Annotated in this window: 34 protein-coding genes; 22 read left to right on the top strand and 12 right to left on the bottom strand. The window is 45.7% G+C overall.

The window, feature by feature from the left end; genetic code table 11:
• The first annotated feature begins 300 nt into the window (after nt 1-300).
• Together plsY and RH949_RS27320 are read left to right on the top strand one after the other, a co-directional pair.
• On the top strand, nt 301-960 hold the full coding sequence (gene plsY, locus RH949_RS27325; protein WP_446357584.1) for a glycerol-3-phosphate 1-O-acyltransferase PlsY: 660 nt from the start codon (nt 301-303) through the stop codon (nt 958-960).
• A gap of 87 nt (nt 961-1,047) precedes the next feature.
• Nucleotides 1,048-1,428: a hypothetical protein gene (locus RH949_RS27320; RefSeq protein WP_044205897.1), complete on the top strand. Its 381-nt coding sequence runs from the start codon at nt 1,048-1,050 to the stop codon at nt 1,426-1,428.
• A 203-nt stretch (nt 1,429-1,631) separates the two neighbouring features.
• On the opposite strand, the gene RH949_RS27315 is transcribed toward RH949_RS27320, so the two are convergent.
• Nucleotides 1,632-2,057 carry a hypothetical protein gene (locus tag RH949_RS27315; RefSeq protein ID WP_446357582.1) on the bottom strand — a complete coding sequence of 142 codons (426 nt, stop codon included), beginning with the start codon at nt 2,055-2,057 and terminating at the stop codon, nt 1,632-1,634.
• A gap of 360 nt (nt 2,058-2,417) precedes the next feature.
• On the opposite strand from RH949_RS27315, the gene RH949_RS27310 reads away from it, so the two are divergent.
• Entirely contained in the window at nt 2,418-2,705 is a 288-nt protein-coding gene (locus RH949_RS27310) for a hypothetical protein (RefSeq protein WP_006099721.1), read from the top strand.
• A gap of 37 nt (nt 2,706-2,742) precedes the next feature.
• Complete coding sequence (locus RH949_RS27305; RefSeq protein WP_446357579.1) at nt 2,743-4,959, top strand: pentapeptide repeat-containing protein; 2,217 nt, start codon at nt 2,743-2,745, stop codon at nt 4,957-4,959.
• A gap of 471 nt (nt 4,960-5,430) precedes the next feature.
• Here the strand turns inward: RH949_RS27305 and RH949_RS27300 are convergent, their stop codons facing one another.
• A complete protein-coding gene (locus tag RH949_RS27300; protein ID WP_446357577.1) occupies nt 5,431-6,534 on the bottom strand; it encodes a CobW family GTP-binding protein in 1,104 nt (367 codons plus the stop codon).
• Nucleotides 6,535-6,685: 151 nt separating this feature from the next.
• Here RH949_RS27300 and cysS point away from each other — a divergent pair, with 151 nt between their 5' ends.
• The 3 genes from cysS (at nt 6,686) to RH949_RS27285 (ending at nt 11,056) form a co-directional block, all read left to right on the top strand.
• On the top strand, nt 6,686-8,134 hold the full coding sequence (gene cysS, locus RH949_RS27295; protein WP_446357575.1) for a cysteine--tRNA ligase: 1,449 nt from the start codon (nt 6,686-6,688) through the stop codon (nt 8,132-8,134).
• A 750-nt stretch (nt 8,135-8,884) separates the two neighbouring features.
• Complete coding sequence (locus RH949_RS27290; protein WP_446357573.1) at nt 8,885-10,273, top strand: mechanosensitive ion channel family protein; 1,389 nt, start codon at nt 8,885-8,887, stop codon at nt 10,271-10,273.
• Between the two features lie 411 nt (nt 10,274-10,684).
• Complete coding sequence (locus RH949_RS27285) at nt 10,685-11,056, top strand: group I truncated hemoglobin (protein WP_006099886.1); 372 nt, start codon at nt 10,685-10,687, stop codon at nt 11,054-11,056.
• 193 nt (nt 11,057-11,249) lie between these two features.
• Here the strand turns inward: RH949_RS27285 and RH949_RS27280 are convergent, their stop codons facing one another.
• Nucleotides 11,250-11,435, bottom strand: a complete 186-nt coding sequence (locus RH949_RS27280) for an Eco29kI family restriction endonuclease (RefSeq protein WP_006099796.1) — start codon at nt 11,433-11,435, stop codon at nt 11,250-11,252.
• A gap of 1,191 nt (nt 11,436-12,626) precedes the next feature.
• Between RH949_RS27280 and RH949_RS27275 the strand changes: the two genes are divergently transcribed.
• The 5 genes from RH949_RS27275 (at nt 12,627) to trmB (ending at nt 21,160) form a co-directional block, all read left to right on the top strand.
• On the top strand, nt 12,627-12,899 hold the full coding sequence (locus RH949_RS27275) for a hypothetical protein (RefSeq protein WP_446357570.1): 273 nt from the start codon (nt 12,627-12,629) through the stop codon (nt 12,897-12,899).
• Nucleotides 12,900-12,913: 14 nt separating this feature from the next.
• On the top strand, nt 12,914-15,892 hold the full coding sequence (gene pruA / locus RH949_RS27270; RefSeq protein WP_446357568.1) for an L-glutamate gamma-semialdehyde dehydrogenase: 2,979 nt from the start codon (nt 12,914-12,916) through the stop codon (nt 15,890-15,892).
• A 175-nt stretch (nt 15,893-16,067) separates the two neighbouring features.
• Nucleotides 16,068-18,911 carry an ATP-binding protein gene (locus RH949_RS27265; RefSeq protein ID WP_006099946.1) on the top strand — a complete coding sequence of 948 codons (2,844 nt, stop codon included), beginning with the start codon at nt 16,068-16,070 and terminating at the stop codon, nt 18,909-18,911.
• A gap of 39 nt (nt 18,912-18,950) precedes the next feature.
• Nucleotides 18,951-20,402, top strand: coding sequence for a hybrid sensor histidine kinase/response regulator (locus RH949_RS27260; protein WP_446357565.1), 1,452 nt, complete (start codon nt 18,951-18,953; stop codon nt 20,400-20,402).
• 122 nt (nt 20,403-20,524) lie between these two features.
• Nucleotides 20,525-21,160 carry a tRNA (guanosine(46)-N7)-methyltransferase TrmB gene (gene trmB, locus RH949_RS27255; RefSeq protein ID WP_446357563.1) on the top strand — a complete coding sequence of 212 codons (636 nt, stop codon included), beginning with the start codon at nt 20,525-20,527 and terminating at the stop codon, nt 21,158-21,160.
• Between the two features lie 360 nt (nt 21,161-21,520).
• On the opposite strand, the gene RH949_RS27250 is transcribed toward trmB, so the two are convergent.
• Nucleotides 21,521-23,440, bottom strand: a complete 1,920-nt coding sequence (locus tag RH949_RS27250; RefSeq protein ID WP_446357561.1) for an AAA-like domain-containing protein — start codon at nt 23,438-23,440, stop codon at nt 21,521-21,523.
• A 274-nt stretch (nt 23,441-23,714) separates the two neighbouring features.
• On the opposite strand from RH949_RS27250, the gene RH949_RS27245 reads away from it, so the two are divergent.
• Both RH949_RS27245 and RH949_RS27240 read left to right on the top strand, forming a co-directional pair.
• Entirely contained in the window at nt 23,715-23,987 is a 273-nt protein-coding gene (locus tag RH949_RS27245) for an ATP-binding protein (protein ID WP_446357586.1), read from the top strand.
• A 7-nt stretch (nt 23,988-23,994) separates the two neighbouring features.
• Nucleotides 23,995-24,735, top strand: coding sequence for a DUF4388 domain-containing protein (locus RH949_RS27240; protein WP_446357559.1), 741 nt, complete (start codon nt 23,995-23,997; stop codon nt 24,733-24,735).
• Between the two features lie 242 nt (nt 24,736-24,977).
• Here the strand turns inward: RH949_RS27240 and RH949_RS27235 are convergent, their stop codons facing one another.
• The 4 genes from RH949_RS27235 to RH949_RS27220 form a co-directional block, all read right to left on the bottom strand.
• On the bottom strand, nt 24,978-25,394 hold the full coding sequence (locus RH949_RS27235) for a hypothetical protein (protein ID WP_446357557.1): 417 nt from the start codon (nt 25,392-25,394) through the stop codon (nt 24,978-24,980).
• A 21-nt stretch (nt 25,395-25,415) separates the two neighbouring features.
• Nucleotides 25,416-26,384, bottom strand: coding sequence for a protein translocase subunit SecF (gene secF, locus RH949_RS27230; protein ID WP_446357555.1), 969 nt, complete (start codon nt 26,382-26,384; stop codon nt 25,416-25,418).
• Nucleotides 26,385-26,682: 298 nt separating this feature from the next.
• Nucleotides 26,683-28,095, bottom strand: a complete 1,413-nt coding sequence (secD, locus tag RH949_RS27225) for a protein translocase subunit SecD (protein ID WP_446357553.1) — start codon at nt 28,093-28,095, stop codon at nt 26,683-26,685.
• A 224-nt stretch (nt 28,096-28,319) separates the two neighbouring features.
• Nucleotides 28,320-29,303, bottom strand: coding sequence for an alpha-ketoacid dehydrogenase subunit beta (locus RH949_RS27220; protein ID WP_044206052.1), 984 nt, complete (start codon nt 29,301-29,303; stop codon nt 28,320-28,322).
• 412 nt (nt 29,304-29,715) lie between these two features.
• On the opposite strand from RH949_RS27220, the gene RH949_RS27215 reads away from it, so the two are divergent.
• Nucleotides 29,716-31,053 (top strand): septal ring lytic transglycosylase RlpA family protein, encoded by a 1,338-nt coding sequence (locus RH949_RS27215; protein WP_446357551.1) that lies wholly within the window; start codon nt 29,716-29,718, stop codon nt 31,051-31,053.
• A gap of 66 nt (nt 31,054-31,119) precedes the next feature.
• Here RH949_RS27215 and RH949_RS27210 read toward each other — a convergent pair whose 3' ends face one another.
• Both RH949_RS27210 and RH949_RS27205 read right to left on the bottom strand, forming a co-directional pair.
• Nucleotides 31,120-32,988 (bottom strand): PAS domain-containing sensor histidine kinase, encoded by a 1,869-nt coding sequence (locus RH949_RS27210; protein WP_446357549.1) that lies wholly within the window; start codon nt 32,986-32,988, stop codon nt 31,120-31,122.
• Nucleotides 32,989-33,272: 284 nt separating this feature from the next.
• On the bottom strand, nt 33,273-34,574 hold the full coding sequence (locus RH949_RS27205) for an ArsB/NhaD family transporter (protein WP_446357547.1): 1,302 nt from the start codon (nt 34,572-34,574) through the stop codon (nt 33,273-33,275).
• A 48-nt stretch (nt 34,575-34,622) separates the two neighbouring features.
• On the opposite strand from RH949_RS27205, the gene RH949_RS27200 reads away from it, so the two are divergent.
• Nucleotides 34,623-35,159 (top strand): GNAT family N-acetyltransferase, encoded by a 537-nt coding sequence (locus RH949_RS27200; protein WP_006099898.1) that lies wholly within the window; start codon nt 34,623-34,625, stop codon nt 35,157-35,159.
• Between the two features lie 136 nt (nt 35,160-35,295).
• On the opposite strand, the gene RH949_RS27195 is transcribed toward RH949_RS27200, so the two are convergent.
• Complete coding sequence (locus RH949_RS27195; protein ID WP_446357544.1) at nt 35,296-36,438, bottom strand: LuxR C-terminal-related transcriptional regulator; 1,143 nt, start codon at nt 36,436-36,438, stop codon at nt 35,296-35,298.
• A gap of 323 nt (nt 36,439-36,761) precedes the next feature.
• Here RH949_RS27195 and RH949_RS27190 point away from each other — a divergent pair, with 323 nt between their 5' ends.
• The 3 genes from RH949_RS27190 (at nt 36,762) to RH949_RS27180 (ending at nt 40,436) form a co-directional block, all read left to right on the top strand.
• Nucleotides 36,762-37,076 (top strand): hypothetical protein, encoded by a 315-nt coding sequence (locus RH949_RS27190; RefSeq protein ID WP_446357542.1) that lies wholly within the window; start codon nt 36,762-36,764, stop codon nt 37,074-37,076.
• Nucleotides 37,077-37,333: 257 nt separating this feature from the next.
• A complete protein-coding gene (locus tag RH949_RS27185; RefSeq protein WP_446357540.1) occupies nt 37,334-37,765 on the top strand; it encodes an HHL1-like protein in 432 nt (143 codons plus the stop codon).
• A gap of 565 nt (nt 37,766-38,330) precedes the next feature.
• Nucleotides 38,331-40,436, top strand: a complete 2,106-nt coding sequence (locus RH949_RS27180; RefSeq protein ID WP_446357538.1) for a M3 family metallopeptidase — start codon at nt 38,331-38,333, stop codon at nt 40,434-40,436.
• A gap of 145 nt (nt 40,437-40,581) precedes the next feature.
• On the opposite strand, the gene RH949_RS27175 is transcribed toward RH949_RS27180, so the two are convergent.
• A complete protein-coding gene (locus RH949_RS27175; protein ID WP_446357536.1) occupies nt 40,582-41,367 on the bottom strand; it encodes an endonuclease/exonuclease/phosphatase family protein in 786 nt (261 codons plus the stop codon).
• Between the two features lie 260 nt (nt 41,368-41,627).
• On the opposite strand from RH949_RS27175, the gene RH949_RS27170 reads away from it, so the two are divergent.
• From RH949_RS27170 to RH949_RS27160, 3 genes are all read left to right on the top strand, one after another.
• Nucleotides 41,628-41,903 carry a DUF7219 family protein gene (locus RH949_RS27170; protein ID WP_006099757.1) on the top strand — a complete coding sequence of 92 codons (276 nt, stop codon included), beginning with the start codon at nt 41,628-41,630 and terminating at the stop codon, nt 41,901-41,903.
• A gap of 35 nt (nt 41,904-41,938) precedes the next feature.
• Nucleotides 41,939-42,319 carry a response regulator gene (locus tag RH949_RS27165; protein ID WP_006099758.1) on the top strand — a complete coding sequence of 127 codons (381 nt, stop codon included), beginning with the start codon at nt 41,939-41,941 and terminating at the stop codon, nt 42,317-42,319.
• 244 nt (nt 42,320-42,563) lie between these two features.
• Nucleotides 42,564-44,405 (top strand): ABC transporter ATP-binding protein, encoded by a 1,842-nt coding sequence (locus RH949_RS27160; RefSeq protein WP_446357533.1) that lies wholly within the window; start codon nt 42,564-42,566, stop codon nt 44,403-44,405.
• Nucleotides 44,406-44,889 lie beyond the last annotated feature (484 nt).

Genomic DNA, 44,889 nt, shown 5'->3' with positions numbered 1-44,889 from the left:
TCTATAAACCAGCCTGGAGGCACGGGGTTATCGTGCAAGCTAAGCCGAACTATTAAGTATGTTCAGCTTAGCTTGTTTGATGACTGAGCGGGCTACTAAAAACCCAGACCTCAGCTCTTAGCAGGTCTGGGTAGTTTATCCTTCGGTCATAAGAGGGAGATATAGGTAACGAATGTTACGATTTTCCTGCCATACCCTTACCCGTGTCACACGCTCCCATATAAAATCGGCTAGGGGAGATGTTCCAATAAATAAAGTAACTATCTCCCCTAGCTTTTTAATTGTGGAGGGTTTAAAACAATGATGCGTGAGTTGAGTTGGATTGGGCTACTGCTGATCAGTGCTTACTTACTTGGCTCAATTCCAACTGGATATTTGGCAGGACGTCTGGTTAAAGGAATTGATATTCGGGAAATCGGTTCGGGATCAACGGGGGCGACCAATGTTTTGAGAAACCTGGGAAAAGGTCCAGCTTTAGTCGTTTTACTGGTTGATGCGGCGAAAGGAGTGGGTGCTGTTGCGTTGGTACATGGCTTCTTTGCCCTAACGGGAACATCGGTGATACCAGATACCTGGAAACCTTGGTTGGTGGCTGTTGTCGCTTTGGCGGCTATGTTGGGTCACAGTAAATCCATTTGGATTAACTTTACGGGAGGAAAATCAGCCGCTACAGGGTTAGGCGTCTTATTCGCTATGTCTTGGTTCGTCGCGCTGAGTGTATTGATAATCTTTATTGGGGTCGTCAGTATCTCGCGGATTGTTTCTCTGGGTTCGATTGCGGCGGCGATCGCGGTGGCTGTTTTGATGATAGTCTTAGCTCAACCATTGCCCTATCAGCTATTTGGGATTGTGGCGGGACTATACGTTATATTACGCCATCGAGCCAATATTCAGCGCCTACTTGTCGGTACTGAACCCCGTTTAGGACAATCTGCATCAGCGGAAATGATCAGCAGTTAAACCGTTGTTGGTAGGGTGTAGCTTTTCCCCTCTCAGGTTAGAGCGGATGTGAACTAGGATGGAGATAGTCAGTTTCCAACAAGTACCGTGAACCAGTACGATCCTAAACTTGCTCAGTTTAACCTATCAGGCGTGGGCTGTTGGCTCACCCTATTAGCCACCTTTCTCTTACTGGGAACAGTTGGCTTGGGCTGGCTGGTCAACGGATTCTTAATTCTGATTGGGTTAGTCATCCTCGCACCAGTCATTGGCTGGATTGGCTTTCGCTGGTGGTTACAGCGCAACCTGGTTGAGGATAAATGTCCCGTCTGTGCCTACGAGTTTACTGGGTTTAATCGTACCGAATGTCGCTGTCCCAACTGTGGCGAATTGTTGAAAGTCGAACAGGGTCAGTTTAACCGCTTGACGCCGCCGGGTACGATTGATGTAGACGCCGTAGAGGTTTCAGTAAAGCAGCTTGAGGATTAAGTCCATTGTCAGATATAAGGCTTAGCGGGTTCAAGCCATGGCGACTCAGTAGGTTAGTGGAAATACACTCAACAATATTAGTTTCTGTAAAGTCCCTCAAACCCTGACATAAGACGTAGCTTGCTTCTTTTCGGGAAGCGAGTATTTTACGAAAAGCATTCCCAAATTGACGCTCAGTAGCCGTTAACTTTCATTTGTCCCACCTACTGACTAATGGAGAGGGTATAACTTTGCCCTCCAGTGCTATCGACAATATAGATCTTGTAAGTGCCTTCTTCCCAATATCCCGGTGCTTCAACGGTTTGCCCTGGCGCAGTGGCTAACACACATTGTCTACCACTTGCCACGGGTTCACCTGTTGAATTCAATGGTTCAATGATCAAAGCCGCTTGACCAGCGCTTTGGAGGCTGAAGTTCAACGAACCGAAGTCTTGTTCCAAGGTGATCGTATACTGCGGTTGGATATTACCCACTTGGCAATTGTTCCCTTGAGCGGAAGTGCCTTGGAGTTCTAGGGCATTAAATCCTGGCGCTAACCTTTGCACAGTCTGACTATGGAGCAAACCTGCGTTCGCTAGCAGCATCGCTAAGGTGGTTGGCACAATCATCCACTTTTTCAGTCGTTTCATTCTCTGAGGCTCCACTATTGTTTGAGTCTTTCTGAAACTTATCGTCGTACATTAATAGACCCGCCGAAACTGACTCTGTTCCTGTTTGTTATTTGTCACTCGTCATTCGTCATTTGTCAGGGAATAGGGAATAGGGAACACCTCGACTTCGCTCGGTGTGTCACAGGGAACAGGGAACACCTCGAGTTTTGAGTGAACTCCCTCATCTCCCCTAGCTTCCCCAGCTTCCCCAGCTCCCCCAGCTCCCCCAGCTCCCCTAGCCGCGTAGCGCTATAACCCCTAAGAATTGCCCGAAACCTTGCTCAAACCGATAAAATCAAAACATATAACCTGATTTCTACAACTTAATTCTCTTGGCAGATGGAACCGAATCGAGACGACGACCAATTCACGCCCGTGGGCAATCCCTTTCAACCGCCCTTCTATAACACCTATCCGATGAAGAAACGGTTCAATCAAATCAGTGCTTGGTTTAACAGCCTGCCTACCGTTGGTAAAGTTATTGTGGTGATTGTCGGCGGCAGCTTGAGTTTATCCCTCTTGAAGACTGTTTTCCAACTGATTACCTCGTTAATTAGCCTTGCCCTATTGGGAATAATCCTCTATGTAGTGTATAAATTTTTCATTACCCCTAAGTCTCCCCAATAGTTGCCCACCCTTTATCCGCGTCGCGTGAGAATTGAACATGACTAGCCCTACCATAAAACAAGTCCATAATCAAGCGGTTAGTCGATCATTTTCACTGCGACTTAATCGGGCATTGCCGATGATGACCCGGCGGTTGGCAGCCGTGGTTCTGGAAGTGTCGTTAGTGACGGCAAGTGCGGTCATTCCGTACAGTATCGGCGAGTATGCCAAAGACCATTCCCCGGCTGAACCCGTTCCTATCAACCCTGTCGTCGCAGCAACGGAAGAGGCGATCGCGAAAACCCTGGCATATCCACGAGCGCGATTAAATCGCCAGGTTGCACCCCTGACGAATTTGTTCTGGTGTGGGGCAATTGTTATGCCTATCACCATAGTTAGTTGGCAACTTTATCAATTGGGGAAAACAGGGCAAACCACCCCCAAACAGTGGTTAAAGCTGCGAGTGGTGACACCAATGGGAACACCACCGGGATTAATCCGGGCAGTTTGGCGTGAGGCAGTTGGGCGCTGGGGACTTCCTCTAGGTACAGCCTATTTGCTGTGGCGGTATACGGGCGCCTTTCCCGACTTTGGCATCTTATTAGGATTGGCGGGAGTCATGCTACTCATCGAACATGGCAGTGGCTGGATTCACTCACGACGCCGCGCCTTTCACGATCGCATGGCAGGTACTTATGTGGTGAATGCGTCTCAGGGATTGGCATCCGGCTCATTCAACGGCTGGCAGACAGGTCGAGATCACTCCGTTACCCTAGAATTTGACAACGGCTGGCATCAACGTAGCGAAACATCAATCCATGATCAGCCGAATCATCCCTCCGTAACCACCATCGTCCTCACCTCCCAATCCTCATCTCGACAAGCCCCCCATCTATGGGGGTGGATGCGCCGTCATCCTGGCGCAACCTTGCTAATTCTCTCGTTTACAGGAATGGCATCGGTTTTGGGGACTTTTGTCGGGACTCAGGTGTATATTCAACGTCAGGCAAATTGGCGAGAAGTTAATCAACAGAATAACGAAGTCTTTCTAGCGCTGGTTAAGCAGTTGAGTTCTACCTCCGCCACCGCCTTAGAAGAACGACAAGGTGCAATTCTGGCGCTAGCAAGGCTGGATGATCCCCGTGCTGTGCCGTTTCTGGTGGATTTATTGGGACAGGAAAACACACCAAGTCTGATTGATACCCTGCAGCAAGCGTTGGTGAGTAAAGGTGGTGAAGCCCTACCTCCCCTGCAACGGTTGAATCAGGCGCTACAAAATGACCGAGACACATTAGCCCGTCGGGGAACGCCAGGAGAGCAGCAGTTAGTCGCCTTGCGACAACGGGCAACCAATCGCGCGATCGCGAAAATTCTCACCATCTACAGTAGTGAACTGCACGACGCAGATTTGAGTCGCACTGACTTGAGTCAAATGGACACCCGTTCAGTTCAATTTACCTTAGTTTTGGATAACCTCGACCTAGCCGGACTTAATTTCCGTTCCGCCATCTTAACTGGGGGCAGTTTCCAAAACAGCCGTTTTTATGGGGCGGGTGCGGATCAACGCTGGGGTACATTTGATGATTGGATTGCCGATTTAAGTGGGGCTGAACTTAAGGAAGCTGATTTAACGGGGGCAAATTTAAACAATGTTTTGATGGCTCGCACAAATTTGATCCGGGCAATTCTGAATCGGGCAAATTTAGCTGATAGCTATCTCATTGGCGCGAACTTCAGCAGCGCTCAACTGATTGGTGCTGATTTAACGCGAGCCGTATTAGAAAATGCTAGCTTGACCGGGGCGAATTTAGGCGAGGTAAAGGCGTCTCTAGTGAATTTACATGGGGGAAGTCTCGGTCAAGTAAGTGCCGTTGGCGGAGATTTTAGCTTTGCGGATTTGACCCAATCCAATTGGCAAGGGGCGGATTTATCGGGAGCCAATTTCAGTCATGCGAAGTTACAGGATGCGGATTTGAGTTCGACGAAATTGGTTAAAGCAAATTTGAGTCAGGCTCAATTGCAAAATGCCAAGCTACAGAATACAAATTTGAGTGAGGTAGATTTACGCGGGGCGAATTTGACAGGAACGGATTTCCTAGGCGCTATGTTTGCCACAGCCGTGCCTGTTAAATCAGATCAGTTTATCACCCAACCTCCATCCGCCGCGTCGGGGGCGCGAGTACAGGGAGTGAATTTTGCCCGGGCGAAAAATTTAGATACCAATCAGTTGCAATATATCTGTAATCATGGGGGACGGCATCCGGAATGTCCTTAAATCAAGTGTTGTGGTGAGGGGGAGCAGAGGGAGCTGGGGTTGTAGAGACGTTCCGGTGGAACGTCTGGGAGCTGGGGGAGCAATGGTACATTTTCCCTGATAGTGGTGCAAGGATATGAAAGGGTTTGACCTTTTTTCCTTGAACAATAGCAATGATCAATGCCACTCAAAGCCTTGATAGCTAATGGTTTCGGCTTTATGCAGCAAACCCTAATTAACAGGGGCTTATGTTAATGGTATAAGCTGTCATGCATTTAAATTTGGTATTAGCAGCGAGCAAGATGCAAAGCCTGCGGCATGGCTTCGCTTAACGCACTACAGGGATTTTGCCATTCTTGACATTAAGGTTTAAATGCCGAACAGCTTAAGAGGATGAGCTATCTTCCTTATTTCCCCTACAAAATCGGTTTCAAGACTTCCCATGAAAAGTCAAAATACTCTTCCCCCCAGTTCCCCTTAACTGAGCAGTAGTCAAGCCCCAAATCCCTTACCTCGATTTACCGAGGGTAAACAGAGACAATTTTCAAGTTGTTTGTACAACTTATCATGGTCTAAATCCTGACCAATCAGCACCAATTGATTTTTCTTTTCCCCTTTCCACTGATCATCTTCAATATTAAACCGCTTACCACTGAGGTGGAAAATGTGGCGGTTTGGACTTTCATCAAACCAGAGAATTCCCTTAGCTCGGAAAATATTCGTTGTCAGTTGATTGTCCAGGAAATATTGAAACTTCCGGATGTTGAAGGGTTTATCACTCTGGAAGGAAATCGAGGTAAACCCATCATTTTCTAAGTGATGGGAGTGATCATGATCATGGTGATGGTGATGCTCGTGATGTTCGTGATCGCAATCATGGTCATGGTGATGCTCATGATCGTGATGTTCATGGTCATGATCCGATGACTCATCAAAATACTGATCTGACTCAAACAATCCTACACTTAAAATCAGCGGTAATGGCACTTGGGATTGAGTGGTGCGAATAATCCTCGCCCCGTCTTTAATTTCGCGAATTCTTACCTCTAAGGCGTCTACATCACCTTCATCAACTAAATCGATTTTATTCAGCAGAATAATATCACCGTAAGCAATTTGGCTATATGCCGCTTCGCTATTGAATAGATCCAAACTGAAATTCTCACAGTCTACCACGGTAACGATGGAATCGAGGCGCGTCATGTCTCGCAGTTCGGTTCCTAGAAACGTGAGGGCGACGGGTAGGGGATCGGCTAATCCAGTGGTTTCCACCACCAGATAATCCACCTTGTCATCCCGTTCGAGTACCTTGTAGACGGCATTGACTAAATCTTCATTAATGGTGCAGCAAATACAACCATTACTCAGTTCCACCATGTCATCCCCGGTGGTAACAATGAGTTCATTATCAATGCCGATTTCGCCAAACTCATTGACTAAAACGGCAGTCTTGACACCTTCTTGGTTGCTCAAGATATGATTAAGCAGCGTCGTTTTGCCACTGCCGAGAAATCCGGTAATAATCGTGACAGGTAAGCCATGTTTCGGAGCGTCCAGGGTTGGGTCGGATACAGACTGAGTTGTGACTGATTGCATAAGGCGCTATGTTGAACTGTCTTTAAACGTCAGAATATAGGAAGATAACGTACAGGTGTGATTCAATAAGACATCAAGCTGTACGCTGGATATGCCAATCCTTTCCCATTATTGCGTATCTGTTCCCAACTGAGTTTACTGTTCTTTTGCCATGACCCTAACCCTGTACAATACACTGACTCGTCGCAAAGAACCGTTTTCCCCGATAGAGGCGGGTAAGGTGCGGATGTATTGCTGCGGCATCACCGCTTATGACTATTGCCATTTGGGTCATGCTAGAACCTGCATTATCTGGGATACTGCCCGTCGTTATCTACAATGGCGCGGCTATGATGTGAACTACGTACAGAATTTTACCGATATCGACGATAAAATCCTGAATCGGGCGCGACAAGAGGGAACCTCGATGGAGGCTGTCTCGGAACGCTTCATTCAGGCGTATTTTGAGGATATGGCGCGGCTGAATGTGGATGAGGCGGATGCCTATCCCCGGGCGACGCATTGCCTGGATGGGATTAAGCGGCTAATTTATGACCTAGAACAAAAAAATTACGCCTACCCCGCCGCTGGAGATGTTTACTATGCTGTGCGTCGTTTTGGTGAGTATGGCAAGTTGTCGGGACGAAAGTTAGAGGATTTACAAGCGGGGGCGAGTGGGCGAGTTGAGGTAGCGGATGCTGAGGCAGGCAAGAAAAAAGACGCTTTTGATTTTGCCCTGTGGAAGGGTTCTAAGCCGGGAGAACCCGCCTGGGAATCGCCTTGGGGGGCGGGACGCCCTGGATGGCATATTGAGTGTTCTGCGATGATTCGGGACAATTTGGGGGACACGGTGGATATTCATGCGGGTGGATCAGATTTGGTGTTTCCCCACCACGAGAATGAAATTGCCCAATCAGAAGCGGTGACGGGTCAACCCTTGGCGCGTTACTGGTTACATACGGGTATGGTGATTGTGAATGGGGAGAAGATGTCGAAATCCCTGGGGAATTTTATCACGATTCGGGATTTACTCGATCGCGCGACTGATCCGATGGCAGTACGGTTGTTTGTCCTCCAGGCACAGTATCGCAAACCCTTAGATTTTACCGATGAGGCGTTGGCGGCAGCGACGAATGGGTGGCATACGTTGAAGGAGGGATTGCTGTTTGGGGATCAGTATGGTGAACAACTAGGGTGGCAAGACTCAGATAAACGGCAAACTGCTGTTTTAGAACGCTTTCAAGCTGCTGTTGATGATGATTTCAATTTTGCTGAAGGGTTAGCTGTATTATTTGAACTGGCAAAAGACTTGGGACGTGAGGGGAATATTTTGGTACATGAAGGGAAAACCCGGACATCGCCCCAGGAATTAGAAGCACAATGGCATACCTTAGTAGAATTGGCGCAGGTGTTTGGACTTGAGGCGCAAGGGGAGGAAATTAGTCAGGAATCGACAAGTGGGTTAAGTGATGCAGAAATTGAAGCGCTGATTCAGCAACGTAGTTCGGCGCGGAAACGGAAGGATTTTGAAATGAGCGATCGCATTCGGGATGAACTCAAAGCCCAAGGGATTACGCTGATTGATCAATCGGGTGGTGTGACTCGTTGGCATCGCAATTGAATGTTCACGAGGCGATTGAAATCGCTGCTACACAAACTTTCGTCCGCCTGCGCGGACTGGGTTATATAGCAGTAGACACATCGATTAGGACTTTCGGCACCATTGTAGAGACGCGCCATGGCGCGTCTCTACATAAATGATGTGTCCTAACCGCTATGGCGGTTGCTATAATACCGAATCCGTCATACATAACCCTTTTATGTCCAGATTGTAGAGACGTTGCATGCAACGTCTCTACAGGGTTTTTGCGATTTAATCTAAAAGGGGTAGTTAACCCGGATTTGGTATAACGGGGATAATGTTTGGTATCACCTGTCCGTAGCTAGAATTGACACTCACCGTCCTAAAGGAGCGGTGATTCTTGGGCTGATCTTGCCTCCGGTTTTTCGTCTCACGAATGAGATAATCTGCCATTGGTCTTACAGAGCATAACTTGAGCCTTTCAGCTCACTCCTCAAGCTTGAATTCCCGTGTGTCCCACGGTATTATGTATCGAGATTTATCGAATTCTCGCTCTAACGTCTCTCACTTTACAAGATTTAGGATTTGGAGCTACCAGGGTTCCGGATACAAGAGATAATCCGCGCTTACCAACTCCGCTTTTTATGTGTGTTTATACTGTTAGTATACATTTTGTTGGTCGTTCCGTCAAAACATTTTTAAATGTCCCCCTAAAAGGGGATGCTTTAGACCCAAATTTCCGGTAATCTGTTTTGGCTAAATCTGTTCAAAACGCTGAAAACTGACCTGATGAAAATCCTACCTAACGGTTCACGTCGATTAAGCCTTGTCGTATTTGCTACTGGATTTCTTTTCCTAGCTAGTCCTCACCGGAGTGTCGCCCAAGACGAGATGGTTCCTATTCCCGCTGATGCGAATTCCTCCCTGAGAAGTAATCCCGATAGTGAAGTCTATTTTGCCGATATTTTAGTTAGAGGTAGACCTGTATTCCAAATGGGTAGCTTGGCGGATTTGGGCGCAAGAGAACGGGCAAAAATTATTAATCGGCGGGTTAACAGTCTTTTGGCACAATCAGAAACTTTAGGACAGGTAACTGTTAAACCGGATGACCCTCGTCAAGTGGCAACGTTGCGATTGAATAACCGAGTATTAATGACGGTTACTCAGCAAGATGCCCAAGATTTTGGTTTGTCTGTGGAAGCTTTAGCCGAGAGATGGGCAGAACAATTGAATCTGGCAATAAAAAAACCGCCCTTAGCGATTGATGTGGGACAGCGTCTCTATGGAACAGTGCGGCAACTTTTACGGGATATTATAACAAATCTCCCTTCTTTATTAGGGGCGATGGTTATGGTTGGGATTACCTGGGGAGTGGCGAAAGGAGTGCGATTTATTGGCTTTAGTTGGGCGCAACGGACAGAAGGCGATCGCAGTACGGAAATTCTGATTGGACGCTTGGGTTATGGTGGCGTCTGGGTACTGGGTTCAATCATTACTCTAGGTGTTTTGGGTTTAAATTTTGGGGCGTTATTAGGGGCATTAGGACTCACCAGTGTGGCGATTGGTTTCAGTCTTAAAGATGTCTTGAGTAATTATATCTCTGGGGTAATTTTACTTGCGGCTCGACCCTTTGGTATTAATGATCAGGTGGTAATTAGTGATTATGAGGGGACGATTACGCAGATTAACCTCCGGGCAACGACGATGAGAACCTATGATGGGCGGTTAGTTTATATTCCGAATCAGGAAGTATTCTCTGCCAGTATTATTAATAATACGGCTTCGCCGCGCCGTCGTAGTTCGGTCACAGTTGGTATTGACTATGATGCCGATATTACTCAGGCAAAACAAGTGATTCAAAATGCTCTCACTTCACTTTCTGGAATAGAAAAAGAACCGCCTCCAGAAATTTTGGTAATGGAATTAGCGGCGAGTACGGTGAATCTGGAAGTGCGGTTTTGGGTGGATTCGCGGCGATTAGGGTTTTTGACGATGACATCTCAAGTCTGTCAACGTATAAAAGAAGCACTGCAAGCGGCAGATATTGAGATGCCGACTGATATCTATACTTTGCTGTTCCGTAATTCTCCTTTACCAACGGATACAACGGGTAATTCTCAATCTGATAATTCGGATTCCGAGTTAGTTCTTCCTCATCAAAACTCAGCCAATGGATAAAGTGTTAAGCTGAACAAAACGCGAAGCATCCTTTGGTCTCCCCCTTTTTAAGGGGGACGGAAGGGGGATCTGAAGGGGGACTTTGATCTACTGTACTTTATTACAGCGCAAAGATCTGTATACCGTAGGGTGGGTTTCGACTTCGCTCAACCCACCAGCTTTAATTCAGTGGCATTCTACCTAAGACAGTCTTAAGAAAAGCTTTTTTTTCCATATTTTAGAGACGCTATATGTCATGTCTATCGTTAATTTAAAATTTTTATTTTTTATAGAAAAACAATATAATCAAGTTTTTTTAATCCAACTTACGGTAGAGAGGTTACTCCGCTATTGCTGTACTCAAGAGAGACGTAACCTCTTCAATACCGAGATAGAATAGTTAATAGAAATTGCTAAGTTTTAGAAACGAATATGCATACACCACCAAACCTAACCTTATACGAGAAGCTAGGCGGACAGCCAGTTGTTGCTCAAATTGTAGATGATTTTTACCAACGTGTGTTAGCAGATGATACCGTCAGTCACTTTTTTGCTAACACCGATATGGAAAAGCAACGGCGTCATCAAACCGCTTTTGTTTCCCATGCGTTGGGGGGTCCCAATCAATACACTGGACGCTCAATGGAAAAAGCCCACGCTGGATTAGACTTACAACCGGAACATTTTGATGCAATTGCCAAGCACTTGGGTGAGTCACTGGATGAGTATGGACTTACCCAAGAGGAAATCAACAGCGTACTTGAGCGCATCTCAACATTGAAAGAGGCGGTTTTGTACAAGTAATCGTAATTGAATCACTGAATTCAATGGGTTGACCGAAATAATTTATAATATCTCAAAACAGGCAAGTTGCACCGTAAATTGACTGGCTTTACACTAACAGCACAACCTCAAAAATTAGCCAAGCAAGACGTGCAGCAGGGAAAAGGAATATTGCGGATTTTGCCGTTTTTAAAGTCATCACGGAAAAGCTTAATCAGATGACTTGTGATATAAAATGTCGCCAACCACTCGGAACCGCTTTCCCCGCATAAATTGGTGTGGAAAGGTTATGGCTGTTCGCTTGCGCGATCGCAGTATAGGGTGGAAAATTACCTGTGTAGTACAGGAGGTAAAGTCCTGCACCTGTAAATGTCTCTGATGGCGGTAAGCTGTAATGCATTTAAATTGTGTATTAGTAGCGAGCAAGATGCTTGATGTAGCGAGCAAGATGCTCGCACTACGGCAAGGATGGTGCCATTAATTGATATTAAGGTTTAAATGCCGAACAGCTAAATGAAGGATCAACCTTTGAGTTTACGTTGCCTTTATCCTGTCCTGGCGATTAATTTTAATGTAGGGGCGACCCGCTTGCACCAATTGACAATATTATTCACTCAATTTGATCGGGTCGCCCTTAACTCAATTTTTGGGGTGTATCCTGCAATATTATGGGTGAATATCATGGGCGCACGCCATGCGCCCCTACGGTTTCTTGTAATGAGTTGAGTACAATTACTTGAAGCTTTGGTTCTCAGGCAAAGTGGTGGGTATGGGGTGGTGGATGGAGTATAGGTGTTTGAGTGCAGTTTGAGTGATAGTTGGTATGCCAGTTTACGATCGCGTCTGGGGTCTGCATCCGGTGAGTAAGCTAGATTAGGATGGATGGCACTGAAAATTGGCATGGCGCGATCGCTCAAACTTTGGATATGCCGTAGGGTGGGCATTGCCCACCAGACTTAAGGAGCGTGACTTTCTGATTAGGATAGTATTGCCTTTGATTTCCGCTGTGGCTGTTGCCCAGGAAAGGTTGAGCTCATCGGCGGTGAACCCCTTCGGGATAACACGAGATTTTGGGCTGATAGCGCGGATGGGTCGGTGTTTTTTTTCCGGCGGTTCGGAAAAATGGCTGAATCTCCCTCTAAATAAGCGGTTGAAGGTGACTCTGCCCAAATTTCAGCCGCGCAATTCCTGAAAGGCTTACTGGGACTGATGTTTGGCGATTTTTATTTTTGCCTCTTGCCAAACCATACCCCTGAAATGCTATTATTTTTATCAGCCGCGCAACTGCACCATGAAAACTACATACTGTCAGGCTTCCAGATGACCGCTCTCGGAATTCCCCTGAATCCCTATCAGGGATTGAAACTGCTCCCTGAAGGTTGGCTCTCCAGAGGTCTGCTTGCTCGGAATTCACCTGAATCCCTATCAGGGATTGAAACAGATTAACGCTAATCAAACAAGCGCGAATTAAATCCTCGGAATTCCCCTGAATCCCTATCAGGGATTGAAACGGTACTGTTTTTGTGAAAGCTGCTGATTCTGTTTCTCGGAATTCCCCTGAATCCCTATCAGGGATTGAAACTTCTCGTAAATGGGGAGATATCCCCACCGTACCGCTCGGAATTCCCCTGAATCCCTATCAGGGATTGAAACAATTCTGACGGAAGCACTCATTACAGTTTACGAGCTCGGAATTCCCCTGAATGCCTATCAGGGAGTGAAACTTGATGCGCCGGAAAGGGCTTGGGAACCAAGCCCCTACGTGGGGAAGTCCCCCGAATCCCGATACGGCAACCAACCTGCACGATTGGCTCTAGCGGGATATAATAAAGAGTTCGAGATAAATGCCTTAGCCCAGAATTAGGAGTCTACCCGCCCGTGGTTGTACAAGTCGCCAATAGCATCTACGAAACCCAAACCACCGAAATCGCCAAACACCTCCTCGACGCCACGCGGCAAAAACGCTCCTTTTTTGCCCAAATGCGTGATCAGATGCGCTGGGATGATAAACTCCTAGCTTGGGCGATGAGTAATCCGGGTTTGCGAGTACAGCTTTTTCGCTTCATTGATGCCTTACCCGCCCTCCAGAGTAAAACTGAGATTGCCCGTCATTTACAAGACTATTTAGGGGATGAGTCGGTGGAACTTCCCGCCGCCCTGAAAAATTTACTCAATTTTGCGAATCCTGACTCCATGCCGGGACAGTTGGCGGCGTCAACAGTATCCACGGCGGTGGAAACCCTAGCGAATAAGTATATCGCTGGGGCAACAATTAAGCAGGTAATGAAGACAATTGAACGCCTGCGGAAGGATAAGATGGCATTTACCCTAGATTTACTCGGGGAAGCCGTGATTACCGAAACCGAAGCCCAGTCTTATCTGGAACGCTATCTGGATTTGATGGAACAGTTGACTCAGGAGGCGAAAAGTTGGTCAACGATGCCGCAAATTGACCAGGCTGATGGGGAAGATTTACCACGAGTTCAAGTCTCGGTCAAGTTAACCGCATTTTATTCCCAATTTGACCCCCTAGATCCAGAAGGTAGCAAAAAACGAGTGTGCGATCGCATCCGGATTCTGTTACGTCGTGCTAAGGAATTGGGGGCGGCGGTTCATTTTGATATGGAACAGTATGTCTATAAGGACATGACTCTGGGCATTCTCAAAGAATTGTTGATGGAAAACGAATTCCGCGATCGCACGGATTTAGGCATTACCCTACAAGCCTATCTACGCGATAGTAAAGGGGATTTAAACGATATTATCACCTGGGCAAAAGAACGGGGCAATCCCCTAACCGTGCGTCTGGTTAAAGGGGCATATTGGGATCAGGAAACGATTAAATCCTTACAAAACCATTGGCAACAACCCGTATATAACCAAAAAAGCGCCACCGATGCCAATTTCGAGGCGATGACTCAGCTATTGCTAGAAAATCACCAGTATCTCTATGCTGCCATCGGATCACATAACGTGCGATCGCAAGCCAAAGCCATCGCGATTGCGGAACAGTTGAATATTCCCCGTCGCCGCTTCGAGATGCAAGTTCTCTACGGAATGGGGGATCAACTCGCCAAAGCCTTAGTAAAACGGGGACATCGGGTGCGGGTTTATGCACCTTATGGAGAACTCTTACCCGGAATGGCATATCTGATTCGTCGCTTACTAGAAAATACCGCCAATAGTTCCTTCCTGCGCCAAAGTTTAGAAGAACGCCCGGTTGAGGAATTAATCGCCCCGCCTGTGGTTACCGAGGAACCTGTAGAGACGCGCCATGGCGCGTCTCTACCATTCGCCAACGCCCCGGATACCGATTACGCCCAAGCCGACGCCAGAGAAAAAGCCCAAACCGCCTTACAACAGGTGCGCCAACAACTAGGGAAAACCTACTATCCGTTCATTAATGGCGACTATCAACCCACCACCGAAACCGTTGATTCCGTTAATCCCTCGAATCCCAGTGAAATTATCGGTAAAGTTGGGTTACTCTCAATTGAACAAGCCGAAACAGCCTTAAACGCCGCCAAAGCCGCCTTTCCCGGATGGCGTCGCACCCCGGTTAAACAACGGGCGGATATTTTGCGTCAAGCGGCGGAATTAATGGAAGGGCGTCGGGAAGAACTTTCGGCTTGGATATGCTTAGAAGTCGGCAAAGCCTTACGGGAAGCCGATGGAGAAGTCTCCGAAGCCATCGACTTTTGCCGTTACTATGCATCAGAAATGGAACGGCTAGAGGGCGGCTATATCTATGATGTGGCTGGGGAAACCAATCGCTATGTCTACCAACCCAGAGGAATTGCGGTGGTGATTTCGCCCTGGAATTTCCCCTTGGCGATTGCGACGGGAATGACGGTAGCGGCGTTAGTCGCGGGAAATTGTACCCTCCTCAAACCTGCTGAAACCTCATCCGTGATTGCGGCGAAACTGGCAGAAATTTTAGTCGAAGCCGGAATTCCGAAGGGAGTGTTTCAATATGTCCCTGGTAAAGGTTCCCAGGTGGGGGCGTATATGGTGAAACATCCAGATACCCATTTAATCGCCTTCACGGGTTCTCAGGAAGTGGGATGTCGGATTTACGCCGATGCTGCAATCGTTCAACCCAGTCAAACGCACCTGAAACGGGTAATTGCTGAGATGGGGGGTAAGAATGGGATTATTGTGGATGAAAGTGCGGATTTAGATCAAGCCGTGGCGGGCGTGGTGAAGTCGGCATTTGGGTATAGTGGTCAAAAATGTTCCGCCTGTTCACGGGTAATCGTTCTCGACCCTATCTATAATACCTTTATCGAACGATTAATTGAAGCCACGCGATCGCTCAATATTGGGGCGGCGGAATTACCCAGTACCCAAGTTGGTCCAGTAATTGATGCGACTGCCAGAAATCGGATTCAGGACTATATTGAAAAAGGGCGACAAGAGGCAGAAATTGCGGTGGAATGTGAAGTCCCCGAAACGGGTTATTTTGTCAGTCCCACGATTTTTACCAACGTTTCACCCGATGCCAAAATTGCCCAAGCGGAAATCTTTGGTCCTGTGGTAGCGGTGATTCGGGTTAAAGATTTTCCAGACGCCCTGGCTGTGGCAAATGGAACTAAATATGCGCTGACGGGAGGATTATATTCCCGCACCCCCTCCCATATTGACCAAGCATCTACCGAGTTTGAAGTTGGCAATCTCTATATTAACCGCACGATTACCGGGGCGATTGTTTCGCGCCAACCCTTTGGTGGGTTTAAACTATCAGGGGTAGGGTCTAAGGCGGGAGGACCCGATTATTTACTCCAATTCTTAGAACCGCGCACGATTACCGAAAATATTCAACGTCAGGGGTTTGCCCCAATTGAAGGAGTTGATTGATTCAAAGGAGATCCCCGACTTCTTTAAGAAGTCGGGGATCTGGCAGAGAAGTCGGGGATCTGGCAGACTGAAAGGTTATACAGTAGTATTATCAAATTTTGAATAAATTTCTTAATAGATTAGGGTAGCATCTGAGTCGTCAATCCACTCATTACTCGTAGACTAACACTGACGGATGTTACCCAGTTTTTTAGCAAAACCCTCTCTAAAAATGCGTTTGCGCCTTGTCCTTGTCATTCCTTTCCTGCTGCAAATTACGGCAGCCGTGGGATTGACGGGTTGGCTTTCCTTACGCAATGGTGAACAAGCAGTTCATGAACTTGCCAGTGATTTACGCCATGAAATCGCTGCCCGAATTGAACAGAAACTCGATAGTTATTTGCAAATCCCCCATGCCTTTAATCAACTCAATGCCAATGAAACCTGTCTGAATCAATTAAAATTAGACAATTTGCTGGATTGTGAGAAAACCGTCTGGCATCAGATGCAAGTTTTTCCGGTTAGCGCTACAGCCATCGGTACAGAAGATGGTAAATATCTGGAAGTGGTGCGACAAGAGGGGGATAATTTTCAAATTCATGAATCAGTGAATTATACTAAATATATTTATGCCGCGAATCAGCAAGGAAATCGGATAAAGTTATTAGAAACTCCTGCCTACGATGATCACCGAACTCGACCCTGGTACGAAAAGGCGGTAAAAGCAGGTGAGGCAACCTGGAGTGAGGTTTTTCGCTATGAAAATGAAGATACATTAGCGATCGCGGCAAGTCTGCCCCTGTATCAGGATGATACCTTGCTGGGGGTCACCAGTACAATTCTGTCTCTGTCTCATATTGGGGACTTCCTGGAAAACTTGGAAATTGGTGACTTTGGACAGACGTTTATTTTAGAACCGAAGGGAAAGGGAACCTTAGTGGCTACATCGATGAGTGAAGAGACATTTGTCTCTACTGATCATCAGGCGAAATCAGAACGGAATGACTCGATTACCAGTGATAACCCACTAATTAAGGCGACGGCTGACTTTTTAGTTGGGAAATTTGGTAGCTTTGAGACTATCCAAGGAGAATACCAGTTAGATTTTACATTAGAGAAAAAGAAGCAATTTGTCCAAGTTCTCTCCTTTCAAGACGATCAAGGACTCAATTGGTTGATTGTTGTCGTGGTGCCCGAAGAGGAATTTATGGCACGTATCCACGCCAACACGCGCACAACCATTCGGCTATGTGTAGCGGCGTTGATTCTTGCCACCCTTTTGGGATTATTTACCTCGCGTTGGATTAGTCAACCCATTTTACGACTGAGTATGGCATCTTGTGCGATCGCGAGTGGGGAACTTGATCAACGAGTCAAAGTCGAAGGGATTTATGAACTGCGGATTTTATCTAAATCCTTTAACCAAATGGCGCAGCAGTTGCAGGAATCCTTTACCGCCTTGGAAGATGCCAAAGCTGAACTGGAATTGCGGGTAGAACAACGTACAGCGGAACTAAAAACGGCGAAAGAAGACGCGGATACGGCAAATAACGCCAAAAGTGAGTTTCTGGCAAATATGAGTCATGAACTGCGAACGCCACTGAATGGAGTGTTAGGCTATGCCCAAATTCTGCAACGATCAAAAACGATGAGCGATCGCGAATTGGATGGTGTTCGCATCATCCATCAATGCGGTTCTCATTTGCTGATGCTGATTAATGATATTCTCGATTTAGCGAAAATTGAAGCCCGGAAGATGGAACTCCATGGCAGTGATATTCATTTTCCCTCATTCCTGCGGGGTGTTGTCGAAATTTGCCGGATTCGGGCGGATGCAAAAGGCATTTCCTTTATCTATCAACCCACATCATCCCTTCCTGCTGGTATCCACGTAGACGAAAAGCGACTGCGACAAGTTCTAATTAATCTCCTCAGCAATGCGATTAAATTTACCGATACTGGCGGCGTTACCTTTAAAGTCGGCTATGCAGATAACCAAGACAATCACAGTATCGGGGGACACAATGGAGACAAGCCAGAAGGCGTCTCTCATCCCCAAGAAACCTCAACCCCTCCCCATCACCAAATCCGGTTTCAAATCGAAGATACCGGGGTAGGGATGAGTCCCCAACAATTGCAACGCATCTTTTTACCCTTTGAACAAGTGAGCGATCGCAAACGTCAGGCGGAAGGAACTGGACTAGGTTTAGCGATTAGCACTAAGATTGTACAACTCATGGGTAGTACCATTCAAGTCCACAGTGAAGTCGGTAAGGGAAGTGTATTTACCGTAGATCTAGACTTACCCGAAGCCCAAGAATGGATGCAAAAAATTACTACCCCCACTCAGGGTAGAATTATTGGCTATCAGGGCAAATCACACACAATCCTCGTTGTCGATGATCGCTGGGAAAATCGTTCAGTCATCATCAATTTGCTCGAACCTTTAGGATTTGAGGTGATTGAGGCGAATAATGGTAAAGAAGGATTAGATATCGCCATGACAGCTACGCCAGATCTAATCATTACCGACTTGATCATGCCGATTATGGACGGCTTTGAGATGATGCGACACATTCGCCAGTCCAAAACCCTAAAAAATATGCTAATTGTAGTATCGTCAGCCAGTGTGTTTGAGATGGATCGGCATCACAGTTTGGTAGCTGGGGGTAATGATTTTCTGGCTAAACCCGTTCAAATTGATGAGCTACTCCAGACGTTACAACACCATTTGGGACTGACCTGGATTTACGAACCCGCATCAGGGAATGGTAGTCAGTCAGCGGCGGTTAAGGTAACACCATACGAGCAACAAAAACTGGGCAAACCCGAAGCAATTATTTTTCCGGAAGAGGAACTAGACATCCTCTGGGATTTAGCCATGAAAGGTCGGATTAAACTTTTGCTCGAAAAAATTGATAGTATCGAGAGTTCTGATCATAAGTTTGCCCCATTTGCTCAATATATCCGCCAGCTTGCTAAAGGCTTCCAGCTTAAAAAAATACGAGATTTTATTGAGGAAAATCGGTGCATTCACTAAACGCAATTAACATATCGCTACCCCCTAGAAATTATAGCCATGCTTAAGTCCAACTCTACTACCTTGAACCGGATAGAACAACGCAACAAGGCAATGATAGACAAGTTAAATAAAACGATTATTTTAATTATTGACGATAGTCCCAACAATCTAGAAATACTCTCAGAAACCCTGACCAGCGCTGGATTTGAAATTGCCGTTGCTCTTGATGGAGAAACCGCGCTTGAGCAAATTGCTTATGATCCACCGACCTTAATTCTGTTAGATGTGATGATGCCAGGAATTGACGGATTTGAAACCTGCCGACGTCTGAAATCCAATCCTGACACTCACGAGATTCCGATCATTTTTATGACAGCTTTGACCGATACCATTGATAAAGTTAAGGGGTTAAATTTAGGGGCTGTAGACTATATCACTAAACCCTTTCAGCAGGAAGAGGTATTAGCACGAGTCAAGGTGCATTTGAAACTGCGAACCTTAACCAAAACCCTAGAAGAACAGAATACCCGATTAGTTGAGGAAGTTGAACAACGGGGTAAAGCAGAAGCCGCCTTACAAACATTGACCCAGGAATTGGAACAACGAGTGGAAGAACGAACAAATCAACTCGCCCAAGCCCTCAACAATTGGCAACAAGCCCAAGCCATGCTAGTTCAAAGTGAAAAAATGTCCAGTCTGGGACAAATGTTAGCCGGAGTTGCCCATGAAATTAATAATCCCATTACTTCGATTCATGGTAATTTAAGCTGTGCGGGTGAATATAGTCGAGACTTACTGAAACTGCTGCAACTCTACGCTCAACATTATCCGAATCCAGTTACCGAAATTCAAGATAAATCTCAAAAAATTGACACAGATTTTCTGGTAAAAGATTTACCCAAAACCTTTAAGTCGATGGAATTGGGCATCGAACGCATTTGCCAAATCATTAAAAGCTTGCGGAATATATCTCGCCTCGACGCAGGCGAAATGATGATGGTTGATTTGCACGAGGGGCTAGAGAGTACGCTGGTTCTCTTGCAACATCGGATCAAACCCACCGGGAAACATTTAGGCATTCAAGTGATTAAAGAATATGGAAAGTTATCGCCCATTGAATGCTATCCTGGACGCCTGAGCCAAGTGTTTATGAATATTCTGGCGAATGCAATTGATGCTTTAGAAGAAGCAGAATTTAGAAAGCAAAATTCCGAAACAATTTCCGAGAGTGATACAACCCCCGCGCCTCCCACCATCTGGATTCGTACCAAAGGGATTGATAACCAGCGAGTAGAAATCCGTATTTCTGATAATGGTCCTGGTATCCCTGAAGAGATACAAGAAAAGCTATTCCACGCCTTTTTCACCACTAAACCTTTTGGCAAGGGAACGGGGTTAGGGTTATCGATTAGTCATGAGATTGTCGTGGAAAAACACAGCGGACAATTACGTTGTGTGTCTCAACCTGGAAAAGGCGCTGAGTTTATCATTGAACTTCCGATTGGTTAATATCATCATTCGTCTTATGTCATTTGTAAAGTTTTGAGGACTATTGACAAAACTCAACCAATCACTGATTTCTTGATAGAATAGCAAAACCTAATACCTGACAAAAGAAGGAGGTGATACCATTGCCAAAAGTTCGTGTGCGCCAACATGTCAATCCCTTGAGTAAAAAATACCTGACTCCAGTAACGCCTCCCCCGTGGGACAAGGTATATCATCAACCCATGCAACCGCTACATCTAGATATAGGTAGTGCTAAGGGCGAGTTTTTGTTAGAAATGGCAACACAACAACCCAATTGGAATTTTCTCGGATTAGAAATTCGAGAACCTTTAGTTGAGAAAGCCCAAGAATTGGTAGCGGAGTTAGGATTAGATAATCTTCATTTCATATTTTGCAATGTCGATAACTCATTAGCGCCAATTTTAGCCTCTTTGCCCCAGGGACTATTAAAGCGCGTAACCATTCAATTTCCTGATCCATGGTTCAAAAAACGACATGCTAAACGCCGTGTCGTCAAACCGGAATTGGTCAATACGTTGGCAAAATACTTGGTCAAAGGCGGCAAAGTTTTTATCCAGTCTGACGTTGAAGCCGTAGCCCAAGAAATGTGCGATCGCTTTACCGAGAATCCAGCCTTTCAACGTCAAGGAACCGAGTGGTTAGCCACGAATCCTCTACCTGTTCCCACCGAACGAGAAACCTACACAATAGCCTGTAAACAACCTGTTTATCGGGCGTTGTTTGTGATTGGTAATTAAGTGAGTAATTCGTCATTCATCATTTGTCATTTGTCATTTGTATTAATTAAAGGTGTAGGGGCGGGTTTAGGGACTTTCTTCTCGCCATTGATGATCAAGATTTATTCAAAACCCGCCCTTCTACGTCTTATCAAAAACAGATTCCATTTTATTAATTAAAGGTGTAGGGGCGGGTTTAGGGACTTTATTCTCGCTATTGATGATCAAGATTTATTCAAAACCCGCCCTTCTACGTCTTGTCTTTGATGTTAGTCAGGGCGGGTTTTGCTACATACATTATCGGTGGGATTCAAGATTGAGTGGCTAAACCCGCCCCTACACGCCCCTACAATTAATTGACAGACGTTCCACCGGAACCTCTTACCGGATCGTCACGCGATCGCGCCCCTGTCGTTTTGACTCAAATAGTGCTTCATCAGCCGCCTGCACCAGCTTTAATGGATCATCATCTGGATGGGGAATCATTGAAGCAACCCCTAAACTCAGGGTGATAATTGAGGAATATCCGCACATCCGATAGGGATCATGGGAAATATTTAAGGCTTTGACACGTTCTCGGATTTGCTCTGCTAATTGTACCGCTTGCTCTCCATTTATTTGCGGCATAATTATGGCAAATTCCTCCCCACCAAAACGAGCAACTAAAGCCCCTGAATGCTTAACGCACTCCCGAATCGCTTGGGCGATTTGCTCTAAACAAAAGTCTCCCGTCAGATGACCAAACGCATCGTTAAACAATTTGAAAAAGTCGATATCCGCTAAAATCAATGCCAGGGGAACCTTTTCTTCCGCTAATTTCTGCCATTCTTGGGCGAGGTGATCGTCAAAGGTGCGACGATTCGCCAGCTTGGTTAAGTCATCAATTTTTGATAAATACTTTAACTGTTGATTCTCTTGCTCTAACTGTCCAATACGCGGATCAGTTGGCGATTCCAGGGAGAGTTGTTCCCTCAAATAAAGCCGATATAACTTACATCGGATTGTCGCCTGATTTCCCTGTAGTTTTATCAACCCCATACTCTCTAACTTATACGCCGCGATCGCGTCTAAACGCACGCTCTCTGTTGCCATCACCACCTGTTGCAACGCCGCCACTAACTCCGGATTCTTTTCCACCGTGGCGAATTGATGCCGCAAATGATGACTATAAACTCCCGCTAGGGTTGGTGCTTCTTCTAATAACTGTGCCAAGGTAAGATCCGCGTAACGCAGGTGATAAAATGCCAGTTGAATTAGATAAGGATGTCCTCCCACCATTGCCATTAAGTCGGCGACTTGAGACTCATCCATCCCATCGAGTTCATAACGACGGGCTAACTCCTGTACTTGCTCTAACGTTAACTCCGACAAAACCAAGGGTAGTCCCACATTAAAGGGAGATTGATTAATATTTAATGATGTATAAATTTCCGTCGAATGCACCACAACAAAGCGCAGTTGCTCAAACCCCTCATCCAGTTGGGCTTCTTCATGCCAGGAACGCAGTAATGGTAGAAAGTCCCTGGCAATTGTGTCATACTCTAACAGCCGATTAACTTCATTCAATGTCAGCAGAATCGGCGTGTCAATTTGCTCTAGCAGATATCCTTGAAAATAGAAGGTACAGCTAACTTTGCTACCAATATCTTCATCCCAATAGTCATCCAGATTAGGTGGGAGCTGCAACTGCCGAGCGACATTAGCGCAGAACCAGCGCAGAAATTTATCCAGGTTGATAAAAACACTTTCATCAGCTTGTTGAAAGTCAAGATTAACTGTGTGGAATCCTTGCGCCTTAGCGTGAGCAATAATCCGTTGCAGCAGAGAACTTTTTCCCATCTTTGAGGGTGCTTTGATACGAATGATACTGCCAGGTATGCCAATTTCCGCGTAAGCGATTTCTTCGACAGGGGGGCGATTGATGTAAAATTCGGAGTTAAGTGGCAGAGGACTACCAGGGAATTCTAACCGATCTGGTGTTCTGGTTTGGTTTAACATAGTATTGCTGAAGTTGGCTAGAGGAGGTTGGGCTGAAATATCTTTTGTTCCGTTGATAATATAGTACTCAAAGACAGTATTGATATTATTTTTAGTTACTTTTTCTCCAACAATCTGAGAAAGGCGTTGCCAAAGTTTAGCACCAACATCTCGAATATAACTCTCTTCATATCCGATGTTAGCCGAAATTTCCGTATAGGTTAACCCTTGCCAAGTCAAATGAAAGACTTGTTCTTGAATGTTACTCAGTGGCGGCTCACGAAGCATCGAACTCAGGACAGCTAGCGCTTCTATACTATTCATTGAGTATCATTATGTGTTGGATTAACTCAGTCGCTTTAAGTTTATTTTAAGGGACAGAGTGCCAAAAACCAACATTTTCCAACAAAAATGTCTATTTTGGTTCATTCTGAACACCAGAGCGGAAATTATAGGACATTATCCAACAGATAAGGTAGAAGGGGAGCAGTATACTGAAAACGTGACAGAGTTTTCTTTTTATCTCAACTAAAAAACAAAACCACTTTTTTGAATATACTCACAGCAATTTACCCCTTGTTAGGGCAATAACTATTCAATAACTGTAGTTATTATTTATTTTAAAAACGGCATAAAATACCGCTCACAGGATACACCGCTAATTTATATTAGCGCCGTTTACCAGGACGATGAATGGGTGTTTTCGGTCAGGGATAATGGAATAGAAATTGCTCCGAGACGTAGCCGCCAGATTTCCCAAATTTTTCAACGCCTGTATAGCAAACAGGAGTATCCAAGAATGGAAATTGGTTTAACCCTGTGTCAGACAAGAGTGGACAATCATCGTGGTAAACTTAGGGTAGAATCTTAACTCGGTTATGGTTCAAAGTTTTACTTTACTTTTGCTGATTATCAGGGTTAAAATTATGGGTACTCAAGGCACGTTAACTGATTTTTCTCTACCAGCGATTTTTCAGTGGCTTGAGAAAGGGAATAAAACAGGTGTACTAGCGATTCATCCCTTCATCGGTGTCCGTTTCGCATCGGATACAAACTTGCAATCCAATGTCAATGTAGGCGTTAGAGGAAACACAGGAAATGAGGAAGATATGGCGTCAACCCTCAAGACGCGCCATGGAACGTCTCAAGAATCAGTCAGGACGAGTTTTGAACAAAGGTTACCACCTGTAGCAAAACCAAAGCAGATCAACTCGTCTCTACAAATTCAACACTTTCCCAATCACTACATCTGGATAGCTCAAGGTCGAATAGTCGCCGCCGCTAATCGGTTTGATGGAAAGGGTTTGATATCCCTGATTCGACGGGATCAATGGGTAAGCGATCGCGTCTTAAGCAAATTATTACAGCGTTGCTCCCTGAATCACCAACCCTTGGGATTATGGCTCAAAAGTAACGGCGTCTTGGATAGCGCACAACTCGAACAAATCTTTGAGATTCAACTCGTAGAGCAAATTGTTCCCCTATTTCAACTCAAGAATGCTCAGTTCAAATTTGAATTGAGAGCGGCTTTACCTGCACTGGAAATGACTGGTTTAAGTATATCCACAACCGAAGCCACAATGATGGTATCGGGAGCGTTGAAACAGTTTAGTGGGTGATGGGATGATGGAGAGCAGAGGGAGCTGGGGGAGCTGGGGGAGCTGGGGAAGCAGAGGGAGCTGGGGAAGCAGAGGGAGCTGGGGAAGCTGGGGAAGCAAGGGAGCTGGGGGAGCTGGGGAAGCTGGGGGAGCTGGGGAAGCAGAGGGAGCAGAGGGAGCTGGGGGAGCTGGGGAAGTTGTGAGTTAACTCAAAACTCTACCTTCCCTGTTCCCTGTTCTTTGACAAATGACGAATGACAAACTTAACCGCGATCGCAAACCCATTTCCACAGCGGATGACTCGGACCTTGATGACATATCCGACGCACCTGATGCGCCAAGCGTTGTTTTTCGGCGGACGGAATTCCAAATAAAATGTTGCGACTTTGCCAAACTAAAACCGCCGTCGTCATCCCAATACAGATAGCTAATCCCAAAATAGGCAGACGGTTAAATGCAATACTATATCGTAAACCTGACCAGGTAAAATGCTCTTGCAACAACAATAACTCATAACGCCAACCCCAAAGACTCAGCGGAGCAACACTAATCCAAAGAATACCCACGAATAACCAACGACCATACACCGTCAGTTGATGCAGGCGCTGAACTTTCACCTTTATTGTCGGCTCAAGGTGATCTGGAGTGTTGTGAGAAGTCTGAGTGTCTGACGGCTCCATTATAATTAAAGACAATTCCAATTATGCTTTGTCCAAAAATTCAGCTTCGATAACCTGGGTGGCTTTGGTTTGACCCGTGCGTTCTCTCCAGAATGCTAATAGGGTACTGGCAACAAAAATACTCGAATATGCACCAGCGATAAACCCTACAATTAGGGCTAGGGCAAAATATTTTAACGTTTCTCCGCCAAACAAGAAAATAGACACCAACGTTAATACCGTAGTTAACGTGGTATTAATTGACCGGGTAAGGGTTTGATTAATCGCATCATCAACTATTTGATCAATATGTTGGTCGGGATGCTTGGCAATGACCTCCCGGATGCGATCGTAAATAACTACGGTATCATTAACAGAAAATCCAATAATTGTCAATAGAGCGACGACAAAAAGGCTATCAACCTCTACCCCTTGGACTAAACCCAAAATAGAGAAAATGCCCAACGTGACCAAGACATCGTGAAGTAAAGCGATAAACGCCAAAAAAGCATAGTCAAACTGAAACCGGAACGAGAGGTAAACCAGAATCCCAGCAAAGGAGACAAGTAATGCCAGTAAACCGGATGTAAATAACTGTTGTCCGATGATTGGACCTACCGTATCAATTTGAGTCGCGGCTGGATCGAATTCCCCAATCCTTTCACTTAGGGCTTTTTGTAACTGACTGCGCTGTTCAACATCTAACGTTTTCGTCCGAATCGTCAACCCTTGTTGTGCAGCACCGATACGCTGAATCGTACTATTACCCAGCTCCTGTTCATTGAGAACCTCGCGCACCTCTGCCAGCTCTATCGGTTCGTCGCAGTTACCGGGTACAGTACAATCGAGTTCAACTTGCAGGCGTGTCCCGCCAACAAAATCAAGACCAGGACGCAGAGGCGCTCCTAGCTGTGCCGTAGAAATCGCCATGGAAGCGATACCAGCCAGGATGATTACGGCGGAAATGCTCCACCAGAGCGATCGCTGTTTGATTACACTAAATTTGGTCATTTGTCATTCGTCATTTGTCATTCGTCATTCGTTATTCGTCATTCGTCATTCGTCATTTGTTATTCGTCATTTGTTATTCGTCATTTGTTATTCGTCATTCGTCATTTGGTCGGGGCGGGTTTTGCCGCCAAGCTAGCGATAACAATCAATATTAGTCCCTAAACCCGCCCCTACACACAGATGTCATGGCATCTCTCTACATGACTCCCCCAGCTTCCCCAGCTTCCCCAGCTTCCCCAGCTTCCCCAGCTCCCTCTGCTCCCTCATCACCCCATCACCCCATCACCCCATCACCCCATCACTGAGACGGTGACAGATTCGGACAGAACAGTTGCGGCTTCTGGCGCACCCCAGGAAAGCTTAAAACCAACAACAACATAAACGTGCGAGTACAGGTAAGGGCTGTAAACATACTGATTACCACTCCAATCCCTAGGGTAACGGCAAAGCCTTTAACTAAACCTGACCCTAGCCAAAATAGAGCCGCACACGCAATTAACGTGGTTAGGTTCGAGTCTAAAATACTGGAGAATGCTCGATAAAAACCAGATTCGACAGAGCGATAGAGGGTTTTCCCCTCACGTAACTCTTCTCGCGTCCGTTCAAAAATTAGCACATTCGCATCTACCGCCATACCAATACTGAGAATAAACCCAGCAATTCCTGGTAGAGTTAACGTCACACCAATCAGGGCAAAGGCGGCTAGGGTGAGTAGAGCGTAGATACTCAGCGCCACATCAGCAATTAAACCGGGGAGACGATAGTAGATTGCCATAAACAGCAACACTAAAATTAAACCGCCAATGGCAGCATAAACGCTGCTTTGAATACTATCTCGTCCCAGGGTAGCGCCGACAGTGCGATTTTCCACGATTTCCACGGGTAACGGTAACGAACCCCCTTTGAGTTGGGCGGCTAAGTCACTCGCCCGTTGCACATCAAAATTCCCAGTAATCACAGCACTACCGCCACTAATCCCCGTTTCCGCGTATTCGGGACCCACCGTGGGGGCGCTGATTAAAGAGTCATCCAGGAAAATCCCAATACTGCGCCCAGTACCCGCCAAGTCTCTAGTCAGTTCAGCAAATCCTTGTCCCCCCGCCGCATCAAAACGGATCACCACTTCCCAACCATTTCCAACTTGGGTGGTTTGAGGGAAGGCATCTTTGAGGTTTTTCCCAGTTACATTTGTCTTCTCAAACAATTGTGCGATCGCGGCGTTCGAGCGTTCTAAAGCCGCTTGATTTTCTGCGATCGCCTCTTCCTCTTGATCACCACCCTCTTCACTCTCCAGTAGAGCGGCTTGCTCAAATAGCAGTTGCTGACGCAATTGTTGCTCAATCTGAAGCTGGGCTTCTGTACCTGGTATTTGCTTACGGAAATCCAGTTGTGCGGTTCCCCCTAGCACCCGCTCCGCCTGTTGCGGATCATTCACACCGGGGAGTTGTACTAATATTTGGTCGGAGCCAATAGTTTGAACCTGAGATTCAGAAACACCGAGAGCATTCACTCGACGATCCACCACAGTTTTAACAGCCTCCAACTGATCTGGCGCAATTTCGGTAATCTCCTCTGTGGTTTTCACCTGAATTGTCAGTTGTGCGCCACCCCGCAAATCCAGTCCCTGCTGAAGAGGAATCTTCACCAGCACCACAATTGCCAGAATGATCAGGACTAGAATCAGGGCTACTAACGAACGCTGTCTTTGCATAACTGTGACCCGCCGCAACAAATGCTATCTTAACTCTGTTTCTTTCATATCTTGCACCATTTTCAGTAAGCCCCCCATCCGCCAAGAACTCAACGTCTTGACAAGCGAGCTACTGTCCACGCTGAGTAGAGCGAAATCCCGATCCAGTCAGCTTGAGCTGACTTGAGCTTTTAGCCTTGGGTTTAAACCCAAGGCGGTTTAAGGGGAGTGGTGCAAGATCTGAGTTAAATCTGTAGTGCCAACATCTTTTTTACTCCCTCTGCAATCTGCTGGGGTTGGACAATGGTCAGGCTTTCCAGAGTGCCATTATAAGGAGTGGGGATATCTTGAGACGAGAGCCGCAAGACAGGAGCATCCAATTCATCGAAGAACCGATCATTGATTGATGCCGTTACCTCCGCCCCAATACCACCAGTTTTCATGCATTCTTCCACCAGAATCACCCGATGGGTTTTGCGAATCGATGCGCCAATGGTTTCAAAATCCAAGGGCTTCAGAGAAATCAAGTCAATCACCTCTGGATCAAACCCTTCTTTCTCTAGAGACTTCACCGCTTGGGTGACATGGTGGCGCATCCGCGAGTAGGTGAGAATGGTGACATCTTCGCCCTCTCGGACAACCTCGGCTTTATCTAAAGGCAGGACATACTCCTGATCTGGCAAATCTTCTTTTAAGTTATAAAGGAGAACATGCTCAAAGAACAAAACCGGATTATCATCCCGAATCGCCGCTTTGAGTAATCCCTTGCCATTGTAAGGAGTAGAGCAGGCGACAATCTTTAAACCCGGAACCGCTTGAAAATAGGCTTCCAAGCGTTGAGAATGTTCCGCACCCAGTTGACGCCCCACCCCACCGGGACCACGAATCACCATGGGAATTTTGAAATTACCGCCAGACGTGTAACGCAGCATCCCAGCATTATTGGCAATTTGGTTAAATGCCAAGAGCAAAAAGCCCATATTCATGCCTTCAATAATCGGTCGCAACCCCGTCATTGCTGCGCCCACGGCTAAACCCGTAAAACTATTTTCGGCAATGGGAGTATCTAGAACTCGCAGTTCACCGTATTTTTTATACAGATCCTTGGTCACTTTGTAGGAGCCACCGTAGTGACCCACATCTTCACCAAGCACGAATACCGCGTCATCACGAGCCATTTCTTCATCAATAGCCGCACGCAACGCATTAAAGAAAAGTGTTTCTGCCATCAATACCTCACCAGACGTGGCAAATGTCATCCTAGCATTGCCTAAGCCGCAGGGGAAGCCGGGGAGCGGGGGAGCAATGTAGAGACGTGCCATGGCGCGTCTGGGAGATGGGGGAGATGAGGGAGATGGGGAAGTAAACGAATGACGAATGACGTAGCTTGCTTCTTTTCGGGAGCGAGTATGATATAAGACGAATATCACTGACTCAAGCCAAAATTAATTTTTTTATTATAAAAATTAATTTATTGAGGTTTTATTAATTAATCAATTGCAATTAAAGCAATTAGAATTTCCTATTGATAAGTCATAGTAATAAATTTTGTTCATTGCTGCCTCTAGAGATTAGTTTTGCTTAAAAGGGATCGAAAAACTACAGATTTATGTATACTGAATGACTGTGTGAGTCATAACAGTGCATTCTACAGCAGAATTATTTTACATTATGCCATTTTTCGGACTAATTTGGACAACATCATGGGTAGGCTGTTTGCTGGCATCCAGCCAGGGTCTATTAAGAGTACCCGACTACATCACCAATGCTTTGCCGACTAAAGTTTTATCCGTTGTTAACAGCCCACTCGAACAACCAATATCTCCTTTTTTTTCATCTCCAGTTTATTCAAACGTCTGGTCTAACAAGTCTTCAGTAACAGCACTTGCCAATTCAGGATTAGCTAATGATTTAGGCAGTTTACCATTTCCATTCGCCCAGACTGCTACTGTCGCAGCTCATCCATTCAGGGATACTGCTCAACCAGTTACTTGTCCAGCAAAGTCAGATTCCCTGGATGATGGGGGCAAATCCCAACCTAGCCATGATTCCTCATCGGCTTTAGGAAATTATTCATCTACCAACCATCTCTCAAACGCTAGTCTACCCCAGAAAATCTGGAAAATGATCGAGAATTTGTTTTCTTGGGGTCAACCCGTTGCATCTAAAGAAAAAACCTCGGCTGAATCCATAGTCGTAATCAGCGCTCACTCTCAAACACGACCTCGTGGCAGAAATAAGAGTCAGGTAAGAAGGGGGAAACGGGGCTTCTTGCAATATACCCAAAGGAGTAATAAATTAGAACATTCGGCTGAACAGCAGCAATTCCAGGTTGTGGTGAAAGGGCGAACGATTGCCCAATTGCCGACTCAAAAGCAGGCTGAACAAATGGCGCAAAGTCTCACGCTGTTGTTCTGTGACTCATCAGATGTATCTGAGATAAATTCATCGGTACGAGCTATCCTGTCTGATGGAATACCTGTGGTGAAAGCAGGCGATCGCGTATTATTTAAAGTAGATGATACCTTAGCCAAAGACTTAGATCAGCATCGAGAACTTCTGGCAATTGAATGGGCAAATAACTTGCGTCTAGCGTTAGGACAATCGCCATTAAGTTTGGCAGACGCCCAAAAGCAGATGTACAACTTAGTTGAAACATCAAGTACCATTGAAGGCATAGCATCTTGGTACGGACCCTATTTTCACGGTCGGTACACAGCTACTGGGGAAATTTACGATCAGCATGATCTGACAGCGGCTCATCCCACCTTACCATTTGATACCTATTTGAAGGTCAAAAATTTAGAAAATGGTCATAGTGTGATTGTTCGCATTAATGATCGCGGTCCTTATATTCCGGGTAGAACTCTAGATTTATCCCGACAAGCCGCTCGTTCTATTCGGAGTGAAATAGTAGGAGTTATTCCGTTTGAAGCTACACTTATGGAACCACGCGAAAGGATAAAGGATGAGGGATGAAAGAGATAATAAAGATGGGGAAGATGGGGAGCAAATGACCAATGACCAATGACCAATGACCAATTCTTAACTTGGCGTCAGAGAAAGTTCAGGATGCTTGGTGATTATTTGATTAATCGGAATAGCGATAATGAACTCTGATCCGACACCGGGTTGAGACCGACAAGTTAACTGACCCCCATGGTTTTCTACAATAATTTGATAGCTAATCGATAGACCCAATCCGGTTCCTTTACCCAGGGGTTTGGTAGTATAAAAGGGATCAAAAAGTTTTTGGCAGACGTCTGGACTCATCCCAGGACCATTATCGGCAATCCGAATTATAGCATGAGGTATTTTTTGGCAATCACTTACTCCAGGTTTCTCAATACTAATATCCTGCACCTCAGTGCTAAGTTTAATTTGATGAGGAGTCTTTCTACCTGAAGATTCCAATACATCTACAGCATTAGTGAGTAAATTCATAAACACTTGATTGATTTGCCCTGCATAACATTCGACTGGGGGTAATTTGCCATAGTCTTGAATCACAGTAATTTCGGGATGCTCAACGCTAGGTTTCAGGCGATGTTGCAAAATCAACAGAGTACTTTCAAGTCCTTCATGAAGATCAGCGGACTTCATTTCAGTTTGGTCAGCCTTGAGGAATTTTTGTAGAGACAAAACCACCTGCCGAATCCGGTTAGCTCCGACTTTCATTGAATTCAGTAGTTTTGGCATATCTGCCATCAAGAAATCTAGATCAATTTCTGTGATTCGTTTCTGAATATCGGCTACGGGTTGGGGATAGTGAATGCCATAGAGTTCGACTAACTGCATTAAATCGCGCAGATAACAGATGGCGTAATCGATATTGCCGTAAATAAAACTGACAGGATTATTGATTTCATGAGCAACTCCAGCAACCACTTGCCCCAAACTTGACATTTTTTCTGTGTGAATCAGCTTGGTTTGAGCTTGTTGCAGCTTCTGTAATAAATCAGTGACGTAGTGAGTTTCTTCTGCCAACGCCACTTCTGCTTGCTGGTGCAGAGCAATCTCTTGTTTCAGCCGCTCATTGATTTGCAACAGTTCAGCCGTTCGGTTAGCGACTCGTTTTTCTAACTCATCATTCGTTCGTTTTAGGGTTTCCTGAGCAAATTTGCGTTCTGTAATATCTCGCGTTACCCTAGCAAAGCCTCGTAATTGTCCGTCTTCTCCCCGTAAGGCAGTAATCACAACATTAGCAAAGAATGTTGAGCCATCCTTACGCACTCGCCAACCTTCTTCTTCAATACGACCTTGCTGTGCAGCTATTTTTAAGCATTTGTCTGGTTGTCCCTGGGCGATATCCTCAGGGGTATAAAAACAACGGACATGTTGACCCAGGATTTCTGTAGCGCGATATTGTTTAATTCGTTCGGCACCCGGATTCCAGCTTACAATCTTGCCCTCTGGATCGAGCATAATAATGGCGTAGTCTTTGACGCCATCGACTAATAAACGAAACCGTTCTTCGCTTTCCCGGTGTGCGGCTTCAGCTTCCCGGCGTTGGGTGTTATCACGAGCAACCGCATAAATTTGGTTCTGCGTGTGACATAAGGTGATGTTCCATAACAGCCACTTATAGGAGCCATCTTTGCAGCGGTAGCGATTTTCAAAGGAGACAATTTTCTCACAGTCCCTGAGCTTTTGCAGTTGCTTCAAGGTCATCTGCTGATCCTCTGGATGCACCCATTCAATCCAGGGACGGGCTTTAAATTCTTGGCTACTATATCCCAGGATTCGCTCACACATCGGGTTAACTTGCTGCCAATAGCCATCAGGACTGGCAATGAAAAACAAATCAAGGGTCAGGGTTAAAAATTTGTCTTGATTGCTACAAAACTCATGGTGCTTTTGTGTTGTATCTCCCTGAGACTTAGGGATAGGGGGTTCTGCCGTTTGGATGATCATCTATTACTTACCTGATTGATGAGACTCAATTGCGCGAGTGAGAGAAACTCAAAATGATACTACAGGTCTCTCAAATACCTAAACCGACTTGGCTGAGTCGCTATATTATCTGGAAAAGCCCAATAACAGCTTGACGTCTGAAGTCTTTCTGTTTTTTGGAAAAAGCTGTTGTGGTCAGGCAAGCAGATACACCCTAGAGTATGATAAAGCCTTTCGATCGTTATTGCTAGTTTATCCTCTAATATAGATTCTCTAGATATAAAAGACAAAGGACAAATCAAACCTTAGACAATTAGCCAGGGAAACCAGAGGGCTAAACTCAGCAAGCTGAGAAATAGAATCGGTAAAGTCAGAATCAGGCTAAGACGAATATAGTAAAACCAATGCAGGCGCAAACCTTTACGTGCTAAAACCTTGAACCAAATTAACGTTGATAAACTACCCAGAGGAGTAATTTTTGCTCCCAGGGTACATCCAATCACATTAGCGTACTCCATCATTTCCCGAATCGCTGGCTCAGTGGTTGTGTCGGAAATGGCTACGGCATTCAGCAACACAGTGGGTAAATTGTGAAATAGGTTTGACAGCCCAGTAGCCAGAAAACCTGTGCCGATGGCTGTCAGGGTTAACCCCCAACTGGAGAGGGCGTCTAGCTGATGGGTGATGACATGACTCATGCCAACTTGAGCTAAACCGAGGACGACACCATACATCAGGACGCTAAACCCGATCAATTGCCAGGGAATTTCCTGCCAAACTTTGCCCACAGAAATAATCGGTGTGGTATTTGGGAGAAACCCCCGTCTCGCCAATCCTAGCAGAATCAACGCCGCGATCGCAGGCACGATCCAAGTCGGCAGAGCATGGTCTTGGGCAATCCAGTATGCCAGAGGTAGACTGGCTAAAATAACCATACCCCATCGACAAACCAACGGATCACGAATGGCTTGGCGTGGTGGCGGGAGGTGAGTAAGTTTGTATGTGACTGGAATGTCTCGATGGAAGTAGAACCATAAGCTGGCTAAACTGGTTGCGATCGCGACAAATGTCACCGGGGTCATCACCAGACTATAGCGAAATCCTGAAATGTCGCCATAGTTTACCGCAAGCAGGTTGACCGGATTGCTCACAGGGAACAATAAGCTAGCCGCTTCAGTGATAAAACTAACCGTAAAGACAACAGCGAACACGGTTTTAGCCCTGAGGCGTAGTAAACAAAGGATCTCCATCACCGGAGAAATCCAGATTAATGCCATACCCACATTGGTTAAAACAATTGTTCCCAATGCTCCCAAAAGTCCGCACAAAAGGAAAAGCAGACGCCCTTGACCTATCCCCAAAACCGTTAATTGTAGCGCTAACCCTCGCCAAAACCCGGCTTCATCCAGAATCCGGCACAAAATGAGTAGGGCAATCAATGTGAGTATAGTATTGCCAACAGTTGCACTAACTCTAAGTTCGTCCATTAAGGACACATCGCTAACCAGAGTAAAAATCCCCCCTGTCAATGCACCCAATCCGATGCCCAATCCTCGCAGTTGCCAGATAATCAGGATAAGCGTGAACAGAAAAATCAATAGTGCCACACAAAGAAGCCTGTTTAATCACTGATGACCCTTTAGCACTAATATTCTATGGTTTGTCGCCCTAATCCTGCCTTAATGTATATCCGTGATGCCACTGAGGTAGATTTGCCCGCGATCGTGGAAATTTACAATTCGGCTGTTCCCAGTCGCATTGCCACCGCCGATCTAGAACCTATCTCAGTTGAAAGTCGTATCAGTTGGTATCAAGAACATAAACCAAACAGCCACCCTCTTTGGGTCATGGACTGCCATGAACGATCCAATTCTACAGGTCAAATTGCTGGTTGGCTCAGTTTTCAGGCTTTCTTAGTCCGCCCAGCCTACCATGCAACGGCTGAACTTAGCGTCTACGTGTCTCCCGATTTTCGGCGTCAAGGAATAGGACAACAATTGCTGCAACGCGCTATCAAACAGACTCCTAAGTTAGGACTCAATACCTTAGTGGCATTAATTTTTGCTCACAACCAACCCAGCCTACACCTCTTTCAAAAATATGGCTTCCAACGTTGGGGGTATTTACCTCAAATAGCGGATATGGGTCACATTGAGCGTGATTTGGTAATTATGGGACGTCGAGTGTGTTGATTTGTCATTTGTTATTTGTCATTCGTCTTATGTCTTATGTCTTATATCATTTGTTAGGGAACAGGGAACAGGGTAATGGGCTATAGAAATTTTGTTTCCCATCTTCCCCAGCTCCCCCAGCTCCCCCATCACCCCATCACCCCATCACCCCATCACCCCTGTTCCCTTGAATCACCTTCTCAACTAAATCAGGATGACGAATTCTGACCCAATCCGGAAACGCTAGATAGGGATCATCCGTTAGCTGGCGTTTTAAAAGCTCAATGATATCATCGACTTCATTGACCAAATCAAAAACAAAAATATTAAATTTCATCGTCTGATTGACATTGAAGTCTAGCGCCAGGAAATGTTCAATATCAATATCTTTACCTAATCCCAAAACAAAAAACTTGATATCTTTATGATTTTCTATTTTGCTACAGACTGAAGTAATACATTGAATAAATTGCTCTTCGTCATCAAATTGACCATCAGTATAAATAATAAAAAAGGCTCCTTTATCATTAGGTTTGCCTCCAGTTAACCAAGTATTAACACAATGGTTTAAAGTCGGAACAACAAAGGTTTTGGTTTTGGGTTTATTGTTGACGAACAGCTTCCAAACTTGAGAGGCATCGTTAATCACAATAGGTTTGGGTTTGACCCTTTCCCTGCTGAAGAAGTAAACAGAGACCCGATTGTCAGTCGGATAGCCCTGCTTCATGGCAATTTTTTCATCCGCTTTATTCCCGAATTCAGAACCAACTGACAGAATGGCGGCAATATGTCCTTCAACAACTTCCGCTAGATACTCGTAACGAGTTTGCTTTCCGGTATCTTCATCCTTTCTCACCATAGAACCACTCTGATCAATCAGGATAAAGATATCGCGGTTGTTAAGTGGAGAATCGGACACATCCTTAACCGTTAATCTCACTTCACTCGTCACGCGAATTTCTGTATCTTCGCGTTTCACTATCTTGTGATTATTATCATCTACAACTTCAGATAACTTTTGGTGAGTTACACTCAAGGTTTGCCGGGTTACAAGTTCAGGTTGATATTTAGCGAACAGCGCAATTAACTCTCCTCGTTTAGAACGCCGTTCATCAGGAAACTCATTTCTCAGCCTAAAAGCTGAACAGATATTCTCAACGTGTTTTCTTACCGTTGATGTTTCAATATGTAACGATTGAGCGATATCCTGATCCGAAACGCCAGCCAAGAGCAATTTCAGCACTTGCCTGCGTCGTGGTGTCAATCCCTCAAAGGCTTCAGTAAACTGCCAACGGTTCATTCTCGCTCATGCAACTTAGATGGGTTTATTTTCATTTTGATGTATTCTGGATCACTTTCCCAGTGTCTGAGTCTGCAGGAAGAAAAAATCTGAGTGTATCCTGTTGGTTGGCAAAAGCAGGCTAAGTTTGATTCTTCAGACGTTAAAATGACATAATTTAGCACAAAAAGATATATTTTGAGGCATAATCGCCACAATTTTTGTAATTCTTTGAGAAAATACTAAATTTTTCACCAAAATTCCCTTTTATGCGCTTTAATTGCATTTAAGCCAGTAATTGTCTGGCAAGCCTAACCCATTAGGATACCAAATAAGGTGTGACTATGACCGTTAAATACCTTACTACATTTGCCATCGCTTCACTTTTGAGTCTGGGATTAGCCACAGGTTGTAGCGCTCCCCCAGAAACGGATGATAGTACGACTATCGAGGAAACTGAGCCAGCTAACCCTGATAACGCAGCGACTGAAGATGCTGCTCCTGCTGCAACCGATAAGGCAGTCGAAGAGAAGGGAGACATGGAAAAGGCAACTGAAGATAAAGACATGTCTGACAAGGCGACTGAAGATAAAGACATGTCTGATGAGACGACTGAACCTAAAGCTGAGGACGACACAACTTCTGAAACCACTCCTTAAGCTTCCCTAGGTTCAACTTAAAAAATTTTTATCTGTAGGGGCGCACCGACGTGCGCCCTTTGTTGTATAGCGCTACGGGGATACGTTAGGACTTTTCTCTATTGCCTATTGCCTTTTCACCCAATTTTATTGTCCTAACCTCAATGCGTAGTGCTATATGCGGTGTCTGCATTTCAGACTCATCAGCAAACGTTGGCAGCACAAGTTTCCTGAGAATGATGTAAACTTTTGTTAAGACGCGATCAGAGGAACTTAATATGACCACCCAACTCGGCTTTGGCAAAGTCCAACCCAAACAGCAGAAAGCCAAGAAAAACAAAGTCAAACGGGCAGCCGCTTCCCGCAAGTATGATGAAATGCAAAACTCGGGATTACCGGAATTCAATATCTATGTCCGGATTAAGGGAGAGAAAAACTGGTTACCGGCTGGCTCAATGGCAGTGAATCGCAGCAGTCAAATCAACCAGGCGTTATTTCAGCAAGAAGAGGAGTTACTCAAAGGAATATTTCGGCTATTCCCCAAACTGCGGAAGCGCCAAAGCGAGTTGGAATATGGTTATCGACTCAAAGAGTTTAAAGACGAACCTATCGTTGTGGCAACTCGTCCCCAAGCAACACCAGGGAATTTGATTCAATCCACTGTCAGCCAAGTTAAAGAACGTTTCTCATCAGTATTCCAGCGTCAGTAGGGTTGGCTGAATAAGTCTTGTGTTGAGGGGGAGCTGGGGGAGCTGGGGGAGCAGAGGGAGCTGGGGGAGCTGGGGGAGCTGGGGGAGCAGAGGGAGCAGGGGAAGCGGGGGGAGATATTAGCTGTTCAGTTATTTCTGCCTTCTTGCACTAGGGTACTGATGCGTGTGTAGGGGCGGGTTTCACAACTATCGTTTCTGACTTCACCCAGATTTAGCTAAATCCGCCCCGGCTCAGTTGCCACGCATTTAAGGGAAGCTTGTAGTGAGGGAACCTTAGCCCTCTCCAGCTATGCGTTATAACACTAAAGTGCTTACTGCAAAGCTCTATTTTAGCTGGGTCACGCATAAACTCAATCCTTGCCTTCTACCACTCAAATTAATCTTCACGATGATAAGGATCACTGACGTCAAAAAATATTCTTGCTAATTATTTAATTTTCGCGCCTCACCGCTTCCCCAGGGAAGCTTCAGGCGTTAGTTTGATACAAGGCAAGCGGCTATAGCGGCTTGCCTTGTATCACCACTACATGCTGTTTTAGTCTGATTTTGTAACCCGATACGACTCATGATTGCCAATCCAACTATGACTGAGAATCCATTACGCCGTGAAAAGGGACTCCCCCCTTTTGACCAGATTGAGCCAAACCATATTGTGCCTGCGATGACACAGCTATTAGCTGAACTTGAGCAGGAATTAGCCGCCCTAGAGGAAAAGGTAGTACCAACCTGGGACGGTTTAGTCGAACCCCTAGAAACATTGACAGAACGCCTCAGGTGGAGTTGGAGCATCGTGAGTCATTTGATGGGGGTGAAAAATAGCCCGGAACTGCGTGAGGCTTATGAAACGGTTCAACCCAAAGTCGTTCAATTCATCAACACACTCAACCAAAGTCAACCCTTATACAAAGCCTTTAAAGCCTTGCAGGATGGGGATGAATGGCGTAGCTTAGAGCCAGCCCAAAAACGCATCGTAGAAGCCGCCATTCGAGATGCTGAACTGTCGGGTGTGGGACTTGAAGGAGAAGTGCGATCGCGCTTCAATCAAATTCAGATGGAGTTGGCGGAACTATCGACAAAGTTCTCCAACCATGTCCTAGATGCAACCAAGGCATTTAGCATGACCCTAACCCGTCCAGAAGAGGTAGAGGGTTTACCTCCTAGCTTAAAGAGTTTAGCCGCTCAAGCCGCCCGCGCCGCCGGGGAAGAAAAGGCGACTCCGGAAGCAGGTCCCTGGCGGATCACGCTGGACTATCCCAGTTACATCCCCTTCATGCAACACAGTACCCGTCGGGATTTGCGGGAGAAACTCTATAAGGCTTTTGTCAGCCGCGCCTCCTCTGGGGAGTTGGATAACAGTCCCCTGATTGAACGGATTTTAGAACTGCGTCAAGAAAAATCCAAGCTGCTAGGGTTTAGCAGTTATGCTGAATTAAGCCTTGCTAGCAAAATGGCACCGAATGTTGAGGCGGTGGAGGGATTACTGGAAGAACTGCGTGGTGCGAGCTACGATGCGGCGGTTAAGGATTTAGAGGCGTTGAAAGAATTTGCATCGGCTAAAGGTGTCCCCGAAGCCAATGAGTTGAAACACTGGGACATCAGTTTTTGGTCAGAACGTCAACGGGAAGAAAAGTTTGCCTTCAGTGCTGAAGAATTGCGTCCTTATTTTCCGTTACCTCAAGTGCTGGATGGCTTGTTTGGCTTAATCAAGCGACTGTTTGGGGTAACAATTACGCCTGCGGATGGACAAGCCCCCGTCTGGCATGAAGATGTCCGCTATTTCCAAGTTACCGATGAAACAGGAAGTGCGATCGCGTTTTTCTATTTAGATCCCTACAGTCGTCCCGCTGAGAAGCGTGGGGGCGCTTGGATGGATGATTGTGTGGGGCGTGCCAAACTAACGGAAGCCGGGACAATGACGACGCGCCTACCCGTTGCCTATTTAGTTTGCAACCAAACGCCACCGATTGATGGTAAACCCAGTTTAATGACCTTTGGTGAAGTCGAAACCCTATTCCACGAGTTTGGTCACGGGTTGCAACACATGCTCACCAGAGTGGATTATGCTGGTGCAGCCGGAATTAATAATGTGGAATGGGATGCGGTGGAATTGCCCAGCCAGTTTATGGAAAACTGGTGTTACGATCGCCCCACGCTGATGGGTATGGCGAAGCACTACGAAACGGGAGAATCCCTGCCAGAACATTATTATCAGAAACTCTTGGCAGCCCGGACTTACATGAGTGGTAGTGCCATGTTACGGCAATTGCACTTTAGTTTAGTGGATATCGAACTGCACCACCGTTATCAGCCCGGTGGGGAGGAAAGTGCCAGTGATGTCCGTCACCGGATTGCCAAAACCACCACCGTGTTACAACCCTTACCGGAAGATTCTTTCCTCTGTGCCTTTTCCCATATCTTTGCGGGCGGCTATGCGGCTGGGTATTACAGTTATAAATGGGCAGAAGTCTTGAGTGCCGATGCTTTTGCTGCCTTTGAGGAGGTTGGTTTAGAGAATGAAACCGCCGTGGCGGATACAGGAAAGCGGTATCGGGATACGGTACTGGCATTAGGCGGTGGTGTGCCACCGATGGAGGTATTCAAGCAATTCCGGGGACGGGAACCGAGTACGGAACCGTTACTGCGTCATAGTGGATTAGTCGGGGCGTCTTAGGGAATTGAGCCTCCTGCGATCGCGAAATTACCCTGTAGGGGCGACCCGCTGGCATTAATCAAAAATTCCATTCCACTCAATTGGATCGGGTCGTCCTCTACTCAACCGCTTAGGTAAAAAAGACTTGAAGTGATTCATAGTGTACCTAATCATTAACAAAATTAGCAATAACTGGGAAATGATCAGAGGGAAAAATTCCTTGCCATTTCCTATTATCAACCGTCACAGTTTCTTGTCTCAGGCGACTATCGTAATAAATCGTATCAACAGCCGCAAACGCCTCACCTGTAAACCCATGAATACTCTGCTGTTTTTCCAATTCAACACCCGCCAAAGCGTCATGGAGAATCATAGAATTCGTTGATGAATCAGATAAGATTTCCCGTGGCAAGCTACCGGGTTCAGCATTAAAATCACCGGTTAGGAAAAGATAGGTATTGTCAGGATGGCAGTGAATCATGCGATCGCGGATTAGTTTTGCCCCCAGTTCCCGTGCTTTGGCACTGGTATAATCCAGATGGGTATTAAAACAGGTGATTGTTTTAGACACCTGCGCTACACTAAAGACTGCCCAGGTTGCCATTCGCGGTGCAGGATTTCCCCACTCAGGACTGATACTCCCAGCAACATCAGGCGTATCGCTTAAGTAAAAATCGCCATTATCCAGGCATTTAAGACGGTCTTGGTTATAGAAAATCGCACAATGTTCTCCTGTCCCTGTTCCCGTGCGATCGCCCCCAATACTTTGATAATTCGGTAAACGGCGATGTAAGTCAAGTAGCTGGTGGGCTTTGCCTTCTTGGGTGCCAATGATATCTGGATGATACTCCTGAATCAGCGCCGCGATCGCATCACGCCGAATCCTCCAATCCTGGTTATCGGGATCTGGCTTATCGTAACGGATATTGAACGTTATGATTCTAATGTTCATAGGTGATTCGTCTTTTGTCATTTTTCATACTCAAGGAAGCGAGAAGCAAGCTACATAATTTGTTCCCTGTTCTCTATTCCCTGTTCTCTATTCCCTATTGACTATTCCCTATTGACTATTCCCTATTTCCTTTCCTCATTCCTATGTTCATAACTCAAATCGAATCATTATATAACATTTAGTTAACTTATAGTTAAGGCAAGGTTAAGTGTTTGTTAATATAATGGAAAGTAAGAGATTATGAGACAGGAGGCTAAGATATGGCACAGTCCACATCATCCGATTCCGCACAGGTCAGTAAACAAAACTTTCTTTACCCTAGATGCCGCTATTACGGCAAGTTTACCCCAGAGGATCTAGCCTTTAATGCCAACTTGCAAGAGTTTGCCCAGAAAGTGTCCTATATTTCTGCCCTAGAAACTGGCGGTAAGATTTCCTCTGAACGAGCCTATGAGCAAGTACAGTCATTGTGGAAGCAGTTGAAATATAGTAAGGAATCCTTGGGCATTGGTCAAGCTAACCCCCCCAAAACCTAATAGATTTTGTATAAGACGGTCGTTTGAGAAAAACTGTGACACACAATGCTGCAATTTTAGTCATTGAAGATGAAGAAATTTTGCGGGACATTATCCTTAATGTCTTACAGGAAAAAGGGTATCAGGCAATTGGTACTGGGGATTCTCGCAGGGGCTTACTCTTAGCCAAAGAGTTAGTCCCTGATTTGATTTTGTGCGATATTCGGATGCCAAAGTTAGATGGGTATGAAGTTCTCAAAGCTTTACGTCAAGATTCAAAGACTAGGACTATACCCTTTATCTTTATTTCAGCAGAAAAAAGCCAAGTTGTTAGGAACCGAGGGCAGCAGTGTGGGGCAAATGGTTATCTTGCAAAACCTTTTACAACCGATGAACTTTTAAAGGTAATCGCTAATCATATTAACTTTTATCAGTAAACGATAATTCTTTTATGTCTATATTTATTGCCGATAACACCGATTTATAATTACGAATCAGGGAGGGTTTTGTTGTTTATTTATTGGCAGATAGGGGGAATTGTGTTGTTCATTTATCAGTGAGGAGGGCGGGCGCAAGTTGTTCATTTATCGGTGACAAGTTAAGTTAGTGGCTAAACCCGCCCCTACAATGGATCAGGATCTACACTGCGTAGTAGTGCTGGCAAAATGTCTACCAGAAACAATGAACCGACGCAAGAAACGCTACTCGCTGAGATTTCTAATCCGGAATATTCGTCAATCGCTTTCAGTATTCCGCTATAGTGGACGCGCCTTGAGGTTAGTGTGGACAACCAGTCACAGACTAACGCTGGTGCTAGCAATTTTAACCGTTATCGCGGGATTATTACCTGCCGCGATCGCATACTTGGGCAAGTTGATTGTAGATACCGTGGTATTGGCGTCTCAGTCAGGGTTAGCCGCCCATCGGTGGCTAACGTTAGGCTATGTCGGATTAGAAGCGATCGCGGTTATGATACTGGCAGGAAGTCAGCGCGGTCAAACGGTTTGCCAGTCGCTATTGCGGGTATTATTAGCCCAACGGGTCAATGTGTTAATTCTAGAAAAAGCCTTAACCTTAGACTTACCCCACTTCGAGGACTCCGAATTTTACGACAAAATGACTCAGGCGCGGCGAGAAGCCTCCAGTCGTCCTCTGGCGCTAGTGACGCGAACGTTTGGACTGGTTCGGGATAGTCTGTCGTTACTCACCTTTGGCGGATTACTGCTGCAATTCTCAACCTGGGCGGTAGCGATATTAATCATCGCCGCCATTCCTCCCTTTATCGCCGAAACGCGCTTTGCTGGTGTCGCCTTTCGCTTATTCCGGTGGCGTTCCCCAGAAACCCGCCAGCAGCATTACTTGGAAACCTTAATTGCCAGAGAAGATTACGCCAAGGAAATTCAGCTATACCAGCTTGGCGCAACCATGCTACAACGCTACAGCGACACCTTCAGACGCCTTTACCGGGAAGATAGAGATTTGACCGTTCGTCGAGGATTTTGGGGTTACTTGTTAGGGTTGCTGAGTACGCTGACATTTTATGGGGCGTATGCGTGGATTGTTATCGAAACCATCTTTGGTCGGATTTCCTTGGGCGATATGACCATGTATTTAACCGTATTTCGCCAAGGACAATCTACCTTTTCCGCCATACTCACCTCTGTTGGCGGTATGTATGAAGATAACCTCTATATTTCCAACCTCTACGAATTTCTGGAACAAGAGGTTCCCCAATCTCAGGGAACAGCAACTCAGGGAATAAAACCGGGGGATGGGATTCGGTTTGAGACTGTATTTTTTACCTATCCTGGAAGTCAAACCCCGGCACTAAAAGGGATTGAATTACACCTGAAACCGGGAGAAAAGTTAGCCATTGTCGGCGAAAATGGGTCAGGAAAGACAACGTTGATTAAACTATTAACTCGTCTCTATACGCCGGATTCGGGGCGCATTTTGTTAGATGGGGTAGATTTACAGGAATGGAAACTTGATACCCTACGCCGTCGGATTGGGGTAATATTCCAGAACTTTGTCCGCTATCAATTTACCGTAGGCGAGAATGTTGGCGTCGGGGATGTAGACTATTTGCAAGATAAAACCCGCTGGGAAAATGCAGCAGAGAAAGGCATGGCTAAGTCGTTTATTGAGTCAATGCCAGACGGATTTAGCACCCAGTTAGGGCGATGGTTTAAGGGGGGACAGGAACTCTCTGGAGGTCAATGGCAGAAAATAGCCCTATCTCGTGCTTTTATGCGAACAGGTGCAGATATTTTAGTCTTAGATGAACCCACAGCCGCTATGGATGCAGAAGCGGAGGTACGAGTCTTTGACCATTTCCGCACGATTACCCAGAATCAAATGGTGGTGTTGATTTCTCATCGCTTCTCCACAGTACGAATGGCAGATAAAATTGTGGTGATGGCGGGGGGAGAAATCATTGAACAGGGAACTCATGAGGAATTAGTGGAACTTGGTGGACGTTATGCGCGGTTATTTGCGCTACAGGCGGCGGGATATCAATAGTTAATTTATCGGTGGGGAGGGCGGGTGCAAGTTGTTCATTTATTGGTGAGGCATTCAATTTAATCCCTAAACCCGCCCCTACAAATGATTGATGGCGAATAAATTTATATCATGTCCTGATGATTTTCTAGAATTACAAACCTATAAAAATAAAGGTTAAAATCATTTTTATTAAGAATATTTTACCCGAAATAATATAACCTATTGTAGGGGCGACCCGCTGCATAAATCAACAACACCCATCCTCTCAATTTTATCGGGTCGCCTTTTACCAAATTAGGTTGGGTTGTCCTAAGCTGTTCGGCATTTAAACCGTAATGTCAATAATGGCGCAATCCTTGTAGTGCGAGCATCTTGCTCGCTACTAATACCTAATTCAAATGCATAACAGTGGGGAGGGCGGGTGCAAGTTGTTCATTGATTGGTGAGGCATTCAATGTTAATCCCTAAACCCGCCCCTACAAATGATTGATGACGAATAAAT

Source organism: Coleofasciculus sp. A1-SPW-01, from assembly GCF_040217205.1.
Lineage (GTDB): Bacteria > Cyanobacteriota > Cyanobacteriia > Cyanobacteriales > Coleofasciculaceae > Coleofasciculus > Coleofasciculus chthonoplastes_A.
This window is presented reverse-complemented; position numbering and strand designations above follow the sequence as displayed.

Coding starts and splice junctions, on each gene's coding strand:
- plsY (WP_446357584.1), top strand. CDS start 301: ATGATGCGTGAGTTGAGTTGGATTGGGCTACTGCTGATCAGTGCTTAC.
- RH949_RS27315 (WP_446357582.1), bottom strand. CDS start 2,057: ATGAAACGACTGAAAAAGTGGATGATTGTGCCAACCACCTTAGCGATG.
- RH949_RS27310 (WP_006099721.1), top strand. CDS start 2,418: ATGGAACCGAATCGAGACGACGACCAATTCACGCCCGTGGGCAATCCC.
- RH949_RS27305 (WP_446357579.1), top strand. CDS start 2,743: ATGACTAGCCCTACCATAAAACAAGTCCATAATCAAGCGGTTAGTCGA.
- RH949_RS27300 (WP_446357577.1), bottom strand. CDS start 6,534: ATGCAATCAGTCACAACTCAGTCTGTATCCGACCCAACCCTGGACGCT.
- cysS (WP_446357575.1), top strand. CDS start 6,686: ATGACCCTAACCCTGTACAATACACTGACTCGTCGCAAAGAACCGTTT.
- RH949_RS27290 (WP_446357573.1), top strand. CDS start 8,885: ATGAAAATCCTACCTAACGGTTCACGTCGATTAAGCCTTGTCGTATTT.
- RH949_RS27285 (WP_006099886.1), top strand. CDS start 10,685: ATGCATACACCACCAAACCTAACCTTATACGAGAAGCTAGGCGGACAG.
- RH949_RS27280 (WP_006099796.1), bottom strand. CDS start 11,435: ATGCATTACAGCTTACCGCCATCAGAGACATTTACAGGTGCAGGACTT.
- RH949_RS27275 (WP_446357570.1), top strand. CDS start 12,627: ATGGGGAGATATCCCCACCGTACCGCTCGGAATTCCCCTGAATCCCTA.
- RH949_RS27265 (WP_006099946.1), top strand. CDS start 16,068: ATGTTACCCAGTTTTTTAGCAAAACCCTCTCTAAAAATGCGTTTGCGC.
- RH949_RS27260 (WP_446357565.1), top strand. CDS start 18,951: ATGCTTAAGTCCAACTCTACTACCTTGAACCGGATAGAACAACGCAAC.
- RH949_RS27250 (WP_446357561.1), bottom strand. CDS start 23,440: ATGAATAGTATAGAAGCGCTAGCTGTCCTGAGTTCGATGCTTCGTGAG.
- RH949_RS27240 (WP_446357559.1), top strand. CDS start 23,995: ATGGTTCAAAGTTTTACTTTACTTTTGCTGATTATCAGGGTTAAAATT.
- RH949_RS27235 (WP_446357557.1), bottom strand. CDS start 25,394: ATGGAGCCGTCAGACACTCAGACTTCTCACAACACTCCAGATCACCTT.
- secF (WP_446357555.1), bottom strand. CDS start 26,384: ATGACCAAATTTAGTGTAATCAAACAGCGATCGCTCTGGTGGAGCATT.
- secD (WP_446357553.1), bottom strand. CDS start 28,095: ATGCAAAGACAGCGTTCGTTAGTAGCCCTGATTCTAGTCCTGATCATT.
- RH949_RS27220 (WP_044206052.1), bottom strand. CDS start 29,303: ATGGCAGAAACACTTTTCTTTAATGCGTTGCGTGCGGCTATTGATGAA.
- RH949_RS27210 (WP_446357549.1), bottom strand. CDS start 32,988: ATGATCATCCAAACGGCAGAACCCCCTATCCCTAAGTCTCAGGGAGAT.
- RH949_RS27200 (WP_006099898.1), top strand. CDS start 34,623: ATGGTTTGTCGCCCTAATCCTGCCTTAATGTATATCCGTGATGCCACT.
- RH949_RS27195 (WP_446357544.1), bottom strand. CDS start 36,438: ATGAACCGTTGGCAGTTTACTGAAGCCTTTGAGGGATTGACACCACGA.
- RH949_RS27190 (WP_446357542.1), top strand. CDS start 36,762: ATGACCGTTAAATACCTTACTACATTTGCCATCGCTTCACTTTTGAGT.
- RH949_RS27185 (WP_446357540.1), top strand. CDS start 37,334: ATGACCACCCAACTCGGCTTTGGCAAAGTCCAACCCAAACAGCAGAAA.
- RH949_RS27180 (WP_446357538.1), top strand. CDS start 38,331: ATGATTGCCAATCCAACTATGACTGAGAATCCATTACGCCGTGAAAAG.
- RH949_RS27175 (WP_446357536.1), bottom strand. CDS start 41,367: ATGAACATTAGAATCATAACGTTCAATATCCGTTACGATAAGCCAGAT.
- RH949_RS27170 (WP_006099757.1), top strand. CDS start 41,628: ATGGCACAGTCCACATCATCCGATTCCGCACAGGTCAGTAAACAAAAC.
- RH949_RS27160 (WP_446357533.1), top strand. CDS start 42,564: ATGAACCGACGCAAGAAACGCTACTCGCTGAGATTTCTAATCCGGAAT.